38 protein-coding genes are annotated in these 43478 nt (G+C 74.1%); 19 read left to right on the plus strand and 19 right to left on the minus strand.

Annotated elements, in window-relative coordinates; translation table 11 throughout:
* The 7 genes from IE330_RS20160 to IE330_RS20190 all read left to right on the plus strand — a co-directional run.
* Positions 1–310 (plus strand): response regulator transcription factor (locus tag IE330_RS20160; protein WP_190137465.1); only part of this gene is annotated, 310 nt, incomplete at its 5' end.
* Between the two features lie 9 nt (positions 311–319).
* Positions 320–2143 carry a gamma-glutamyltransferase family protein gene (locus IE330_RS20165; RefSeq protein WP_190137466.1) on the plus strand — a complete coding sequence of 608 codons (1824 nt, stop codon included), beginning with the start codon at positions 320–322 and terminating at the stop codon, positions 2141–2143.
* 128 nt (positions 2144–2271) lie between these two features.
* Complete coding sequence (locus IE330_RS20170; RefSeq protein ID WP_190137467.1) at positions 2272–3129, plus strand: inositol monophosphatase family protein; 858 nt, start codon at positions 2272–2274, stop codon at positions 3127–3129.
* A gap of 101 nt (positions 3130–3230) precedes the next feature.
* Positions 3231–4661, plus strand: a complete 1431-nt coding sequence (locus tag IE330_RS20175; RefSeq protein ID WP_190137468.1) for a phytoene desaturase family protein — start codon at positions 3231–3233, stop codon at positions 4659–4661.
* The gene (locus IE330_RS20180) at positions 4658–5188 is read left to right on the plus strand and encodes an O-acetyl-ADP-ribose deacetylase (protein ID WP_190137469.1); all 531 of its coding nucleotides are present in this window, start codon (positions 4658–4660) and stop codon (positions 5186–5188) included. Before IE330_RS20175 ends, IE330_RS20180 begins: the two co-directional genes overlap by 4 nt.
* Before the next feature lie 274 nt (positions 5189–5462).
* Positions 5463–6944: an AlkA N-terminal domain-containing protein gene (locus IE330_RS20185; RefSeq protein ID WP_190137499.1), complete on the plus strand. Its 1482-nt coding sequence runs from the start codon at positions 5463–5465 to the stop codon at positions 6942–6944.
* Positions 6945–7219: 275 nt separating this feature from the next.
* Positions 7220–7705 (plus strand): methylated-DNA--[protein]-cysteine S-methyltransferase, encoded by a 486-nt coding sequence (locus IE330_RS20190; protein ID WP_308439028.1) that lies wholly within the window; start codon positions 7220–7222, stop codon positions 7703–7705.
* A gap of 82 nt (positions 7706–7787) precedes the next feature.
* On the opposite strand, the gene IE330_RS20195 is transcribed toward IE330_RS20190, so the two are convergent.
* Both IE330_RS20195 and IE330_RS20200 read right to left on the minus strand, forming a co-directional pair.
* Complete coding sequence (locus IE330_RS20195) at positions 7788–8306, minus strand: NUDIX domain-containing protein (RefSeq protein WP_190137470.1); 519 nt, start codon at positions 8304–8306, stop codon at positions 7788–7790.
* A gap of 89 nt (positions 8307–8395) precedes the next feature.
* Positions 8396–9604 (minus strand): ADP-ribosylglycohydrolase family protein, encoded by a 1209-nt coding sequence (locus tag IE330_RS20200; protein WP_190137471.1) that lies wholly within the window; start codon positions 9602–9604, stop codon positions 8396–8398.
* A 237-nt stretch (positions 9605–9841) separates the two neighbouring features.
* On the opposite strand from IE330_RS20200, the gene IE330_RS20205 reads away from it, so the two are divergent.
* Positions 9842–10960, plus strand: coding sequence for a glycerate kinase (locus tag IE330_RS20205; protein ID WP_229925787.1), 1119 nt, complete (start codon positions 9842–9844; stop codon positions 10958–10960).
* Between the two features lie 161 nt (positions 10961–11121).
* Here the strand turns inward: IE330_RS20205 and IE330_RS20210 are convergent, their stop codons facing one another.
* Together IE330_RS20210 and IE330_RS20215 are read right to left on the minus strand one after the other, a co-directional pair.
* Entirely contained in the window at positions 11122–12258 is a 1137-nt protein-coding gene (locus IE330_RS20210) for a DUF6183 family protein (RefSeq protein ID WP_190137473.1), read from the minus strand.
* Positions 12259–12411: 153 nt separating this feature from the next.
* Positions 12412–13383 carry an oxidoreductase gene (locus IE330_RS20215; protein WP_190137474.1) on the minus strand — a complete coding sequence of 324 codons (972 nt, stop codon included), beginning with the start codon at positions 13381–13383 and terminating at the stop codon, positions 12412–12414.
* A 55-nt stretch (positions 13384–13438) separates the two neighbouring features.
* Between IE330_RS20215 and IE330_RS20220 the strand changes: the two genes are divergently transcribed.
* The 3 genes from IE330_RS20220 (at position 13439) to IE330_RS20230 (ending at position 14773) form a co-directional block, all read left to right on the plus strand.
* Positions 13439–13861, plus strand: a complete 423-nt coding sequence (locus IE330_RS20220) for a MerR family transcriptional regulator (protein WP_190137475.1) — start codon at positions 13439–13441, stop codon at positions 13859–13861.
* Positions 13862–13978: 117 nt separating this feature from the next.
* Positions 13979–14350 (plus strand): hypothetical protein, encoded by a 372-nt coding sequence (locus tag IE330_RS20225; RefSeq protein WP_190137476.1) that lies wholly within the window; start codon positions 13979–13981, stop codon positions 14348–14350.
* A gap of 180 nt (positions 14351–14530) precedes the next feature.
* Positions 14531–14773 carry a DUF6411 family protein gene (locus IE330_RS20230; protein ID WP_190137477.1) on the plus strand — a complete coding sequence of 81 codons (243 nt, stop codon included), beginning with the start codon at positions 14531–14533 and terminating at the stop codon, positions 14771–14773.
* Positions 14774–14884: 111 nt separating this feature from the next.
* Here the strand turns inward: IE330_RS20230 and pssA are convergent, their stop codons facing one another.
* From pssA to IE330_RS20275, 9 genes are all read right to left on the minus strand, one after another.
* Positions 14885–15748: a CDP-diacylglycerol--serine O-phosphatidyltransferase gene (gene pssA, locus IE330_RS20235; RefSeq protein ID WP_190137478.1), complete on the minus strand. Its 864-nt coding sequence runs from the start codon at positions 15746–15748 to the stop codon at positions 14885–14887.
* Positions 15735–16391 carry a phosphatidylserine decarboxylase gene (locus IE330_RS20240; protein ID WP_190137479.1) on the minus strand — a complete coding sequence of 219 codons (657 nt, stop codon included), beginning with the start codon at positions 16389–16391 and terminating at the stop codon, positions 15735–15737. Before IE330_RS20240 ends, pssA begins: the two co-directional genes overlap by 14 nt.
* A 182-nt stretch (positions 16392–16573) precedes the next feature.
* Positions 16574–17788 carry an acyl-CoA dehydrogenase family protein gene (locus IE330_RS20245; protein WP_190137480.1) on the minus strand — a complete coding sequence of 405 codons (1215 nt, stop codon included), beginning with the start codon at positions 17786–17788 and terminating at the stop codon, positions 16574–16576.
* Positions 17785–18303, minus strand: a complete 519-nt coding sequence (locus IE330_RS20250) for a MaoC family dehydratase (RefSeq protein ID WP_190137481.1) — start codon at positions 18301–18303, stop codon at positions 17785–17787. The genes IE330_RS20245 and IE330_RS20250 overlap by 4 nt, the downstream gene beginning before the upstream one ends.
* 4 nt (positions 18304–18307) lie before the next feature.
* Positions 18308–19282, minus strand: coding sequence for an HpcH/HpaI aldolase/citrate lyase family protein (locus tag IE330_RS20255; protein WP_190137482.1), 975 nt, complete (start codon positions 19280–19282; stop codon positions 18308–18310).
* Positions 19279–21330, minus strand: a complete 2052-nt coding sequence (locus tag IE330_RS20260; RefSeq protein WP_190137483.1) for an ethylmalonyl-CoA mutase — start codon at positions 21328–21330, stop codon at positions 19279–19281. The genes IE330_RS20255 and IE330_RS20260 overlap by 4 nt, the downstream gene beginning before the upstream one ends.
* An 82-nt stretch (positions 21331–21412) precedes the next feature.
* Positions 21413–22750, minus strand: a complete 1338-nt coding sequence (ccrA, locus tag IE330_RS20265) for a crotonyl-CoA carboxylase/reductase (RefSeq protein ID WP_190137484.1) — start codon at positions 22748–22750, stop codon at positions 21413–21415.
* 617 nt (positions 22751–23367) lie between these two features.
* Positions 23368–24195: a TetR family transcriptional regulator gene (locus IE330_RS20270; protein ID WP_190137501.1), complete on the minus strand. Its 828-nt coding sequence runs from the start codon at positions 24193–24195 to the stop codon at positions 23368–23370.
* Positions 24196–24313: 118 nt separating this feature from the next.
* Positions 24314–26137 carry a 3-hydroxyacyl-CoA dehydrogenase family protein gene (locus IE330_RS20275; RefSeq protein WP_190137485.1) on the minus strand — a complete coding sequence of 608 codons (1824 nt, stop codon included), beginning with the start codon at positions 26135–26137 and terminating at the stop codon, positions 24314–24316.
* 375 nt (positions 26138–26512) lie between these two features.
* Between IE330_RS20275 and IE330_RS20280 the strand changes: the two genes are divergently transcribed.
* On the plus strand, positions 26513–27091 hold the full coding sequence (locus tag IE330_RS20280) for a HEAT repeat domain-containing protein (protein WP_190137486.1): 579 nt from the start codon (positions 26513–26515) through the stop codon (positions 27089–27091).
* 1 nt (position 27092) lies between these two features.
* Here the strand turns inward: IE330_RS20280 and IE330_RS20285 are convergent, their stop codons facing one another.
* Positions 27093–27629 (minus strand): SRPBCC family protein, encoded by a 537-nt coding sequence (locus IE330_RS20285; RefSeq protein WP_190137487.1) that lies wholly within the window; start codon positions 27627–27629, stop codon positions 27093–27095.
* Positions 27630–27736: 107 nt separating this feature from the next.
* On the opposite strand from IE330_RS20285, the gene IE330_RS20290 reads away from it, so the two are divergent.
* Complete coding sequence (locus tag IE330_RS20290; protein ID WP_190137488.1) at positions 27737–28327, plus strand: TetR/AcrR family transcriptional regulator; 591 nt, start codon at positions 27737–27739, stop codon at positions 28325–28327.
* A gap of 30 nt (positions 28328–28357) precedes the next feature.
* Here the strand turns inward: IE330_RS20290 and IE330_RS20295 are convergent, their stop codons facing one another.
* The 3 genes from IE330_RS20295 to IE330_RS20305 all read right to left on the minus strand — a co-directional run bounded on the left by IE330_RS20295 (position 28358) and on the right by IE330_RS20305 (position 31643).
* The gene (locus IE330_RS20295; RefSeq protein ID WP_190137489.1) at positions 28358–28783 is read right to left on the minus strand and encodes a RidA family protein; all 426 of its coding nucleotides are present in this window, start codon (positions 28781–28783) and stop codon (positions 28358–28360) included.
* Positions 28784–28867: 84 nt separating this feature from the next.
* Positions 28868–30451 (minus strand): alpha/beta hydrolase, encoded by a 1584-nt coding sequence (locus IE330_RS20300; RefSeq protein ID WP_190137490.1) that lies wholly within the window; start codon positions 30449–30451, stop codon positions 28868–28870.
* A gap of 157 nt (positions 30452–30608) precedes the next feature.
* Positions 30609–31643 (minus strand): Rv2578c family radical SAM protein, encoded by a 1035-nt coding sequence (locus IE330_RS20305; protein ID WP_190137491.1) that lies wholly within the window; start codon positions 31641–31643, stop codon positions 30609–30611.
* Between the two features lie 168 nt (positions 31644–31811).
* Between IE330_RS20305 and IE330_RS20310 the strand changes: the two genes are divergently transcribed.
* The 4 genes from IE330_RS20310 to IE330_RS20325 all read left to right on the plus strand — a co-directional run bounded on the left by IE330_RS20310 (position 31812) and on the right by IE330_RS20325 (position 39021).
* Positions 31812–32255: an SRPBCC family protein gene (locus IE330_RS20310; protein ID WP_190137492.1), complete on the plus strand. Its 444-nt coding sequence runs from the start codon at positions 31812–31814 to the stop codon at positions 32253–32255.
* A gap of 282 nt (positions 32256–32537) precedes the next feature.
* The gene (locus tag IE330_RS20315; RefSeq protein ID WP_229925786.1) at positions 32538–34958 is read left to right on the plus strand and encodes an MFS transporter; all 2421 of its coding nucleotides are present in this window, start codon (positions 32538–32540) and stop codon (positions 34956–34958) included.
* Positions 34959–35438: 480 nt separating this feature from the next.
* Positions 35439–37880, plus strand: coding sequence for a SpoIIE family protein phosphatase (locus tag IE330_RS20320; RefSeq protein ID WP_190137493.1), 2442 nt, complete (start codon positions 35439–35441; stop codon positions 37878–37880).
* 394 nt (positions 37881–38274) lie between these two features.
* Positions 38275–39021 carry a class I SAM-dependent methyltransferase gene (locus IE330_RS20325; protein ID WP_190137494.1) on the plus strand — a complete coding sequence of 249 codons (747 nt, stop codon included), beginning with the start codon at positions 38275–38277 and terminating at the stop codon, positions 39019–39021.
* Between the two features lie 169 nt (positions 39022–39190).
* Here IE330_RS20325 and IE330_RS20330 read toward each other — a convergent pair whose 3' ends face one another.
* Both IE330_RS20330 and IE330_RS20335 read right to left on the minus strand, forming a co-directional pair.
* Positions 39191–40543, minus strand: a complete 1353-nt coding sequence (locus IE330_RS20330) for a carotenoid oxygenase family protein (RefSeq protein WP_190137495.1) — start codon at positions 40541–40543, stop codon at positions 39191–39193.
* A gap of 208 nt (positions 40544–40751) precedes the next feature.
* Complete coding sequence (locus IE330_RS20335) at positions 40752–41315, minus strand: TetR/AcrR family transcriptional regulator (RefSeq protein WP_190137496.1); 564 nt, start codon at positions 41313–41315, stop codon at positions 40752–40754.
* Between the two features lie 179 nt (positions 41316–41494).
* Between IE330_RS20335 and IE330_RS20340 the strand changes: the two genes are divergently transcribed.
* A complete protein-coding gene (locus tag IE330_RS20340) occupies positions 41495–42037 on the plus strand; it encodes an SRPBCC family protein (protein ID WP_190137497.1) in 543 nt (180 codons plus the stop codon).
* Positions 42038–42165: 128 nt separating this feature from the next.
* Positions 42166–43478, plus strand: a 1313-nt coding sequence (locus IE330_RS20345; protein WP_190137498.1) for an MFS transporter, incomplete at its 3' end; no start/stop codon positions are given.

The following is a 43478-nucleotide window of genomic DNA, read 5'->3' on the forward strand; positions in this document are numbered from 1 at the left end:
GGCACGGCACGACGGCGCACGCCCCCGCGACGGCGCACGCCCCGACGGCGCCGCACGCCCCCGCGACGGCGCACGCCCCGGCGGCGACCTCACGCCGCGGGAGCTGACCGTCCTCGGCCTGCTCGGCGACGCCCTGACCGCCGCGGTCATCGCGCGGCGCCTCGGCATCTCGGTGCACACCGTGCAGAAGCACATCCAGAGCGTGTACCGCAAACTCGGCACCCGGGACCGGGTGGCCACCGTGCTGCTGGCCCAGACCCACGGACTGATCCCTCCGGCGGCGGGAGGGCCCGGACCGCGGCGCCGCTAGCCTGCGGTCATGTTCACGACGCGCCCCACCCTCCAGGGCACCTTCGGCATGGTGTCGTCCACGCACTGGCTCGCCTCGCAGTCCGCGATGGCCGTCCTCGAGAGCGGCGGCAACGCCTACGACGCCGCCGTCGCCGCGGGCTTCGTCCTGCACGTCGTGGAGCCGCACCTGAACGGGCCCGCGGGCGAGGTGCCGATCCTGCTCGCCCCCGCGGAGGGCCCGGTGCGCGTCCTGTGCGGGCAGGGCGTCGCCCCCGCCGGGGCCACCGTCGCGCACTACCGGGACGGCCTCGGCCTCGCCCTGGTGCCCGGCACCGGCCCGCTGGCCGCCGCCGTGCCCGGGGCCTTCGACGCCTGGATGCTGCTCCTGCGGGACCACGGCACCCTGCGCCCGGCCGACGTCCTGAAGTACGCCATCGGGTACGCCGAGGACGGCCACGCGCCCGTGGAGCGCGTCGGCGCGACCGTCGCGGCGGTGCGGGAGCTGTTCGAGACGGAGTGGACGTCGTCGGCGGAGGTGTACCTGCCGGGCGGCGCGCCGCCCGCCCCGGGCGAGCTGTTCCGCAACCCCCGCCTGGCCGCCACCTGGCGGCGCCTGCTCGCCGAGGCCGAGGCGGCGGGCGGCGCCGACCGGGTCGCGCAGATCGAGGCCGCCCGCGCGGTGTGGCGCTCCGGTTTCGTCGCCGAGGCCCTGGTGCGCCAGGCCGCCCGCCCCACCCTGGACACCAGCGGGGAGCGCCACACGGGCACCCTCACGGCCGCCGACCTCGCCGGCTGGTCGGCGACGTACGAGGACCCGGTGACGTACGACTGGCGCGGCTGGACGCTGTGCAAGGCGGGGCCCTGGAGCCAGGGCCCCGTGCTCCTCCAGCAGCTCGCCCTGCTGCCGGACACCCTGCCTCCGTACGGCTCCGCGGCGTACGTGCACCTCCTCGTCGAGGGCTGCAAGCTCGCCATGGCCGACCGGGAGGCCTGGTACGGCGACGCCGCCGACGTGCCCCTGGAGGAGCTGCTCTCGGCCGCGTACAACGCCGAGCGGCGGGCCCTCGTCGGGGCCGAGGCCTCCTACGAGCTGCGGCCGGGCCGTCCGGGCGGGCGGGAGCCGCGGCTGGCCGCCCGCGCGCGGGAGGTGGCCTCGGGCGCCTCCGCGTACGACGCGCAGGGCATCCTGGCGGGCACCGGCGCCGCCGCGGGCGCCGGTGAGCCGACCGTCGCCCGGAACGGCGCCACCCAGGGCGACACCTGCCACCTGGACGTCGTCGACCGCTGGGGCAACATGGTCGCCGCCACGCCGTCCGGCGGCTGGCTCCAGGCCAACCCCGTCGTACCCGAGCTCGGCTTCCCCCTCGGTACGCGCCTGCAGATGGCCTGGCTGGAGGAGGGGCTGCCGAACACCCTCACCCCGGGCCGCCGCCCGCGCACCACGCTGACACCGTCCCTCGCGCTCCGCGACGGCGTGCCGGTGCTCGCCTTCGGCACGCCGGGCGGCGACCAGCAGGACCAGTGGCAGCTCCACTTCTTCCTGGCCGCCGCGCTCCGCGACCCGGTCCGCGGCGGGCTCGACCTCCAGGGCGCCGTCGACGCCCCGAACTGGCACAACGACGCGTTCCCCGGCTCGTTCTACCCGCGCGGCATGCGGCCCGGCAGCGTCACCCTGGAGTCCCGCGCGGACCCGGCGGTCGTCGCGGAGCTGCGCGCACGCGGACACGACGTGACCGTGGGGGAGCCCTGGTCGGAGGGCAGGCTCTGCGCGGTGGCCCGCGACCCGCGCACCGGAGTGCTCTCGGCGGCGGCGAATCCCCGGGGGATGCAGGGGTACGCGGTGGGGCGCTGAGGTGCTCGGGCCGCGGGGCGGCCGGAGGCTTCGGGAGCGCCGGGCGGATCGGGGGGATTTCATCCGGATTCCACCCGTTGTTCACCCCTCCCGCACGGGATGTCAGTGCCGCGTGCTCTCATGGAGGCATGATCGAAACGCAAGAAGTCAAGGAAAGCATCGACGACTTTCTCGCCCGCCAGGCCGCCGACGTGGAGCGCGTCATCCGTGAGGCCGCCGCCGCGGAGATCACGCCGCGGTTCCGGCAGCTCGCCGACGGCGACGTCGTCCAGAAGAGCGGCCCGCACGACCTGGTGACCGTCGCCGACCGCCTGGCGGAGGAGCACCTCACCCGCGAGCTCACCGCGCTGCTCCCCGGCTCCGTCGTCGTCGGCGAGGAGGCGGTGCACGCCGACCCGGCGGTGTACGACGCGATAGCCGAGGGCGCCCCGGTGTGGATCGTCGATCCCGTCGACGGGACACGCCAGTTCGTGCACGGCGACCCCGGCTTCTGCACCCTGGTCGCGCTCGCCCTGGACGGCGTGGTGCTCGCCTCGTGGACGTACGCCCCCGCGCTCGACACCTTCGCGGCGGCCGTCCGCGGCAGGGGAGCGACGCTGAACGGCACGCGGCTGGAGCGCGCGGGCGCCCCCGGGCCCGGCCGCCCGCTCACCGTCGCCACCTCCCACCCGGACTTCACCACCGACGACCAGAAGCGCTCGCTGCTCGGCCTGTACGCCGACGGCTTCGCCGCCCGGCCGTGCGGCTCGGCGGGCCTGGAGTACCTGGCGGTGGCCCGCGGCGAGCTGGACGCCGTGGCGTTCACCTGGGAGCTGGCCTGGGACCACGCGGCGGGCCTGCTCCTGGTGGAGGAGGCGGGCGGCGCCCACCTCACGCGCGAGGGCGTGCCCTTCGCCCTCACCGGGGGCAACGCCCTGCCCTTCACCGCGGCGCGGGACGAGGACACGGCCCGCCGGGTCGCCCGGGCGCTGGCCGAAGGGGCCTGAGCCACGGGACCGCCCGCCCAGGGCGCCCGCGGCCCCGGCGCTGCCGGTGCCCCGGCATATCCTGTGCGGCACTGGCCACCGGCTGACGAAGGAGTCCGAAGGTGTCGTCGATGCTCGATGCCGTCGTCGTGGGGGCGGGACCGAACGGTCTGACCGCCGCCGTCGAGCTGGCCCGCCGCGGTTTCTCGGTGGCCCTCTTCGAGGCCAAGGGCACGGTCGGCGGCGGTGCCCGCACCGAGGAGCTGACCCTGCCCGGCTTCCGGCACGACCCCTGCTCGGCCGCGCACCCCCTCGGCGTCAACTCCCCGGCGTTCCGCGCCCTGCCCCTGGAGCGGTACGGCCTCCAGTGGCTGCACGCCCCGCTGCCCATGGCCCACCCCTTCCCCGACGGCACCGCCGCCGTGCTCGCCCGCTCCGTGGCTCAGACCGCGGCCTCCTTCGGCCCGCGCGACGCGGGCACCTACCGCCGGCTCGTCCAGCCCTTCCTGCCCCACTGGGACACGCTGGTGCGCGACTTCATGGCGCTGCCCTCGACCGCGCTGCCGCGCGACCCGGTGCTGCTGGCCCGCTTCGGGCTCCGGGGGCTGCCGCCGTCCACGTGGCTGACGCGGCGGTTCCGCGACGACCGGGCCCGCGCGCTGTTCGCCGGTCTCGTCGCCCACGTCATCGCGCCCCTGAACGGCTTCGCGACGAGCGCCGTCGGCCTCGTCTTCGCGCTCGCCGCCCACGCGCGCGGCTGGCCCGTCGCGCGCGGCGGCTCCCAGGCCATCTCCGACGCCCTCGCGGCGTACCTCAAGGACCTCGGCGGCGGCGTCCACACCGACTACGAGGTCAAGCGCCTGGACGACCTGCCGCCCGCCCGCGCCTACGTCTTCGACACCTCGCCCGCCGCCCTCGCCCGCATCGCGGGACTCGGCCACTCCTACGACGCGTACCGGTACGGCGCCGCCGTCTTCAAGGTCGACTACGCCCTGGACGGGCCCGTGCCCTGGACCGCCGAGGCGCCCCGCCGGGCCGGCACCGTCCAGGTGGGCCCCGGCAGCCGGGACATCGGCACCGCGCTGCACGCCGTCGCGCGCGCGGGCCGCGCCCCGGACGTGCCCTTCCTCATCACGGTCCAGCCCAGCCTCGTCGACCCCACCCGCGCCCCCGAGGGCAAGCACGTCTTCTGGGCGTACGGCCACGTCCCCAACGGCTGGCGGGGCGACCTGACGGACGCCGTCGAGCGGCAACTGGAGCGGTTCGCGCCCGGCTTCCGCGACCGCGTCCTCGCCCGGGCCACCGCGGGCCCGCCCCAGCTCGCCGCGCGCAACGCCAACTACGTCGGCGGCGACATCGCCTGCGGTGCCGCCGCCGGGCTGCAACTGCTGCTGCGGCCGCGGCTCACCGCGTTCCCGTACCACACCCGGCACCCGGCCGTGTTCCTCTGCTCCTCCGCGACCCCGCCGGGGCCCGGGGTGCACGGCATGTCCGGGCACAACGCCGCCAAGGCCGTCTGGCGGCGGCTGCGGCGGGAAGGGGGGAGACGGTGACCGCCCGCGTCACCCTCGTCCAGGGCGACATCACCGCCCAGCGCGCCGACGTCCTCGTGAACGCGGCCAACTCCTCGCTGCTCGGCGGGGGCGGCGTCGACGGCGCCATCCACCGCCGGGGCGGCCCCGAAATCCTCGACGCCTGCCGCCGCCTGCGCGCCGGGCACTACGGCAAGGGGCTGCCCACCGGCCAGGCGGTGGCCACCACCGCCGGGCGGCTGGCCGCCGCGCACGTCGTCCACACCGTCGGACCCGTCTGGTCCGCCACCGAGGACCGCTCCGCGCTCCTCGCCTCCTGCTACCGCGAATCCCTGCGCGTCGCCGCCGGACTCGGCGCCCGTACGGTCGCGTTCCCGGCCATCTCGACGGGGGTGTACCGCTGGCCCGTGGAGGACGCGGCGCGCATCGCGGTCCGCGCGGTCCGGGAGGCCTCGGCGGCGCTCCCGGCGGTGGCGGAGGTGCGCTTCGTGCTCTTCGACGACGTGGCGCACCAGGCGTTCGAGCGGGCCCTGGCAGCCGAAGGCTGATGTCGGATTCCCGCCAGCCCGGGGCCCGCCGATCCCGGATGCTTGTGCCATGCCCGCCATGACGCCCGCACCCTCCGAGCCGACTCCGCCCGCCGCGCCGCCCACGGTCCCCGCGGCGGCCACCGCCCTGGTGCCGTCCCCGGCGCCCGAGCCGACCACCGCTCCGGGGGAGCCGGGGCCGGAGCCCCGGGCGGCCGGGAGCAGCGGGGCCCGCCGCACGCCGCGCCCGGCCCCGGGGACGGCCGCGCCCTTGGGGACGGCCGCGCCCGCAGGGATGCACGGCGACTTCGAGCGCTGCGTGCGCGCCGTGCAGTCCAAGGACGACCGGTTCGACGGCTGGTTCTTCACCGCCGTGCTGACCACGCGCATCTACTGCCGCCCGAGCTGCCCGGTCCTCCCGCCCAAGCCGCAGAACATGACGTTCTACCCGAGCGCCGCCGCCTGCCAGCAGGCCGGGTTCCGCGCCTGCAAGCGGTGCCGCCCCGACAGCAGCCCCGGCTCGCCCGAGTGGAACCAGCGCGCCGACCTGGTCGCCCGCGCCATGCGCCTCATCGGCGACGGCGTCGTCGACCGCGAGGGCGTGCCCGGACTCGCCGCCCGCCTCGGCTACAGCACCCGGCAGGTCGAGCGCCAGTTGCTCGCCGAGCTCGGCGCCGGGCCGCTCGCGCTCGCCCGCGCCCAGCGCGCCCAGACCGCGCGGCTCCTCATCGAGACGACCGCCCTGCCCATGGCGGAGATCGCCTTCGCCGCGGGCTTCTCCTCCATCCGCACGTTCAACGACACGGTCCGCGAGGTCTTCGCGCTCGCGCCGGGGGAGCTGCGCGCCCGCGCCGCCCGCCGGGGCCGGGGCGCACCGGCCCCCGCCGCCAACGGCACCCTCTCGCTGCGGCTGCCGTTCCGGGCACCGCTCAACCCCGACAACCTCTTCGGCCACCTCGTCGCCACCGCCGTACCGGGGGTGGAGGAGTGGCGTGACGGCTCATATCGCCGCACCCTGCGGCTGCCCTACGGCCACGGCATCGTGGCGCTCACCCCGCACCCCGACCACATCGGCTGCCGCCTCACCCTCACCGACCCGCGCGACCTGACCCTCGCCATCAGCCGCTGCCGCAGGCTCCTCGACCTGGACGCCGACCCGGTCGCCGTGGACGGCCAGCTCCGCGCCGACCCGCTGCTCGCGCCGCTCGTCGACAAGGCGCCGGGGCGGCGCGTGCCGCGCACCGTGGACGAGGCCGAGTTCGCCGTCCGGGCGGTGCTCGGTCAGCAGGTCTCCACGGCCGCCGCGCGCACCCACGCCGCGCGCCTGGTCACCGCGTACGGCGAGCCGGTCGACGACCCCGAGGGCGGCCTCACTCACCTGTTCCCGGCGCCCGAGGCGCTCGCGGCGCTCGACCCGGAGGCCCTCGCGCTCCCGCGCAGCCGCCGCACCACCCTGACCACCCTCGTGCGCCACCTCGCCGACGGCACGCTCCGGCTCGGCGTCGAGAACGACTGGGAACGGGCCCGCGCCCAGCTCGCCGCGCTGCCCGGCTTCGGGCCGTGGACGACGGAGGTCATCGCGATGCGCGCGCTCGGCGACCCGGACGCCTTCCTCCCCTCCGACCTCGGCATCCGGCGCGCCGCCCAGGCGCTCGGCCTGCCGCACACGCCCGCCGCGCTCACCGCCCGCGCCGCGGCCTGGCGCCCGTGGCGCGCGTACGCCGTGCAGTACCTGTGGGCGACGGACGACCACCCGATCAACCGCATCCCCGGCTGACCGGGTGCCCGGCTGCCCGGGCCACGGACGGGGCCCGAGGCCCGGCACCCGCTGCCCCGCCCCGTACGCCGCACCCGCTGCCCGCCCCCGTACGCCGCAGCCGGTACGCCGCCCCGTACGCTGCCGACCCCGACCCCGACCCCGACCCCGACCCCGACCCCGGCCCCTCGACCCGGACGCGACCGGCCCCGTACACCATCGACCGGAACGACCGGCCCGTACACCCGCACCCGCACACGACGACCGATCAAGGACCAAGGACCCCAGGGACCCTGATGCACCGCACCCACACCGTCATCGACAGCCCTTACGAGCCGCTCACGCTCGTCGCCACCGACGGCACCCTCAGCGGTGTCTACATGACCGGGCAGCGGCACCGCCCCGCCGAGGAGACCTTCGGGGACCGGGACCCGGAGGGCTTCGCCGAGGCGATCGAGCAGCTCGACGCGTACTTCGCGGGCGATCTCAAGGAGTTCGACCTGCCGCTGCGCCTGGACGGCACGCCCTTCCAGCGCTCCGTCTGGCAGCAGCTCCTGAGCATCCCCTACGGGCACACCCGTACGTACGGTGAGCTGGCGGCGGCCCTGGGCAAGCCCGCCGCCTCGCGTGCGGTCGGCCTCGCCAACGGCAAGAACCCCATCAGCGTCATCGTGCCGTGCCACCGCGTCATCGGCACGGGCGGCGGCCTGACCGGCTACGGCGGCGGCGTCGACCGCAAGCGGCGGCTGCTGGAGTTCGAGAGCGGCGCCGCGCTGTTCTGACCGGTTCGGCGGCCCACGTGGACGGCGTCGGCGTGGGCCGGGTCGTCGCGGTGGCCCGTGAGGTTCACGACCGTCGTACGGCTCATGGTGTCGTGCCGTCTTCCACCCGCGGTGCCGGGAAACCGTCCTCCAGCTCCACGGCGCCGCCGCCCCCGTCGAGCACGCCGAGCGCGGCGGTCACCCGGCGGGTGAGCGACGCCGACAGGTACGACGGCAGCTCCGCGCGCTCCACCAGGCGCCACGACAGCAGCTCCTCCTCCTGGAGCCGGATTTCCGCGAACCGCTCGTCGGGCAGCACCCCGCCGTCGTAGAGGAACGACACCAGCGGCGGCCGCTCGTCCGTGCCCGGCACCCAGTCGACCACCAGCAGCCCGCCGGGCCCGATGTCCAGGCCGACCTCCTCGGCGGTCTCGCGGCGCGCGCCCTGCCGCGGCGACTCGCCGTCGGCGGACTCGACGCCTCCGCCCGGAAGGGTCCACGTGTCGCGGTAGTTGGGCTCGACGATCAGGACCCGTCCCGAGGTGTCCCTGATGAGGGCGGCGGCTCCGGCGAGCACGCGGGGCAGGCTCGCGATCCAGGCGGCGTAGTCGAGTGTCGTCACGGAGGGAAGGGTAGCCCCGGCGGCCCGCCCGGGCCGGGAGCGTCCGGTGCGCGCGGAGGGTGCGCACGGGCCCGCACGGCGCACACCGGTCAGCCGTCCGCCCCGGTGGCCGCCTCGCCCGGCACCTCGTCCGACGCGGCGGCGGACGTACCGGCGGACGTACCGGCGGACGGCGCGGCCGAGGGGTCGGTGGAGGGCTCGGCGGAGGCATCGGCTGCCACCACCCCGCCGGACATACCGGCCAATTCAGTCGTCCAGGCGGCCAACTCGCTGATCCTGGCCCCGTCGTAGCCGAACACCGCGCTCCGGACCGTGTCCTCCAGCGGGTCGCGCCACCGCGCGGGGATGCCCGCGGCCCCGCACCGCACGCCCGCGAACGACCCGGCCGTCGCGCCGTTCGAGTCCGTGTCCAGGCCGCCGCGCACCGTCAGCGCGAGGGTGCGGGTGAAGTCCCCGTCGCCGTACAGGAGCCCGGCGGTGAGCACCGCGACGTTCGGCACCGCGTGGATCCAGCCGAGCCCGGCCGTCTCCCGCTCCACGGCGTCGAGCGTCTCCTCCCAGCTCAGCCGCGCCTCGTGCAGGGCCGCCACGCGGCGCACCGCCCGCGCCACGCGACAGCCCGCCGGGATCACGCCGAGCGCCCGGTCCACGGCCTCGCGCGGGGTGGCGGCGGTGAACGCGGCCGCGATCAGGGCCGCCGCCCACATCGCCGCGTACACGCCGTTGCCGGTGTGCGAGAGCACGGCGTCGCGGCGGGCCAGCGCCGCGGCCCGGCGCGGGGCGCCGGGACAGGTCCAGCCGAAGACGTCGGCGCGGATCAGCGCGCCGATCCACTCCTGGTACGGGTTGTCGTACGTCGCCGTCAGCGGCGGCCTGAGGCCGTTCACCAGGTTGCGGTACGCGGCGCGCTCCGCCGTGAACGTCTGCCGGTACGGAAGCCGGTGCAGCCACGCCTCGCCCACCTGCTCCGTGGTGAAGCGGAAGCCATGCGTCCGCAGCAGGTCCAGGCCGAGGACGGTGTAGTCCACGTCGTCGTCGCGGCAGCTCCCGTGGATCCGCCCGCGCACGCAGGAGCGCCACTCGGGCCGCAGCTCGAAGCCGGTGGCGTCGGGCGGGGGAGGGGGCAGGTAGTCGGTGAGCGGCAGCGCGTCGGTCAGCCGCAGGTAGCGGTCGATGCGGTCGCGGGTCCAGTGGTCGCCCCGCTCCACGGGCTTGCCGAGCATGTTGCCCGCGACCCGGCCGAGCCACCCCCCGAGCACGCGGTCCGCGAGCGCCGTCCCCTGTGCCGTCTGCGTCATGGGTCCGGTCTACCCGCGACGGGGCCGGAGGTACGCGCTCCGCGGCCCGGTGGGCGCGGCTCCGGTGCCCCTGGGCAGCGGGCCCCTCCTGCGGTTATGGTCGCTGCGGCGCGACTGCCTTGCCGCGAGCAAGGCCGGAAGCAAGGGATGTGCAAGGTGGCGGACGCAGTGACGTCAGCTCATGAGGGGGGCCGCGAGGCGGAGCACGGCGGGGGCCGTGGCGGCCGCGGACACGTACTGATCGCCGCGGACAAGTTCAAGGGGTCGCTCACGGCCGTGGCGGTCGCCGAGCGCGTGACGGCGGGCCTGCGCGGGGTCGTGCCGGACCTGCCGGTGCGGGCGCTGCCCGTGGCGGACGGCGGCGACGGCACGGTCGACGCGGCCGTGGCGGCCGGGTTCGAGCGCCGCGAGGTACGGGTCACGGGACCGCTCGGCACCGAGGTCGTGGCGGCGTACGCGCTGCGCGAGGGCACCGCGGTCGTGGAGATGGCGGAGGCCTCGGGGCTGCAACGCCTGCCCGACGGGGTGTTCGCGCCGCTCACCGCGACCACGTACGGCACCGGTGAGCTGATCCGCGCCGCCCTGGACGCGGGCGCGCGCACCCTCGTCTTCGGCGTGGGCGGCAGCGCCACCACGGACGGCGGCGCGGGGATGCTGGCCGCGCTCGGCGCGCGGTTCCTGGACGCGGCCGGTCAGCCCGTGGCGCCCGGCGGCGGCCCGCTGCGGGACCTGGCGTCGGCGGACCTTTCGGGGCTCGACGCGCGCCTCGCCGAGGCCGAGATCGTCCTGGCCAGCGACGTCGACAACCCACTGACCGGCCCCAAGGGCGCACCGGCGGTGTACGGCCCGCAGAAGGGCGCCTCGCCCGAGGACGTGGCGGCGCTGGACGCCGCGCTCGCCCACTACGCCCAGGTACTGGCCGGGACCGCGGGACCGCGCGCCCTGGAGTACGCCGAGGCGCCGGGGGCCGGGGCCGCGGGCGGCATCGGCTACGGCGCCCTCGTCGGCCTCGGCGCGTCCTTCCGGCCCGGGATCGAGGTCATGCTGGACGTCCTCGGCTTCGGGCCCGCGCTGGCCGGGGCGCAGCTCGTCATCACCGGCGAGGGCTCGCTGGACGAGCAGACCCTGCACGGCAAGGCGCCCGCCGGGGTGGCCGCGGCGGCCCGCGCGGCCGGCGTCGAGGTCATCGCCGTCTGCGGCCGCCTGGCGCTGCCCCCGTCCGCCCTCGGCACGGCGGGCATCCGCCGCGCGTACGCCCTGACGGACATCGAGCCGGACCCGGCCCGCTGCATCGCCGAGGCGGGCCCGCTCCTGGAACGACTGGCCGGGAACATCGCGCGGGACTACGTGACCTGACGACGTCCGCTGGGAGCCGCGCCTGCCTGCCCGCCAGTTCGCGGCGCGGCGTCAAGTGCTGACGAGGCGGCAGCGGTCCGGCGGCGCGGGCACGATCCCGTGCGGCCGGGCCGCAGCTCACGGCGGCGTACTCGGCGGCGTCCTCAGCCCGCTCAGTCGGCTCAGTCGGTGTCCGTCGCGGCCAGCACCGCAAGCCGTCGGCGCCCCGGGGAGACCGCGAGCAGGCCGATGTCCCAGGCCACGCGCTCGAACCAGGAGGTTTCGGCGTCGAAGTCGTACCAGGCGCACTCCCGTACGCGGGCCTCGACCTCCTCGGCGGGGCCGGTCTCCGCGGCGCCGGAGAGGCCGGCCAGGGATCGCCACGCGGCCAGACGGCCGTAGGCGCCCCGGACTCCGTGGTTGTACGCGCCACCCGTGGACGCGGCGGCGAACAGCACCCGCCACGCCTGGTCCGGCGGGCAGGCCGCGACCGTGACAGCGGTCTTCTTCCCCGCGCCGCACAGGCACTCGAGCCCGAGCGAGGGCAGCGCGCCCGGTACCGCCTCGGCCCCCAGGGGAGCCGCCAGGCCGAAGACGCGTGCCTCGACGCGTCCGTTGGACCCCTCGACCCAGTTCGCCACCGCCGCGCCGATGCGGTCGGCGGCGGCCGGGGTCGTCGTGTCCGCGGCAGAGGGCGCGTGCGCCGCCGCGGCGGCCCGCACCCGGCGGGTGCGTGAGGGACCGTAGGGCATCGCGTGACTGCCGCCGCGCGCGCTGTAGCCCGGCAGGTCCGGCTCCCCCTCCACGCCCGACAGCGTCAGCGGGAGCTCGCCCAGCGGATGGTGCTTCCAGTGCGGCGACGTCGCCCACCCCGCGATCCCCGGGGCCCGCGTGACGTCGACGCCCCGGAGCACCAGCTCATGGACCAGGCAGGCGCGCAGCTCCTCCGGGGCCTTGCCGGTGAACACCACCGACAGGTCCTCCGCCGACTGGCAGGAGGCCAGCAGGGAGGCCACGTACCGGGACCGCTCGCGGACAGCGGCCGCGGTGGCCCCGGCCGGGGAGATCAGGCGCAACGCCTGGGCGACGTTCCCGGGCCCGGGGGTGACTGCCAGCGACCTGAGCAGATGGTCGAAGAGGCTCTCGTACTGCCAAATCCACCCGTCGCCGGAGCGGTGAGCCGCGGTGAGCGCGAGGCTGAGGTCCGCGAGGAACACGTTGTCCCCCTGAGCGAGGCACCGGTCGGCGGTCCGCCACACGCCGGTGACGTCCTCCAACTCCGGCAGTTCCGCCACGATCTTCTGTATGCGATCGGTCACGCAGGGAGCGTACGCACCCTGGGCCCCACGCACCGAGCGCATTTCCCGGGACGCCGACGGGCCACACACCGAACGCCCAACCCAGTGCGACCGGCAGCTTCTCGTAGGTGAGCCATGGTGACGCGAAGCCGGCCCGGACTGCGGAGCGCGGGTTCACCGGCCGATCGGTCTCGCGCCGGTCGCGGCCAGGGACAGGTCCCAGAGCCGGGCCGCCGCGTCGGGGGCGACGGCGTACGCGCGGACGCCGCCGTCGTCCATGGGGGAGCCGGGGGCGGAGACGCGGGCGACGTCGCAGTCCTCCAGGTAGAGGCCGCCCCGGCCGTCGAGGAGCGGGGACGTGGCGGCCCACAGGCCGGTGGCGGCCCCCTGGGAGGGACTTTTGAAACCGTCGCCGACGACCTTGCCGCGCTCGTCCACCCAGCCGCGGTCGATCTGCTCCTGGAGTGTCATCCCCCGCTGCAGCCCGGTGATGATCTTCCCGGGGTGCAGGGCGAACGCCCGGACCCCGTCGCCGCGCCCGAGGGCGTCGAGGTGCACGGCGAACAGGGCGTTGGCCGTCTTGGCCTGGCCATAGGCCAGCCACTTGTCGTACCCGGTACGGAAGTGCGGGTCGTGCCAGCGGATGTCGGTGAGGGTGTGCCCGGCGGAGCTGTTGACGACGACGCGCGCGGCGTCCGCGGCGGCCAGGAGCGGGTACAGCTCGCAGGCGAGGGCGAAGTGCCCGAGGTGGTTCGCGGTGAACTGGCTCTCCCACCCGGGTCCGACCCGCCGCTCCGGGGTGGCCATGACCCCGGCGACAGCCATGAGGAGGTCGAGCCGGTCGAGGCGGGTGCCGAGGTACGCGGAGGCCGCGCGGACGCTGTCGATGTCGGTCAGGTCCATGGCGATGACCTCGCAGCTCCGCACCTCCCGCAGAGCGGCACGGGCGACGTCGGGGCGGCGCGCGGGAACGACGACCCGGGCCCCGGCGGCCGCCAGGGCCCGGGTGGTCTCCAGGCCGAGCCCGGAGTAGCCCCCGGTCACCACGGCCGTCCTGCCGGAGAGATCGAGGCCGGAGACGACGTCCTCGGCGGTGGCGGAAGCGGAGAAGGGCGAGCCGAGCGGCTGCTGATCAGTGAGGGACATGCCGACGACGCTACGATCTGGAGCGAGGTCTAGATCAAGTCCGGGAGCGAGCGGCATGACGACCACCGAGGCTGCCGCGCAGTCACTGAGCATCGGCGAGGTGGCCGAGCGCACCGGTCTGAGCGTGCACACCCTGCGCTTCTACGAGCGCGAGGGCCTGCTCGTCGGTCCGGTGCGACGCACCTCGGGCGGGCGGCGGCGCTACACCGCCGCCGACGTCGAGTGGCTCCTGATCTGCGTCAAGCTCCGCGAGTCCGGCATGCCGCTCGCCGACCTCAAGCACTTCGCCGCGCTGGTACGCGGCGGCCCGGGCAACGAGGCGGAACGCCTGCGCCTGCTCGACGCCCACCGACAGCGCGTCGACGCACAGATCCAGGCCCTGGAGGAGTGCCGCTCCCTCATCACCTGGAAGGTCGGCGTCTACGCCGAACACCTGGCCCGCGGCGAGGCGGACGGCCTCTGGGACCCGACGGCCTGAGGCAGGCGAGGACGACCGCGTCGCGTGCGCCGGCTGTGCCGGCGAGGTACGCCGAGCCCCGGCCCGGCGACCGCCAAAGACACGGAGCCGAGCCCGCGCCCTCCCTACGCTGAGGTGATGACCACCTGGTACGTCCTCGTCGAAGAGGACACGCGGGAGACCAAGTACGCCGAGGGTGCGGAACTGCGGCTGCACCGGTGGAGGCTGGCGGCCACGCGGAGTGTCGGGCCGGACGAGGAGCAGGCCGCCGCGGTGGCCGAGCAGCTCGCTCGCGCGTACACGCCGCCCGTGATCGCCCGGCACACCAGGCCGGGCGACGAGCCCGCCCGGAAGGCCTTCCTCACGCGGGACGGCGCGTGGGTGGTGGCGATCCGGCAGCGGCGCCGTGAGTGCCACATACGGGTGACCACCGCCCGGCTCGTGCACACGCAGGAGGAGAAGGAGGGGCCGCCCTTGAGCTGGAGGGAGAAGTTCCGGGAGGCCTTCTGAGCCGCGGGCACCGGACGCCGGACGCCCCGACGCTCGGACGGCGTACGCCGGATGCGGCGTGTGCCGTCGGCCATGGGCACCAGGTGCCCGCCCCGGCCCGACCCGAACGCCCCCGCGGAGCGCATGAGCACGGGGTGGCGGGGCAAGCGGCAGACACACCTCATCCCCAGGGAGCCCCCCATGATAGTTGTCGGCATCATCGCCGTCTGCGTCGTTCTGGCCCTCCTTGCCTTCCTCGTCCCCCGGCTGTCCAGGCACCCCGAACGCGGCACCCAGCGCACCCTGGGAGTCGGTTCCCGCGCCGGTGGCAAGGCCCCCGGCATCCTGGGCCGCATCTTCAGCAAGCCCTTCCGCAGCAGCTCCAAGGCGGTGAGCCACAGCGGCTCCGCCGGCCGCCGCGCCCGGGGCCGCCTGCCGTTCTGAACCATGGACCACCACACGCCGTGGGGAAGACAGCAGCGAGCGCCGTGCACTGGTGTGCACGGCGCTCGCTGGTGCCGTTCGTTCACTTCGGTGTGCCGGTACGGACCGGCGTTACGGAAGCTGTGCCGCCCGGGCCTCGCGGCGGTTGTCGCGGAAGTTGTTCACCCGGCGGGCCGTGGCGAAGAGCGGGATCACGGCGCCCAGGACGAGCTGGAGGGCGCACCCCGTCTGGAGCAGGAGCTGTCCGCCCGGCGCGTCGAAGGCCCACGCCGCGAGCAGCCCCATCGCGGAGACGATCCACGCCAGCATGGCGACGGCGAGCAGCCCGCGCGGCTTCGGGTACTCCACGCGGCTCACCATGAGCCACGCCGTACCGATGATCGCGAGGAGCGTGGCCTCGAAGGGCAGCTCCAGGAGCACGATGGAGACCACCGTCAGCGCCCCGAAGGGCGAGGGCATCCCCTGGAACACCCCGTCACGCAGCGTGACGCAGGAGAATCTGGCGAGCCGGAGCACCACCGCCAGGAGGACCACGATCGCGCCCACCGCCGCGACCCGCTGGTGCGCGTCGTCGGCGACCATGCCGTAGACGAGCACGAAGTACGCGGGCGCGAGCCCGAAGCTGATCAGGTCCGAGAGGTTGTCCAGCTCGGCGCCCATCGGCGACGAGCGCAGCTTGCGCGCGACGAGGCCGTCGAAGAGGTCGAAGACCGCCGCGCACAGCATGAGGATCACCGCCGTGGCCGCGCTGTGCCGGGCCATGCCGGACTGGTCACTGCCCGTGAGGTGCGGGATGAGGATGCCGGTGGTGGTGAAGTACACCGCCATGAACCCGCAGGTGGCGTTGCCGAGCGTGAGGGTGTCCGCTATCGAGAGACGCAGCGAGAGCGGCATCTCCTCGTCGGCGTCGTCCACCACGGTGTCGACGGCCTCGGGCACCCAGCCCGCCTGTGCCTCGGGATCAGTCACGGTCAATGCGAGTCACCCCAGCCACGGTCTTCTGGCCGACCTCGACATCCACCTCGACGCCCTCGGGCAGGTACAGGTCGACGCGCGAGCCGAAGCGGATCAGGCCGATCCGCTCGCCCTGCTCGACCTTCGTGCCCTGCGGCAGGTACGGCACGATGCGCCGGGCGACCGCGCCCGCGATCTGGATCATCTCGATGTCGCCGAGCTCCGTGTCGAAGTGCCAGACGACGCGCTCGTTGTTCTCGCTCTCCTTGTTGAACGCCGGGACGAAACCGCCCGGGATGTGCTCGACGGACGTCACCGTGCCGGCCAGCGGCGCGCGGTTGACGTGGACGTTCAGGGGGCTCATGAAGATGGCGACGCGAGTACGCCCGTCCTTCCAGGGCATGATGCTCTGGACGACACCGTCGGCCGGGGAGATCACCCTGCCCCGGGTGATCTCGCGCTCGGGGTCGCGGAAGAACCACAGCATGCCCGCAGCGAGAGCGGTGGTCGGTACGGCGAGGGCGGCGGCACCCTTGGACCGGCGCGCGCGGGCCAGGCTGAGTGCCGCGGTGGCGACGGTCGGCAGGAGCCACGGCGATGCTCCGCGCGCGAGGCGTACGCCGGCCAGGCTGTCGCGAGGTGCAGAGGTTTGGCTGTGGGGCATGGATGACCTTCGTAGCGGATGATGCCGCACTGCATACGGGGGGACGGCGGCTTTCCCGGGATCGTATCGGTTGCGAGCCACAACTGGGCAAGCCAGGAAGCCGAGTCGGCCGCCGCTGCGTGCTGACAGGGTGTGATCTTCTTCTCGATGGGATCTCGAAGAAACCACCCCAAGCCGGACATTCAGCCCTGGAATCGATACTCTTCGAGGAGTCGTCGGCCAATGATCATTTTCTGGATCTCGGCGGTACCTTCACCGATCAGCAGCATCGGTGCCTCGCGGTAGAGACGCTCGATCTCGTACTCCTTCGAGAAGCCGTAGCCACCGTGGATCCTGAACGCGTCCTCCACGACTTCCTTGCAGTACTCGGACGCCAGGTACTTCGCCATCCCGGCTTCCAGGTCGTTTCGCTCCCCGGAGTCCTTTTTGCGTGCCGCGTTCACCATCATGGCATGGGCGGCCTCGACCTTGGTAGCCATCTCGGCGAGCTTGAACTGAATCGCCTGGTGCTGGGCGATGGGCTTGCCGAAAGTGTGCCGTTGCTGGGCATACGCGACCCCCAGCTCGAAGGCACGCTGAGCGACGCCGCAGCCACGCGCCGCCACGTTCACGCGGCCGACCTCGACGCCGTCCATCATTTGGTAAAACCCTCGGCCGGTGGCCCCGCCGAGCACGCGATTGGCCGGAATCCGCAGGCCATCCATGATCAGCTCGGTGGTGTCGACCCCCTTGTACCCCATCTTGTCGATCTTCCCGGGGATGGTGAGGCCGGGGCGGACCTCGCCGAAGCCCGGCTCCTTCTCCACCAGGAAGGTGGTCATCGACTTGTGCGGGGCGGCGGCCGCCTCCTCGGCGGAGTGTCCTTCGTCACTTCTGACGAGGACGGCCACCAGCGTTGACGTACCGCCGTTGGTCAGCCACATCTTCTGGCCGTTCAGGACGTACTCGTCGCCGTCCTTGACCGCCTTCGACGTGATCGCCGCCACGTCCGAGCCGAGCCCCGGCTCCGACATCGAGAACGCGCCCCGCACCTCGCCGAGCGCCATCCGCGGCAGGAAGTACTCCCGCTGCTCCTGCGTGCCGTGCTGCTTGAGCATGTACGCCACGATGAAGTGGGTGTTGATGATGCCGGACACCGACATCCAGCCGCGCGCTATCTCCTCCACGCACAGCGCGTACGTCAGGAGCGACTCGCCCAGACCGCCGTACTCCTCGGGGATCATCAGGCCGAACAGGCCCAAGTCCTTGAGCCCGTCCACGATCCGCTGCGGGTACTCGTCCCGGTGCTCCAGCTCCGTCGCCACCGGAATGATCTCTTTGTCGACGAAGTCACGGACGGTGGCCAGGATTTCCCGCTGCACGTCGGTGAGGCCGTGGGTCTGGGCGAGTCGGCTCATGGCTGCTTCTCCTGCTGCTCGAGTTCCGGGCGGCCGGGCTGCTCGCCGCCGCGCGCCTTGATGTACGTCTCGGTGGGCACCATCACCTTGCGGCGGAACACGCACACCAGGGTGCCGTCCTGCTTGTAGCCCTTGGTCTCCACGTGGACGATCCCGCGGTCGTCCTTGGACTTCGAGGGCGTCTTGCCGAGGACCGTCGTCTCGCCGTAGATCGTGTCCCCGTGGAAGGTCGGCGCCACGTGCCGCAGCGACTCGATCTCCAGGTTCGCGATCGCCTTGCCGGACACGTCCGGGACGGACATGCCGAGCAGCAGCGAGTAGACGTAGTTGCCCACGACGACGTTCTTGCCGAAGTCCGTCGTGTTCTCGGCGTAGTTGCTGTCCAGGTGCAGCGGGTGGTGGTTCATGGTCAGCAGGCAGAACAGGTGGTCGTCGTACTCGGTGACCGTCTTGCCGGGCCAGTGCTTGTACACGGCGCCGACCTCGAACTCCTCGTAGGTGCGTCCGAACTGCATGGCGTCAGGCCTCCGGGGCTTCGAAGGTGGAGGTGCGCCGCATGCCCGCCGCGCGGCCCTTGCCCGCGATGACCAGCGCCATCTTCCGGCTCGCCTCGTCGATCATCTCGTCGCCGAGCATCGCCGAGCCCTTCTTGCCGCCCGCCTCGGACGTGTAGTACGCGTACGCGTCCAGGATCAGCTCGGCGTGGTCGTAGTCCTCCTGGGAGGGCGAGAACACCTCGTTGGCGGCCTCCACCTGCCCGGGGTGCAGCACCCACTTGCCGTCGAAGCCGAGCGCGGCGGCGCGCTGCGCCACCTCGCGGTAGCCGTCGACGTTCTTGATCTGGAGGAAGGGGCCGTCGATCGCCTGGAGGTCGTGCGTACGGGCGGCCATCAGGATGCGCATCAAGATGTAGTGGTACGCGTCCGCCGGGTAGCCGGGCGGCTGCATCCCCACGACGAGTGACTTCATGTTGATCGACGCCATGAAGTCGGCCGGGCCGAAGATGATCGTCTCAAGACGTGACGAGGCGCCCGCGATCTCGTCCACGTTGACCAGGCCCTTGGCGTTCTCGATCTGCGCCTCGATGCCGATGCGGCCGACCTCGAACCCCATGGTCTTCTCGATCTGCGTGAGCAGCAGGTCGAGGGCGACCACCTGCTGGGCGTCCTGCACCTTGGGCAGCATGATGCAGTCCAGGTTCGGGCCCGCGCCCTCGACGACGGTCACGACGTCGCGGTACGTCCACTGCGTCGTCCAGTCGTTGACGCGCACGACCCGGGTCTTGCCGGTCCAGTCGCCCTCGTTGAGGAACTTGACGATGGTGTGCCGCGCCTCCGGCTTGGCGAGCGGCGCGCACGCGTCCTCCAGGTCGAGGAAGACCTGGTCGGCGGGGAGGCCCTGGGCCTTCTCCAGGAAGCGGGGGTTGGAGCCGGGGACCGCGAGGCACGAGCGGCGCGGGCGGAGCCGGTCCACAGCCGGGGGCTGCTGGGTCATGCGGGGACCTCCAGGGGGTCGAGGTGGTTCGCTGTGCGGATCTCGTCGACGATACGGCCGATGATCTCCGTGATGCCGAAGTCCTTGGGGGTGAACACGGCGGCCACACCCGCCGCCTTCAGGTCCTCGGCGTCGCTGCTGGGAATGATGCCGCCGGCGATGACGGGGATGTCGTTCGCCCCGGCGGAGCGCAGCCTGGTCAGGACGTCCGGCACGAGCTGCGCGTGCGAGCCGGAGAGGATCGACAGGCCCACCGCGTGCACGTCCTCCGCGAGCGCGGCGTCCACGATCTGCTCCGGGGTGAGCCGGATGCCCTGGTAGACGACCTCGAACCCGGCGTCCCTGGCGCGCACGGCGATCTGCTCGGCGCCGTTGGAGTGCCCGTCGAGGCCCGGCTTGCCGACCAGGAAGCGGAGCTTGCCGGTGCCGAGGTCTGCGGCCGTCTTCTCGACCTTGTCGCGGACCAGGGCGAGCGGCGTGCCCGCCTCGGCGGTGACGGCCACCGGGGCCCCGGAGACGCCCGTGGGCGCCCGGAACTCGCCGAAGACCTCCCGCAGTGCCCCCGCCCACTCCCCGGTCGTCACACCGGCGCGGGCGCACTCCAGGGTGGCCTCCATGAGGTTGCCGGTGCCGGCGGCGACCTCCTTGAGCCGGTCGAGGGTCTGCTGGACGGTCGGGAAGTGGAACGGGTCGCCGCCGCCCTGCCGGTCGGAGGACTCCTGGCGCGTGGTGCGCCACTCGCGCACCGCCGCCACCACGCGCGCCTCGACCGCCGGGTCGACCGTCATGATCGCCGTGTCCAGGTCGGCGGTGAGTGGGCTGGGCTCCGTCGCCTCGAAGACGTTCACGCCCACGATCTTCTCCTCGCCGGCCTCGATCCGCGCGCGCCGCTCCGCGTGCGAGGACACGAGCTGCGACTTGAGGTACCCGGACTCCACGGCGGCCATCGCGCCGCCCATCTGCTCGATGCGGTCCATCTCCGCCTCGGCCGCCTCGACGAGCGCGTCCACCTTGGCCTCGACGACGTGCGAGCCCGCGAAGATGTCCTCGTACTCCAGCAGGTCCGACTCGTGGGCGAGCACCTGCTGGATGCGCAGCGACCACTGCTGGTCCCAGGGCCGGGGCAGGCCGAGGGCCTCGTTCCAGGCCGGGAGCTGCACGGCACGCGCGCGGGCGTCCTTGGACAGGGTGACGGCGAGCATCTCCAGGACGATGCGCTGGACGTTGTTCTCCGGCTGGGCCTCGGTCAGGCCGAGCGAGTTGACCTGCACGCCGTAGCGGAAGCGGCGCTGCTTGGGGTTCGTGACGCCGTAGCGCTCGCGCGTGACCCGGTCCCAGATGCGGCCGAACGCGCGCATCTTGCACATCTCCTCGATGAACCGGACGCCCGCGTTCACGAAGAACGAGATGCGCGCCACCACGTCACCGAACGTCTCCTCGGGCACCTGCCCGGAGGCGCGCACGGCGTCGAGCACCGCGATCGCCGTGCTCATGGCGTACGCGATCTCCTGCACCGGCGTGGCCCCGGCCTCCTGCAGGTGGTAGCTGCAGATGTTGATCGGGTTCCACTTCGGGATGTGCGCCACGGTGTACGTGATCATGTCGGTGGTCAGCCGCAGGCTCGGCCCGGGCGGGAACACGTGGGTGCCGCGGGACAGGTACTCCTTGACGATGTCGTTCTGGGTCGTGCCCTGGAGCTTGGTGATGTCGGCGCCCTGCTCCTCGGCGACGACCTGGTACAGGGCGAGCAGCCACATGGCCGTCGCGTTGATCGTCATGGAGGTGTTCATCTGCTCCAGGGGGATGTCCTGGAAGAGGCGCCGCATGTCCCCCAGGTGACAGACGGGGACCCCGACCCGGCCCACCTCCCCGCGCGCGAGGATGTGGTCCGGGTCGTAGCCGGTCTGCGTCGGCAGGTCGAAGGCGACCGAGAGGCCCGTCTGGCCCTTGGCCAGGTTGCGCCGGTAGAGCTCGTTCGACGCCTCGGCCGTGGAGTGACCGGCGTAGGTGCGCATCAGCCACGGCCGGTCCTTCTGACGTTCCGTCATGTACGTAACCTCGGAGTCCTTGTGTTCTCGGGGGGTCTCGGGGTTCTCGGCGTTCTCGGGGGCCTCGAGGGCGGGCGCGCCCTCACACGTTCCGGAAGCGGTTGATGGCGTCGATGTGCTTCGCGCGGGTCTCCGGGTCGCGCACGCCGAGCCCTTCGGAGGGTGCGAGCGCGAGGACGCCGACCTTCCCCTGGTGCAGGTTGCGGTGCACGTCGTAGGCGGCCTGGCCGGTGTCCTCCAGGGAGTACACCTTCGACAGCGTCGGGTGGATCTTGCCCTTGGCGATGAGCCGGTTGGCCTCCCAGGCCTCGCGGTAGTTGGCGAAGTGGGAGCCGATGATGCGCTTCAGGGACATCCACAGGTACCGGTTGTCGTACTCGTGCAGATAGCCCGAGGTGGAGGCGCAGGTGGTGATGGTGCCGCCCTTGCGGGTGACGTACACGGACGCGCCGAAGGTCTCGCGGCCCGGGTGCTCGAAGACGATGTCGATGTCCTCGCCGCCGGTGAGCTCGCGGATGCGCTTGCCGAAGCGCTTCCACTCCTTGGGGTCCTGGGTGCGCTCGTCCTTCCAGAACGCGTAGCCCTCGGCGTTGCGGTCGATGATCGCCTCGGCGCCCATGGCGCGGCAGATGTCGGCCTTCTGCGGGCTGCTCACCACGCAGACGGGGTTGGCGCCGCCCGCCAGCGCGAACTGCGTGGCGTACGACCCGAGTCCGCCGCTCGCGCCCCAGATCAGGACGTTGTCGCCCTGCTTCATGCCGGCGCCGTTGCGGGAGACGAGCTGCCGGTAGGCGGTGGAGTTGACCAGGCCGGGCGCGGCGGCCTCCTCCCAGCTCAGGTGGTCCGGCTTGGGCATGAGCTGGTTGGACTTGACCAGGGCGATCTCGGCGAGGCCGCCGAAGTTGGTCTCGAAGCCCCAGATGCGCTGCTCCGGGTCGAGCATGGTGTCGTTGTGCCCGTCGCTGGACTCCAGCTCCACGGACAGGCAGTGCGCGACGACCTCGTCGCCGGGCTTCCAGGCGTTGACGCCGGGGCCGGTGCGCAGCACCACGCCGGCCAGGTCGGAGCCGATGACGTGGTACGGCAGGTCGTGGCGCTTCGTCAGCTCGCTGAGCTTGCCGTACCGCTCCAGGAAGCCGAAGGTCGACAGCGGTTCGAAGATCGACGTCCACACGGAGTTGTAGTTCACGCTCGACGCCATCACGGCCACCAGGGCCTCGCCCGGGCCGAGTTCGGGCACCGGCACCTCGTCCAGGTGCAGGGACTTGCGCGGGTCCTTGTCGCGCGTGGCGAGCCCCGCGAACATCTCCGTCTCGTCCTTGTGCACGGTCACCGCGCGGTAGGACTCGGGCAGCGGCAGCGCGGCGAAGTCGGCGGCCGTGGTGTCCGGGGACTGGATCGCGTCCAGGATTTCCTGCATGGGTTGCCTCCGGCGAAGGGCGCCCCTGGCGGAGCGCTCTGAGGGGTACGTCGGGGTGGTGCTGGAAGGGTTCGCGTACGCGTCGGGGAGTACGGGAAGAGGTGCCGTCGGTTCGGCGGAGGTGGTGCTGTGGCGGCGCCGTGGTGGGGCGCGGGAGGTGCCTGTGACGCAGGCGTCCGGGCGCGCTCGCCGAGGCTTGCGGGGACAGCCGGCGCTCGGGTGGTGTCCGTGCGCCGGCCGCCCGGACAACATCAACGTATGACACCGCGTGCCAGTCGGCAAGACACTCAGTGCCAACAATTTCTCTCAGTTGTCATCGCCCGGGTTCATCTGAGCGATGATCGATCATCGCAGGTCAGAGGGGGTGCGTCTCACCGGACGCCCGCGCTCCACCACGGGTGCGCCCGCCGCACCGCCCGGCACACCGCGCCCGGCGACGCCCCCCGTGTCACTGCGTGCACCGTGCCCACGCCCTTGGTCAGGCTGACTCCCGGACGCGGGCGGGCACCCCACCGACGCCCTCGCCCCGGCGAGCTCCCGGGCGCGGAAACGCCGCCGCCCACCGGCCCTCGGACAGGGCGGGTGGGCGGGCGGTCAAAGGCGGGGTCCGGCCCCGGTCACGGGCGGGCGCGGAGGGCCTTCTCGATGGTGCGCATGATCTCGTCCAGCGGCGCGTCCGTACGGGCCACCGTCACCAGGACCTCACCGCGGTCGGAGACCGTCGCCGGGGCCCCGGAGGGCGCCGCGTCCCGCCCGGCGCCGATGCCCGTGCCGAAGGTCCGCCGCACGATCCCGAAGGCGTGGTCGAGCTGGGCCTCCACGTCCCCCTGGCCGCCGGCCCGCAGCCAGCGCCGCAGCACGTGGTTGTGGGCCGTGACGACGGCCGAGGCCGCGACCTCCGCGAGCAGCGGGTCGTCGTTGCCGTCGTGGTGCGCGTGCTCGTCGAAGTGGCCCAGGAGGTAGCGCGTGAAGAGGCGCTCGTAGCGCGCCACCGAGGCGATCTCGCGCTCCCGCAGCGTGGGCACCTCGCGCGTCAGCCGGTACCGCTCCACGGAGACCGCGGGCGAGGCCGCGTACATCTTCATGACTTCCTTGATGCCGCGGCACACCGTGTCGAGGGGGTGCTCGTGCGCGGGCGCCGCGTTGAGCACGGCCTCCGCGCGGATCAGGGTGTCGTCGTGGTCGGGGAAGATCGCCTCTTCCTTGGAGCGGAAGTGGCGGAAGAAGGTCCGGCGGGCGACGCCGGCCGCCGCCGCGATCTCGTCGACCGTCGTCGCCTCGTAGCCCTTGGACGCGAACAGCTCCATGGCCGCGGCCGCCAGCTCGCGGCGCATCTTGAGCCGCTGGGCCGCGGCGCGGCTGCCCGCGGTGCTCTCGGGGGGATCGGGCGTAGCGGGCGTACGTGTGGACTTGGCGGCCTTGGACATGCCCTGAACGTACTGCATGCGCGCAGCCGGGTGCGCCCGCGGGACGGGGCCGCCCGACGGTTCGAGCAGCCCTCCCCAGCCCGCGCGGCCGCCGCGCACGGCGTGGTGCGCCGCGGCCGCGCCGTCCGGCGACCGGTCAGCGCCGGGCATGTTCGCGGAAGCCACGGCCCGTCTTGCGGCCGAGGCAGCCCGCGGCCACCAGGTGTTCCAGGAGCGGCGCGGGTGCGAGCCCCGGCTCGCGGAACTCGCGGTGCAGGACCTTCTCGATGGCCAGGGACACGTCCAGGCCGACGACGTCCAGGAGCTCGAACGGGCCCATCGGGTAGCCGCCGCCGAGCTTCATCGCCGCGTCGATGTCGTCGAGGGACGCGTAGTGCTCCTGGACCATCTTGACCGCGTTGTTCAGGTACGGGAACAGCAGGGCGTTCACGATGAACCCGGCCCGGTCCCCGCAGTCCACCGGGTGCTTCTTGAGCGTCGCGCACACCTCGCGGGCGGTCGCGTGCACCTCGTCCGCGGTCAGCACGGTCCGCACCACCTCGACCAGCTTCATCGCGGGCGCCGGGTTGAAGAAGTGCAGCCCGATCACGTCGCCGGGCCGGGAGGTGGCCCGGGCGCAGGCGATCACCGGCAGCGAGGACGTCGTGGTGGCGAGGACGGCGCCCGGCTTGCAGACCTTGTCGAGCGTCGCGAAGAGCTGCCGCTTGACCTCCAGGTCCTCGGCGACCGCCTCCAGCGCCAGGTCCACGTCGGCGAACGCCTCGTACGAGCCGCACGGCACGATCCGGTCCAGGGTCCTGGCGGCCGCCTCCGCGGTCATGCGGCCCTTGTCGACGGAGCGCGAGAGCGACTTCGCGACCCGGGCCTTGGCGGCGACGGCCTTCTCCTCGCTGCGGCCGGCGAGCACCACGTCGTACCCGGCCTTTGCGAACACCTCGGCGATCCCGGAGGCCATCGTGCCGGAGCCGGCCACGCCCACCGCGCGCACCTCGCGCCCCCGCGCCTGCCGCGCGCCCTCGACCGGGGTCAGCGCGTCACGCACCACCTCGCCGCTGTCAGGACCGGCGTACGTGTAGAAGCCGCGGCCCGCCTTGCGCCCCGTCAGGCCCGCCTCGCTGAGCTGCTTGAGGATCGGCGCGGGCGCGTGCAGCCGGTCGTGCGACTCGGCGTACATGGCGTCGAGGACGGTGCGGGCGGTGTCGACGCCGATCAGGTCGAGCAGCGCCAGCGGCCCCATGGGCAGCCCGCAGCCGAGCCGCATCGCGGCGTCGATGTCCTCGCGGCTCGCGTACTTCGCCTCGTACATCGCCGCGGCCTGGTTGAGGTAGCCGAAGAGCAGCCCGTCGGCGACGAACCCCGGGCGGTCGCCGACGGCGACGGGCTCCTTGCCGAGGGCGGTGGCCAGCTCGGTGACGGCGGCGACGGCCCCGGGGGCGGTGAGCACGGACGACACCACCTCCACGAGCTTCATCGCGGGCGCCGGGTTGAAGAAGTGCAGGCCCAACACCCGCTCGGGCCGGGCCGAGTCGGCCGCCAGCCGCGTCACGGACAGCGCGTTGGTGCCGGTGGCGAGGATCGTGTCCGGGCGCACGATGCCGTCGAGCTCGCGGAAGATCTGCTGCTTGACCTCGTACGACTCCGGCGCGACCTCGATCACCAGGTCGGCGTCGGCCGCGGCGCTCAGGTCGGTGGCGGTGTGGAAGCGGGCGAGGGCGTCCGCGCGCTCGCCCTCGGTGAGGCGCTCGCGGCGCACGGCGCGCGCGGTGGAGGCCTCCAGGGCGGCCACGGCGTGCGCGGCGGCCTGCTCGCTGATGTCGATGCCGACGACCTCGCGGCCCGCGACGGCGAGGACCTCGGCGATGCCGGTGCCCATCGTGCCGAGACCGACGACGGCGACGGTGTTCAGGGGCGTACCGGAGGTACCGGATGTACCGGACGAACCGGCGGGGAAGGCGTCCATGCGGGGACTCCAGGAAGTGAGTGACGACTGGGGGCGCACGCGTGGGGCGCCCGGCGGGGGCGCACCGGACACGTCGGCACGCGTGCGTGGCGACCGCGCGAGCGGCGTGAAGTGGTGCACGGCGCGCGGCATGGAGCGGGGAGCGGCGCGCGGGAAGTGCGCGAGAGGGAGCCGACGGGCCCTGTCCCGGAGCCGCGTCGTCCTGCGGTACGTGCGTACCAAACCGACAGCACTCGCGACGGCTGCGTCACCAGGCCGTCAGGAGTCGTGGAACTGCTTACGGGGAGTGTGCCCCGCTCAGATGAGATTAACCGGTGAGTAACGAGCGCGCCAGCCCCCGGTGTCTGTGACCTCCGTCGCGACTAGGCTCGCCGCATGGATGCGGAGTTGCGGACGGTGACGGATCGCTTACGACGCGAGGCTGCGGCGTCGGGAGAGCTGGAGGCGTACGAGAGGCTGCTGGCGGTCGACGACCCGGACGAGCTCGCGGGGATGCTGCACGCGGCCGGGCAGCCGCTGTGGGCACGGGAGTTGGCGGCGGTGCGGCTCGGCACGGCGGGGGACAAGCGGGCCTTCGAGTCCCTGGTGCTGCTGCTCAACCACCGGGACCCGCCGCGCTGCGCCGCCGCCGCGTACGCGCTCGACCGGCTCGGCGACCCGCGCACCGCGCGCGCGGCGGCCGCCCTCGCCACCGACGAGCTGCGCGTCGCCTACGCCCTGCACCCGGTGCGGCTGCTCACCGAGTTGCGCGCCCCCGAGTCGGCGCCCGCGCTGATCGTCACCCTGCAGCGCCGCCTCACGCCGAACGACCCCTACGGCAAGGTGGCGCTCGCCTGCGTGGAGGGGCTCGGCGCGCTGGGCGACCCGCGGGCGATCCCGGTCCTGAAGGCGGCCTGCGCCCACCCCCGCCTCGCGGCGGCGGCCTCGGCGGCGCTGGCGCGGGTGTCGGCGTGAGTTAGCCGGGCGTGAGGCGGCGCAGCAGGCGCACGTACGGGCTCCAGCGCGCCGGGCGGGCCACCGTGCCGGTCAGGGCCAACTCGGCGCGGTCCAGGCTGTCTTCCAGGCAGGCGTCGTGGAAGGAGCGGAAGGCGAGCGGCCAGGTGAGGCGGGCCGGGCCGCGGGCGCGCATGGCCAGCGTGTGCCGCAGGATCGTCCGCGGGGCCCCAGTCGCGGCCGCGCCCTCGTCGCGCGCGGGGCGCGCCCCGGGCCCGGGCTCGACGGCGTGCACCGAGAACTCGTGGAACCCGTCGAAGCCGCGCGGGCCCGTGAAGGTGAAGCGCACCCACTGCCCGGGCGCGTGTGCCGCGACGGTGTAGCGCACCGGGCCGTGGCCGCCGCGGGAGCCGGGTGCGAGGCCCCGGTCGAGCACCATCCGCGGCCAGTCGGCGTGCGGCCAGAGCGGGTCGCCGGCGGTGGCCAGGGCGTCGAGGAGCGCGCCGACCTCCTCGGGGTCGGCGGCCAGGAGGCGTTCGTGGACGTTGAGGACGGCCATGGCTGCTCCAGGTCCTGAGGGCGTACGGAGGGCCGCGCTCCCGGGCAGGTCCCCGGGGGCTGTTTTGGAGAGCCCTCTCTATTTAATTGGAGAGTACTCTCCCTTACATGGCGAGGCCACCCCGGTACGACAGCGGACGCTTCCTCGACGCCGCCGTGCGGCTGGCCGCGGAGGCGGGCCCCGCCGCGGTCACGATGGCGGCCGTCGCCAAGGCCGTCGGCGCGCCCAGCGGATCGGTGTACCACCGCTTCGCATCGCGTCCCGCGCTGCTCGCGGAGGTGTGGCTGCGCACCGTCGAGGACTTCCAGGAGGGCTGGTTCGCGGCCCTGGGCGACGGCGGCCAGGGGCCCCGCGCCGCCGCCCGCGCGGCGGCCGTCCACGTCGTCGCCTGGAGCCGGGCGCAGCCGCGCGCGGCGGCCCTGCTCCTGTACGGCCCCGCCGACTTCGGGCAGGGCGGCTGGCCCGAGGAGAGCGAGGCCCGGGCGCGGGCCGGGCACGAGCGGGTGCGGACGGCGCTCGCGGAGCTGTGCGCCGACCTCGGCGAGGACGGCGCCCGGGCGGCCGAGCGGGTCGCGCTCGCGGTGGTCGACGTACCGCTGACGATCGTGCGCCGCCATCTGCGCCGCGGCGAGGACCTGCCGCCGTACGCCGAACAGCTCGCGGGCGACAGCGCGCTGGCGCTGCTCGGGGCGGGCTGAGGGCGGGCGGGCCGGGCCGCGCGGCGGGGGTCAGGCGCCCTCGGCCGCCTTCCCCGGCTCCTCCGCCACCACCGCGAGCGCCTCGATCTCCATCAGGTACTCGGGCGCCACCAGCGCCGCGACCTGGACGGCCGAGGACGCGGGGAGCCGTGCCGGGTCGAGGTGGGCGTCGCGTGCGGCGCGGACGGCGGGCAGGTGCGCCATGTCCGTGAGGAAGTACGTCAGCTTGATCACGTCGTCGAAGCCGGCGCCCGCGGCCGCCAGGCAGCGGCGGAGGTTCTCGAAGACCTGGAGGGCCTGGGCCGCGGGGTCGCCCGCGCCGACCAGCTCGCCCCGCTCGTCGAGGGGGAGCTGGCCGGAGACGGCGACCAGGCGGCCGGTGCCCGCGACGACATGGGTGTACGCCGTGGCCGGCGCGACTCCCTCGGGTGCGTGGAGGTGCGTGAGACGGTTCATGATCTCCATGGTGGACCACGGGACCGACAACGCGCCGGGCGGAGGGGCCGGTTCGGCGCCGCGCCGCCCCGCGGACCGGAGGGCTCAGCCCCGGAACCGGAGCGGCCCGGGCAGCTCGGCGCCGCGCGCCGCCCCGTCCCCGGAGCGCGCGGGCTCAGGCTCCGGCCCGGGCCGGGCCTTGCACACCGCGTCGACCTCGCCGCCGCTCCGCGGCACCTCGCCGTGGTGGAGGTACGCCGCCAGGTACCGGTCCATGCAGGCGTTCCCGCTCAGCGTGGCGCCGTGGTTGCCGCCGCCCCACTCCACCACGAGGCTCGAACCGCGCAGCTTGCGGTGCATCGTGACCGCGCCCTCGTACGGCGTGGCCGCGTCGTCCGTGCCCTGGAGGAGCAGCACCGGCGGCAGCGCCGTGTTGCGGACGTCCGCCGGGCTCAGCGAGGCCGTGGGCCAGAAGGCGCAGGGCGCGTTGTACCAGGCGTTGTTCCAGGTCATGAAGGGCGCCTTCGCGTGGGTGCGCGTGTGGTCCTCGCGCCACTGGCTCCAGGGGCGCGGCCACGGCGCGTCACGGCACTGCACGGCCGCGTACACCGAGTAGCCGTTGTCGGTCGCCGCGTCCGGGGCGCCCAGGGCCTCGTAGGCCCGCACGAGCGGTTCGGTGCTCCGGTCGTTCGCGTAGGCGGCGAACGCCTCGGCCAGCAGCGGCCAGGAGCCGTCGAAGTAGCCGCCCGGCAGATAGGTGTCCTCCAGCTCGGCGGCGCCGACCTTGCCGCCCGCGGGCTCCTTGGCGACGGCGCCGCGCATCGCGTACCACTGGGCCTCGACCTTCGCCGGATCCTTGCCGAGCGCGTACCGGGCGTGGTGCCGGGCCACCCAGGCGAGGAACGCCTTGTGGCGGGCGTCGAAGGCGAAGTCCTGCGCGAGGTTGGCCGCGTACCAGACGGCGTCCGGGTCGACCACGGAGTCCAGGGCCATGCGGCGCACCCGGTCCGGGAACAGCTTGGCGTACACCGCGCCCAGATAGGTGCCGTACGAGTAGCCGAAGTAGCTGATCCTCGGCGCGCCGAGCGCCGCCCGGATCGCGTCCAGGTCCTTGGCCGCGCTGACCGTGTCGACGTACGGCAGCACGTCCGCGTACTTCTTCGCGCACGCCTCGGCGAACGCCCGCGCCCGGTGCAGGTTGGCCCGCTCCAGGGCGGGCGTGGCGGGTACCGAGTCGGGGCGCACGGGGTCCGCGTGCCCGGGGCGGCAGGTGAGGGCCGGTGTGCTCCTGCCGACACCGCGCGGGTCGAAGCCCACGACGTCGTAGCGCGCGGCCACCCGCTCCGGCAGCGACGCCGCGACGAACCCGGCCGTGGTCAGCCCGCCGGCGCCGGGACCGCCCGGGTTGACCAGGAGGGGGCCCTGGTACGCCGGCGAGGTGTGCCGCACCCGGGACAGGGCCAGGGTGACCTGCCGCCCGTGCCGGTGGCCGTGGTCGAGCGGCACCCGCAGGGACGCGCACTCCAGGCGCGGGTACTCCGGCGTCGCGCACGCCTTCCACGCGAGGGGCTTGTGGGTGCGCGGGGCGCCGGGCGCGGTCCGCGGGTCCGCGCCCGCGGCGGGCACCGCCGCGACGAGACCGGCCAGCAGAGCGGCGGCGCCGCACAGCGAGACGGCGGTTCTTCTCATCGAGCCTCCCGGGACGCGGGGTGCGGGGCCGCGCGGCGCACGACCCCCGCCGCATGGTCCCGGAAAGCCCGCCCCGGGAGGGGTGATCCGGCGATAAATGCCCGGAAAGGAGCACCAAGTGGACACCGGTGCTCATGGCCCGCCCGTCCCGGCCGGGTCACAGGAGGGTGAGCTGCGTGGGCCCCGGCTCTGGCTCGGGCTCCGGGGCCGTGCGTATCCGGCGCGCCGCCCCCGCGCGCGTGGGGCCGATGCCGAACTCCTCGGCCAGCTCGTGCACCTGCCGGGTGATCCGGCGCTGGTACCAGGTGGGGGCGTAGGCGCCCTCCGCGTACAGGCGCTCGTACCGGCGCACCAGGTGCGGATGGTGCTGGTGCAGCCAGGACATGAACCACTCGCGGGCGCCGGGGCGCAGGTGCAGGACCAGCGGGGTCACCGACACCGCCCCGGCCTCGGCGACGGCCCGCACCGTGGCGCGGAGCTGCTCCGGCTCGTCGCCGAGGAAGGGGATCACCGGTGCCATCAGGACGCCGCAGCCGATGCCGTGCGCGGTGAGGGTGCGCACGACCTCCAGACGGCGCCCGGGCGCGGGCGTGCCCGGCTCGACGGTGCGCCACAGGGACTCGTCCAGGAAGCCGACGGACACCGAGATGCCGACGTCGGTGACGGCGGCGGCCTGCCGCAGCAGGTCGAGGTCGCGCAGGATCAGCGTGCCCTTGGTGAGGATCGAGAACGGGTTCGCGCGGTCGCGCAGCGCCTCGATGATGCCGGGCATCAGGGCGTAGCGGCCCTCCGCGCGCTGGTAGCAGTCGACGTTGGTGCCCATCGCGATGTGCTCGCCGTGCCAGCGGCGCGAGGCGAGCTGGCGGCGCAGCAGCTCCGGCGCGTTCACCTTCACGACGATCTGGCTGTCGAAGCCGAGCCCGGTGTCCAGGTCCAGGTAGCTGTGCGTCTTGCGGGCGAAGCAGTACACGCACGCGTGCGTGCAGCCGCGGTAGGGGTTGACGGTCCACTCGAAGGGCATGCGCGAGGCCCCGGGCACGCGGTTCACGATCGTTCTGGCCCGGATCTCGTGGAAGGTGATCCCGCGGAACTCCGGGGTGTCGAAGGTTCGTGTGGTGACCGCGTCCGCGCCGAACAGCGCGGCGTCGGCGGCGCCCCGGCGCGGCCCGTCGGACAGGTTCTCCCAGCGCATGGCGCCTCCTCGGTAGCACTGGCCACAGAATAGAACATCTGTTCCCATGATCGTGCGAGCGCCGTACGGGCGTGGCGGGCGGCCGGAGGGGGCCCCGATTTGGGGCGCCGCCGCACGGGGTGGTTGGGTGACCGTCGAACCCCCGAGACACCAACTGGAGGAAGTGCCATGGCGCAGGTCGAGGCGACCACGGAGCGGATCATCGCGGCACGGCCGGAGGACGTCTTCGATGCGCTGGCCGACTACAGCGGCACGCGCGAGAAGGTCCTGTCCGAGCACTTCAGCGAGTACGAGGTGCGCGAGGGCGGCGACGGCGAGGGCACCCTCGTGCACTGGAAGCTCCAGGCCACCAGCAAGCGCGTCCGCGACTGCCTGCTCGACGTGACCGAGCCCACCGACGGCGAGCTGGTCGAGAAGGACCGCAACTCCTCCATGGTCACCACCTGGCGCGTGACCCCGGCGGGCGAGGGGCAGGCGCGCGTGGTCGTCACCTCGGTGTGGAACGGCGCGGGCGGCATCGGCGGCTTCTTCGAGCGGACGTTCGCCCCGAAGGGCCTCGCCCGCATCTACGACGCGGTCCTGGAGCGGCTGGCCGCCGAGGTCGGGAAGTGACGCCGAGCGGCACTGGCCGGAAGTAACCGCCTGGGCCACGGGAGTTGGGGTCGGCGTGACACGGAACCGTGTCGTGCCGGCCCCAACTCCCGTTTACGCCATCAGGGTTGTTCGGCAGCTCACCGTTTCGAGTGGTTTTCGGCGCCCTCGGGTCGTGCGCCGTAGGGCTCCCACCGGCGCTAACGTGCGCCGGTGCACCTCTCGGGGGGACTCGTCGCGCTTGCTCGTAGTTGTCGCGTAATGCGAGAAATGGGCGGCGCAGCCGGACGAGGGGAGCAGCAGGTGGGCGGGACGACGCTGGCGATGCGGGCCGAGCACGGCGACCGGGGGGCCACCCGGAGCCCCGCCATCGACGTGGCGCAGGAGCCTGTGCCCCCCGACGGCCGGGGGCCCGCCGGGCAGGGGCTGAGCCCCGCCCGGGTCCGGATGGTCTTCTTCGGCCTGACGCTGGCCCTGCTGCTGGCCGCGCTCGAGCAGATGATCGTGGCCACGGCGCTGCCGAAGATCGTCGGTGAGCTGCACGGCCTGGACCGGATGTCCTGGGCCATCACCGCGTACCTGCTCACGGCCACCGTCGGGCTGCCGATCTACGGCAAGCTCGGGGACCTCTTCGGGCGCAAGGGCGTCTTCCAGTTCGCCATCGTCGTCTTCGTGGCGGGCTCCGCCCTCGCGGGCTGGTCGCGCACCATGGACCAGCTCATCGCCTTCCGCGCCCTGCAGGGCGTCGGCGCCGGCGGGCTGCTGATCGGGGTCCAGGCGATCATCGCGGACATCGTGCCGCCCCGCGCGCGGGCCCGCTACATGGGCATGATCGGCGCGGCCTTCGGGCTCGCGTCCGTCGCGGGGCCGCTGCTCGGCGGGTTCTTCACCGACCACGTCTCCTGGCGCTGGTGCTTCTACTTCAACGTGCCGTTCGGCCTGGTCACCCTGGTCGTGGTGGCGCTCGTCCTGAAGCTGCCCGAGCCCGTGGCGCGCGGGCGCCTGGACGTGCTCGGCGCCCTGCTGCTCACCGCCGCCTCCACCTGCCTGGTCCTGCTGACCAGTTGGGGCGGCACCGAGTACGCGTGGGGCTCACGCGTCATCCTGGGGCTCGCGGGCGGGGCCGTCGCATCGGCCGTGCTCTTCCTGCTGGTCGAGCACCGCGCGGCAGAACCGATCATTCCGCTGCGCCTCTTCCGCGACTCCGTCTTCGTCGTCACGGGCCTGGTGGGGATCGCCGTGGGCATCGCCCTGTTCGGCGCGGCCAGCTATCTGCCGACGTATCTGCAGATGGTCGACGGCGCGAGCGCCACGGAGTCCGGGCTGCTGATGCTGCCGATGATGGGCGGTGTCGTCGGCGCGTCGATCGTCGCCGGACAGCTCATCAGCGTCACCGGGCGCTACCGGGTCTACCCCGTCCTCGGCAGCGCGCTGTCCGTGGCGGGCATGTATCTGCTGTCGCGCCTGGAGGCCGACACGCCCCGGCTGCACTACAGCCTCTGGATGGCCGTCCTCGGTGCCGGTGTCGGCCTCGTCATGCCGGTGCTGATCCTCGCCGTGCAGAACGCCGTCCCGGCCGCCGACCTGGGGACCGCCACCAGCGCCAACAACTTCTTCCGGCAGATCGGCGGCAGCGTCGGTGCCGCCGTCTTCGGGACGCTCTTCGCCGCGCGGCTCACCGACGCCCTCGCCGACCGGCTGCCCGACACCGCCGGCCTGCCGGACCCCGAGTCGATCACCCCGCAGGTCGTCCACGTGATGCCCGCCCACCTGCGCGAGGGCTACATCCAGGCGTACGCGGACGCGATGCCCCGGATCTTCCTCTACCTGGTGCCGGTGCTCGTCCTCGGCCTGCTGTTCGCCTTTTTCCTCAAGGAGACCCCCCTGTTGTCCAGTGCCGCGTCCACCGACGCCTCCCTCGCCGAGCCCCCGGTCGTCCCCGAGGCCCGGTCCCCGCACGCCGGGGTGCCCGTCTGCGGCACCGTGCAGCACCCGGACGGCACCGTCGTGCCGCGCGCCGCCCTGACGCTCATCAACGTCGCGGGCCGGCAGGTCGGGCGCGGCGCCAGCGGGGACGACGGCCGGTACGCGCTGGCCACGCCCGGCGCCGGATCGTTCGTGCTGATCGCCGCGGCGGGCGGCCACCAGCCCCAGGCCGTCACCGTCACCGTGGGCGAGCGCCCCGTCGAGCTCGACGTCGTCCTCGGCGGGGCGGGGCGGCTCGCCGGGAGCGTGTGCACCGCCGACGGCACGCCCGTCCGGGACGCCGCCGTGACGCTGACCGATGTCCGCGGCGACGTCGTCGCCACCACCCGCAGCGGGCGCGAGGGCGGCTACGTGTTCACGGAGCTGGTGGCGGGCGAGTACACCCTCGCCGCGAGCGCCCCCGCGTTCCGGCCCGCCGCACTGCCGGTGAGCGTGCAGGCCGCCCGGGAGACGCGGCAGGACGTCGAGCTCGCCGGGGGAGCGGTGCTGCGCGGCACCGTGCGGGCCGGCGGTGGGCGGCCCGTCGAGGACGCGCGCGTGACCCTCCTGGACGCCGGGGGCAACGTCGTCGACACCCTGACGACCGGCGCGGACGGCACCTTCCGGTTCGTCGACCTGTCGTCCGGCGAGTACACGGTGATCGCGGCGGGCTACCCGCCGGTCGCCACGGTGCTCCAGGTCGCCGGCGGCGGCCGCACGGAGCGGGACGTGCAACTGGGGCACGAGGACCACCACTGAGGCGCGGGGGCGCTCCACGGCGGTCGGACGCGGGGGCCGCGGGCTGTGGCGGTCGGACGCGGGCACGGCGGTCGGGTGCGGGGCCACGGGTTGCGGCGGTCAGGTGCGGGGCCACGGGTTGCGGCGGTCGGGCGCGGGGGCGCGGGCGAGGCCGCCGGGGCACGGCGACCGGGGCACGGCGACCGGGCCTGACCGTTCCCGACCGGGCCTGATCGGGGCGGGCAGGGCTGACCGGGACCGACTGGTTCCGGCCGGGGTCGCCCGGGGTCGGCCGGGTCGACCTCGGCGGGGGACCGGGACCGACCGCGAGCGGTCCGGACCGACGGCGGCTGACGTGGGCCTTCAGGGAAGGGCACGGACCGGACAGGACCGGTCGGTGCGTGGTCAATTCGCGCAAGGAGCCGCACGGTAACCCGTCCCGGTCGTACGGTGGTTGGGGGCGGAGCAGATCTTGCCGCGCCGTGGGAAGGAGCCTTGGCCATGGAGCGTGGGACCCCGGACGGCGGACCGGCGGCGCGCGACGCCGTGTCCGGCCGCATCCCCCTGGCCGTGGTCGTCATCGACGGCGCCGGCCTCGTCTCCCACTGGAGCGTGGGCGCGCGGCGCCTGTTCGGCTACGCCAAGGAGGACGCGGTCGGCCACCCGGCGGGCGACCTGCTGCCCGTCTCCGGCGCGCTGCCCCCGGGCGCCGACGAGCACTACGCCGTCTACGACGACCTGGGCCCCGACCTCGGCAGCTCCCTGGACGGCCATACCTCCTACCCGGCGGCGGGCCGCGCCCGGCTGACGCCGTCGGCGGGCCGGGGCGAGCGCCTCGATGTGCTGTGGTGGGCCTATCCGCTGGTCGGGCCCGGACCGGAGCGACTGCTCGTGCTCGCTGCGGACGCGGCCCGGCTGGCCGGTGCCGACGACCACGACGGCGCGCGCGTGGAGCGCATAGCGCCGGGGTTCGCGCTGCACACCGACTTCCCCGGGGCGGACGACCTGGCCCGGCGGCTCCCGGAGATCCTGCCCAGCATGAGCGTGGCCGAGAGCGCCCGCATCGTCTCGCAGGTCCTGGAACTGGGCTATCCGGTCCTGGAGTTCAGCCAGCACGACCGGGTGCCCGTCACGCCCGACTGGGGCGTGCCGCGCCGGGCCGAGCGCCAGGCGCGCAGACGGCGCGCGGCCGAGGCGGCCGCGGCCGGGCGGGCGCCGGATGCGGAGGCCGCTGCCGAGGACGCCGAGGACGCCGAGGACCTGGAGTACGCCGCGGTCCGCGAGCGCCTGGAGTTCCTGAACGAGGTGAGCGCGCGCATCGGCTCCTCCCTGGACCTGTCCCGCACCATCCAGGAGGTCAGCAAGGCGGTCGTACCGCGCTTCACCGACGTCGCGGGCACCTATCTGCGCGAGCAGGTCGTCGCGGGCGAGGGCTTTCCCGAGGGCGTCCCGGACGAGACCACGCTGTGGCACCGCGTGGCTGTGGAGCACACCGACGAACCGGGCCGCTGGGACGACGTGGTGCCCGTGGGCGAGTCCATGCCGTTCCCCGCCCACACGCCGTTCTTCCAGTGCATGACCTCGGGCGAGCCGGTGCTCGTGCCGCGCATCACCGAGGAGATGGGCAACGCCATCGCCTCGCAGTTCGAGAAGCGCGACATCCGCCCGCTCATCAACCACCGCTCGATGCTGGTCGTGCCCCTGAAGGCGCGCAACGTCGTGCTCGGCTTCATGATCCTGCTGCGCCACCGGGAGCGGCCCGTCTTCAACGACATGGACCGGGTGACCGGCGCCGAACTGGCCGCCCGCGCGGGCCTCGTGCTGGACAACGCGCGCATGTACACGTACCAGGAGTCGGTGGCCGACACCCTCCAGGACAGCATGCTGCCGCACATAGAGTCCCAGATGTCCGGCTGCGACATCGCCACGCGCTATCTGCCGGGCACCCTGCTCGGGCGGGTCGGCGGCGACTGGTTCGACTCCGTGAAGCTGCCGGGGGCGCGGACGGCGCTCGTCGTCGGCGACGTCATGGGGCACGGCCTCAACTCCGCGGCGATGATGGGCCAGCTCCGCACGGCCGTGCAGACCATGGCCGCGCTCGACCTGCCGCCCGCCCAGCTCCTGCGGAACCTCGACGACCTGGCGCAGCGGCTCGGCGAGCACTACCTCGCGACGTGCCTGTACGCGGTGTACGACCCCATCGCGGGCGATCTGCACCTGGCGAACGCCGGGCACATCCCACCGGTCCTGGTCCGGGCCCGCTCCGGCCGCAGCGAGCTGCTCGACCTGCCGACCGGGGCGCCCATCGGCGTCGGGGGCGTGCCCTTCGAGTCGGTCCGGGTGCGGGTCGCGCCCGGCGACCGGCTGCTGATGTGCACCGACGGGCTCGTCGAGGTGCGCGGCGAGGACATCGGCGTCGGCCTCGCCACGCTGGTGGAGTCGGCCGCCCACCCCGCCGCCTCCATGGACGCGGCCTGCGACACGATCATCCGGGCGCTCAACACCCGCGGCGGGCGCAAGGACGACGTGGCCCTGCTGATGGCCCGGCTCAACGGGGTGGCCTCGGACGACGTCGGCCACTGGCGGCTCGTGTCCGACCCGAGCGAGGTCGGCAGGGCCCGCGAGCTGGTCCGCCGCCAACTGCGGGACTGGGGGCTCGGCGCCCTGGAGGACACCGCGTGCCTGCTGGTCAGCGAGCTCGTCACCAACGCCGTACGGCACGCGCGCGGCTCGCGCATCGGACTGCGCCTGGTCCGCTCGGGGCGGGTCCTGTGCGAGGTCGAGGACCAGGACCCGTCGCTGCCGACCCTGCTGAGCGCCGGGCCCGGCGACGAGTTCGGGCGCGGCCTGCGCGTCGTGACGCGGTTCGCCAAGGAGTGGGGCACGAGCAGCGGCAGCTCGGGCAAGACGGTGTGGTTCGAGCTGGAGCCGCCGCGCCGCTGACGCCTTGCGGGCGGGGCGTCGCGGGCGGGGCCGGGACCCACGGAGAGCGACGGAGGCCACCGGGGACCCTGGGGACCCACGAGGCCCCGGAGACACGGGCGGACCCCGGAGACGCGGGAGGCCTCCGGAGACGCGGGAGGCCCCGGAGACGCGGGAGGCCCCGGAGACGCGGGAGGCCCCGGGGACGGCACGGCCCGTGCGGGGCGGAGGGGGAGCGCGCTCCGTCGCGTGGGGCCGCGCGCGGGCACACGCCCGGCGAACACGTATCGAAAGCGCCGTGAAGGTGCGTGCGCGCGGCTTGTCGAGCGCCCCCGCGAGCGGTAGACCGATCTTGTCGTCGGCTTCGACGGCACCGGTCACACCGGTCACACCGGTCACACCTGGGGAGCTGGTCATGAGCGTCACGAGTCGGTACCGGGAAGCGTGGGAGGGCTTCTGGAGCGAGGCTCCCGAAACGGTGGGCGGCGTCTTCTGGGACGCCGAACCGGCCCTGACCGTGGGCCTCCACCTGGCCCTCTTCGAGCCGTACGTGACCGCGCCGGGCCTGCCCGTCGTCGACGTCGGTTGCGGCAACGGCACCCAGACCCGCTTCCTCGCCGACCGCTTCCCCCACGTCCTCGGCGTCGACCTGTCCGCCGCCGCGATCGACCACGCCCGGCGCGAGGACCCCGCCGGGCAGGCGGAGTACCGGCAGATCGACGCGGCGGAGCGCAGCGCGGCGGAGCAACTGCACGCGGAACTCGGCGACGTCAACGTGTACATGCGGGGCGTGCTGCACCAGTGCGAGCCCGCCGACCGGCAGCCACTGGTCGACTCCCTGGCGACGCTGACCGGCGAGCGCGGGCGGGCCTTCGTCGTCGAGCTGACGGAGGCCGCGCGCCCGGTCCTGGCCCGGTTGGCGCAGCGCGTGGGCGGGCCGCCGCCGAAGCTGGCGCCGGTCTTCGCCCACGGCCTCACGCCCGGCGAGGTCGCCGACGCGGCGGTGCTCGACCACGTCCGGGAGGCGGGCCTGACCGTGCTCGCCGACGGCGAACTCCCGCTCACCACGACCGAGTTCACGCCCGACGGCACCCGCATCGAACTGCCCTCGCGGTGGCTCGTGCTGGGCCCGCCGGACACGGCCACCGGCCCGGCGGCCTGAACGGGTCCACCGGCCTGAACCGGCGCACCGGCCTGAACCGGCGCACCGGCCTGTACCGGCCCGGCGTCCTGAACCGGCCCGGCGTCCTGAACCGGCCCGGCGTCCTGAACCGGCCCGGCGTCCTGAACCGGCGAACCGGCCCGAACCGGCCCCCGTTCCCGGCCGCCCGTCACAGGGCCGCGTCGGGGATCCACGAGCCGTGGATCATCGCGGGCACCCGCCGGGGGAGGCGGACCGTGGCGACCGGCGGCACGGTGAGGTCGGAGGCGTCGAGGACGAGCAGCGCGGACGCGTCGGCGTTCAGGTCGCTCACGACGGTCAGGAGGTAGCCCTCGTCCTCGCCGGTCGCGCCGTCCGCCGGGACGAACACCGCCTCGCTGGGCAGCCGCCCGGCGCCGAACGGCAGGAGCTGCCGCGCACCGGTGGAGCGGTCGTACTTCACCAGGGCGTGGTTGCCGATCCCGAGGTCGTCGGGGAACGACAGCGCGTACTGGAAGCGGTGCTCGCTGCCGGTGAAGCCGTCGTTGATCGTGGGGAACTCCACCGTCAGGTCGTCGGTCTGCTCCTCGCGTACGGTGCCCGCGGCCAGGTCGACCGTCCAGCGGCGGCCGCGGGAGCCGGAGTTGGGCTCGGCGCCGCGGTCCGGGGCGCCGACCCACCAGTTCCAGGAGCGCCGCCAGCCCTCGCGGCCCACGGCCGGGCCCTCGACGACGACGCGCCCGAGGGCGTCCTCGTAGGCGTTCGCGATGTGCATGCTGTACCCCTGGTCGATCTCGAACCAGCGGATCCGCCGCGCGCCGCCCGCCTCGCGCGGCATGACGCCGATCCGGGTGGCCTGCGCGTCGCTCCAGGCGTACGGGATCCCGGAGTGCTCGGCGGGGTCGAAGGTGACCGAGCCCTCAAGGAAGACCACGTGGTGCGCGGTGATCGCGAAGTCGTGCTTCAGCGCGGCGCTCGCGCCGGGCACCTCCTGGCTGTCGAGCACCTGCCCGTCGGCGGAGGCGACGTGGTGGATCAGGAAGGGAGGGAGCGGCGAGGAGGCGAAGAAGTGCAGCTCGCCGGTTGCCGGGTCCTCCTTGGGGTGGGCGGTCATGGCGGAGGTGAGCCTGCCGCCGAAGTCGTAGGCGCCCACCGTCTCCAGGTCGGGCGTCAGCTCGAAGGGCAGCGCCGCCTCCGAGAGGGCCAGGAGCCGGCCGCCGTGCTCGATGACGTGCGTACCGGCCGTACTGACCGTCAGGTCGGGCCCCTCGTCGGTCAGGTAGGGGGCGCCGTCCAGGGCCGGGGTGCGGACCCACCGGTTGCGGTACCACTCGGCGCGGCCCCGGTTCAGCCGGACGCCGTGCACCATGCCGCTGCCCTTGAACCAGTGGGTGGGGGTGACGCCGGGCTTGGGGTTGTGGCTGTTGCGGATTAGACGGCCGGTCAGCTCGGGCGGCAGGGCGCCGTCCACGGTCAGCTCGGTCGCGGTGATCTCGTCGGCGACGGGGGCGTAGTGACCGGTCAGGTAGGGCTTGCTGGTCATGGGGAACCTCGATTCCAGTAGGTACGGGGTAGGGGGGCTTCACCAGGAGGGTGCGGGGCAAGAATGTGTGTGGTTGAACACTCACTCCCTGGTGCGGAAAGAGGGCAGCCGCTGGGCCTGCGGGCTGCGGCTGCCGGTTCCGTGGGGGAACGGCGGGGGTGGGGGAGTGGCGGGAGCGTGCGGGGCGGTCGGGGCGGTCGGGGGCGGGTCAGTAGTGCGTGATCCCGGCGGTCAGGGTGCGGGTCCAGGGCGCGGAGACCGCCTCGGCGTCGATGGAGACCAGCAGGTGGCAGAGCATGCCGGTGGCGAAGAACCGCTGCACCTGCTCCTCGCTGCCGCCGGAGGCCCCGCGTACGTACTCGACCGTGCGGGCGTACCCCGCCCGGACCGCCTCGCGGATCGCGGGCTCGGAGACCGCGGCGGCCTGGGCGTGCAACTGCACCAGCATGAGGTCGTTGTCGCTGATCAGCCGGGCGTAGGCGTCGCCCATCGAGTCCAGCACCGCCTCGGGGGCGCTGCTCGCGGCCTCGGCCGCACCGCCTTCGAGGGCGGCCCTGACCCGGACGAAGCAGTGCTCGACGACCGCGGTGAACAGGGCTTCCTTGTTCGGGAAGAGCCGGTAGACGTACGCCTGCGAGATGCCGGCGGCCTTGGCCACCTCCGTGGTCGTGGTCCCGAAGTACCCCCGTGCGGCGAAGGCGCCGATGGCGGTGCGCAGGACCGCTTCCCGTCGTTCTTCGGCCGTGGAGAGCCGACGGCGTTCCGTCTTCATGTGAGTACTCAATCACTCACTCTCGACGGGCGTCAAGGGGGCGCCCAGGCTGCGGCTCTGGCGCCGACGGGCGTGCTGGGTGTTGACGCCTCCGTGGGTGAGTGGTTGAGTACTCACACCTGAGTGAGTGGTCGACCACACACACATGCCGCCATCACCACACCCTGGGAGGAATCCTCATGTTCGCCTTCGCCACCGCCCTCCTCGCCGCGCTGCCCCTGGCCTTCGGGAGCTCGGGCCCCGCGCCGGTGGGCATCGACGAGAAGGCCCCGGTCATCAGCCGCGACGACATCGTCATCCACGCGCCCCTGGACCGCGTGTGGCGCATCCAGACGGACGTCGAGGGCTGGCCCGCCTGGCAGCCGGGCGTCAGCTCCTCCGTCAAGCGGACCCCCGGACCGCTGCGGCCGGGCTCCTCCTGGGTCTGGTCCACCGAGGGCCTGGAGGACATCACCTCGACGGTCGAGCAGGTGCGGCCGAAGCGCCGCATCGTCTGGGGCGGGCCCGCCCAGGGCATCACCGCCGTGCACGTGTGGACCTTCACGCCGGTCAAGGGCGGCGTCCACGTCCGCACCGAGGAGTCCTGGAGCGGCGCGCCCGTCGACGCCGACACCGCGTACCTCCAGAAGGCCCTGGACGCCTCCCTGGACGCCTGGCTGCACCACCTCAAGCAGCGGGCGGAGCAGCGCCACCCCAAGTCCCCGTGCGGCGAACGCGCCTGACCCTGGTGCCGCGCGGGCGGGGCACGGCCCGGCCCCGGCACGGCTCCACGCTCTCCCGACCCGGACCCAGAGCCAGACCTAGACCCCGGCCCCAACCCCCGGCCCGCCCCCCGGTCCCGAAAGGCATCATGTCCCTCCCGACGCCCGCCCCGCCCCCGCACCGCGCGGGCCCCGTCCTGGCCCTGCTGGCCGGTGCGCAGTTCCTCGTGGTGCTCAACACCTCCGTCGTGAACGTCGCCCTGCCCGCCGTCGGCCAGGACCTCCGGCTGACACCGGCCGGCCTGGCCTGGATCGTCAACGCCTACCTCATCGCCTTCGGGGCCCTGCTGCCCGTAGGCGGCCGCCTCACCGACCTGCTCGGCCACCGCACCGCCTTCGTCGCGGGGCTCCTCCTCTTCGCCGCCGGGTCCCTCGCCGCGAGCGTCCCCTGGGGCTTCGGGCCCCTCGTCGCGGCCCGCGCGGTCCAGGGGGCCGGTGCGGCCCTGCTGTCACCGGCGGGGCTGGCGATCCTGCTGGCCCACTGGCCGCCGGGGCCCGGCCGCGGCCGGGCGCTCGGCGTCTGGGGCGCGGCCTCCGCGGCGGGCGGGGCCGCGGGCCTGGTGCGCGGCGTCGTGCTCACCGACGCCCTGGGCTGGTGGGCGGTGTTCGCCGTCAGCGCCCTCGTCGCCCTTTCGGGCCTGGTGGCCGCGCCGCTGCTCCTGGCGCGGGACGCGCGCGGGCGCGCGGCGCGCCTCGACGTGCCCGGCGCGCTGCTGGTCACGGCCGGGCTCACCCTCCTCGTCCACGGCCTGGGCGGCCAGGGCCACGCGCCGCTGCCCGGCTTCGTCGTCCCCGCGGCCGGGGTGCTGCTGCTCCTCGCGCTGGCGCCGGTCGAGCGGCGCGCGAGCGACCCCCTGCTGCCTCCGGCGCTGCTGCGCGACCGCGCGGTCGTGACGGGCAACGCCCTGATGCTGCTGCTGGGCGCCGCATGGGTCGCCACGTTCTTCTTCCTGCCGCTCTACCAGCAGAACGTCCTCGGTCACTCGCCCCTGGAGGCGGGGCTCGCCCAACTGCCGCTGGCCACCTCCCTCATGGCGGCGTCCTGGGGTGCCGGGCGGCTGCGGGGCACGCTCCTGCCGGGGCTCCTCCTGCTCGCCGCCGGACTGCTCTGGCTCGCCCGGCTGCCGGTCGACGGGCACCTCATCGGCGACCTGCTCGGCCCCTCCGTGCTGATCGGCGCCGGCCTCGGGCTCGCCTTCGTGCCCCTGACCGCGCTGGGCGTCGCCACGGCGGAACCGCGGCACGCCGGGGTCGCGGGCGGGCTCGTCAACACCTCGCGGCAGGTCGGCGGCGCCCTCGGGCTCGCGGTCCTCACCCCCCTCGCCGCGCCCGCCGGGGTCACCCCCGCCGCCCACGAGCACGGCTACCGCCGCGCCCTCGTCGCGGCGGCCCTCGTCGCGCT

The organism is Streptomyces longispororuber (assembly GCF_014656095.1).
Lineage (GTDB): Bacteria > Actinomycetota > Actinomycetes > Streptomycetales > Streptomycetaceae > Streptomyces > Streptomyces longispororuber.

Bases quoted from the DNA above. Each gene is read 5' to 3' on its own strand.
- IE330_RS20225 (WP_190137476.1), top strand. From the start codon at position 13,979: ATGACCACCTGGTACGTCCTCGTCGAAGAGGACACGCGGGAGACCAAG.
- IE330_RS20270 (WP_190137501.1), bottom strand. From the start codon at position 24,195: ATGCAGTACGTTCAGGGCATGTCCAAGGCCGCCAAGTCCACACGTACG.
- IE330_RS20260 (WP_190137483.1), bottom strand. From the start codon at position 21,330: ATGACGGAACGTCAGAAGGACCGGCCGTGGCTGATGCGCACCTACGCC.
- IE330_RS20220 (WP_190137475.1), top strand. From the start codon at position 13,439: ATGACGACCACCGAGGCTGCCGCGCAGTCACTGAGCATCGGCGAGGTG.
- IE330_RS20335 (WP_190137496.1), bottom strand. From the start codon at position 41,315: ATGAAGACGGAACGCCGTCGGCTCTCCACGGCCGAAGAACGACGGGAA.
- IE330_RS20320 (WP_190137493.1), top strand. From the start codon at position 35,439: ATGGAGCGTGGGACCCCGGACGGCGGACCGGCGGCGCGCGACGCCGTG.
- IE330_RS20310 (WP_190137492.1), top strand. From the start codon at position 31,812: ATGGCGCAGGTCGAGGCGACCACGGAGCGGATCATCGCGGCACGGCCG.
- IE330_RS20230 (WP_190137477.1), top strand. From the start codon at position 14,531: ATGATAGTTGTCGGCATCATCGCCGTCTGCGTCGTTCTGGCCCTCCTT.
- IE330_RS20170 (WP_190137467.1), top strand. From the start codon at position 2,272: ATGATCGAAACGCAAGAAGTCAAGGAAAGCATCGACGACTTTCTCGCC.
- IE330_RS20200 (WP_190137471.1), bottom strand. From the start codon at position 9,604: ATGACGCAGACGGCACAGGGGACGGCGCTCGCGGACCGCGTGCTCGGG.
- IE330_RS20295 (WP_190137489.1), bottom strand. From the start codon at position 28,783: ATGAACCGTCTCACGCACCTCCACGCACCCGAGGGAGTCGCGCCGGCC.
- IE330_RS20330 (WP_190137495.1), bottom strand. From the start codon at position 40,543: ATGACCAGCAAGCCCTACCTGACCGGTCACTACGCCCCCGTCGCCGAC.
- IE330_RS20255 (WP_190137482.1), bottom strand. From the start codon at position 19,282: ATGACCCAGCAGCCCCCGGCTGTGGACCGGCTCCGCCCGCGCCGCTCG.
- ccrA (WP_190137484.1), bottom strand. From the start codon at position 22,750: ATGCAGGAAATCCTGGACGCGATCCAGTCCCCGGACACCACGGCCGCC.
- IE330_RS20185 (WP_190137499.1), top strand. From the start codon at position 5,463: ATGCACGGCGACTTCGAGCGCTGCGTGCGCGCCGTGCAGTCCAAGGAC.
- IE330_RS20275 (WP_190137485.1), bottom strand. From the start codon at position 26,137: ATGGACGCCTTCCCCGCCGGTTCGTCCGGTACATCCGGTACCTCCGGT.
- IE330_RS20290 (WP_190137488.1), top strand. From the start codon at position 27,737: ATGGCGAGGCCACCCCGGTACGACAGCGGACGCTTCCTCGACGCCGCC.
- IE330_RS20280 (WP_190137486.1), top strand. From the start codon at position 26,513: ATGGATGCGGAGTTGCGGACGGTGACGGATCGCTTACGACGCGAGGCT.
- IE330_RS20215 (WP_190137474.1), bottom strand. From the start codon at position 13,383: ATGTCCCTCACTGATCAGCAGCCGCTCGGCTCGCCCTTCTCCGCTTCC.
- IE330_RS20285 (WP_190137487.1), bottom strand. From the start codon at position 27,629: ATGGCCGTCCTCAACGTCCACGAACGCCTCCTGGCCGCCGACCCCGAG.
- IE330_RS20340 (WP_190137497.1), top strand. From the start codon at position 41,495: ATGTTCGCCTTCGCCACCGCCCTCCTCGCCGCGCTGCCCCTGGCCTTC.
- IE330_RS20245 (WP_190137480.1), bottom strand. From the start codon at position 17,788: ATGAGCCGACTCGCCCAGACCCACGGCCTCACCGACGTGCAGCGGGAA.
- IE330_RS20305 (WP_190137491.1), bottom strand. From the start codon at position 31,643: ATGCGCTGGGAGAACCTGTCCGACGGGCCGCGCCGGGGCGCCGCCGAC.
- IE330_RS20300 (WP_190137490.1), bottom strand. From the start codon at position 30,451: ATGAGAAGAACCGCCGTCTCGCTGTGCGGCGCCGCCGCTCTGCTGGCC.
- IE330_RS20165 (WP_190137466.1), top strand. From the start codon at position 320: ATGTTCACGACGCGCCCCACCCTCCAGGGCACCTTCGGCATGGTGTCG.
- IE330_RS20190 (WP_308439028.1), top strand. From the start codon at position 7,220: ATGCACCGCACCCACACCGTCATCGACAGCCCTTACGAGCCGCTCACG.
- IE330_RS20325 (WP_190137494.1), top strand. From the start codon at position 38,275: ATGAGCGTCACGAGTCGGTACCGGGAAGCGTGGGAGGGCTTCTGGAGC.
- IE330_RS20240 (WP_190137479.1), bottom strand. From the start codon at position 16,391: ATGCCCCACAGCCAAACCTCTGCACCTCGCGACAGCCTGGCCGGCGTA.
- IE330_RS20250 (WP_190137481.1), bottom strand. From the start codon at position 18,303: ATGCAGTTCGGACGCACCTACGAGGAGTTCGAGGTCGGCGCCGTGTAC.